This is a genomic window from Verrucosispora sioxanthis (assembly GCF_010560025.1).
GTDB classification, from domain to species: Bacteria; Actinomycetota; Actinomycetes; order Mycobacteriales; family Micromonosporaceae; genus Micromonospora; species Micromonospora palythoicola.
On sequence record NZ_SAIY01000013.1, the window covers coordinates 115,343 to 170,797 of the forward strand.

The 55,455-nt window shown below is 70.5% G+C and carries 54 protein-coding genes, 3 tRNA genes, 1 other RNA gene and 2 pseudogenes; 34 read left to right on the forward strand and 26 right to left on the reverse strand.

Going from position 1 to position 55,455, the window contains the following annotated elements; all coding sequences use genetic code 11:
* Positions 1–82: 82 nt before the first annotated feature.
* Together ENC19_RS27740 and ENC19_RS27745 are read right to left on the reverse strand one after the other, a co-directional pair.
* The gene (locus ENC19_RS27740; RefSeq protein WP_164450004.1) at positions 83–727 is read right to left on the reverse strand and encodes an NAD(P)-dependent oxidoreductase; all 645 of its coding nucleotides are present in this window, start codon (positions 725–727) and stop codon (positions 83–85) included.
* A gap of 46 nt (positions 728–773) precedes the next feature.
* Positions 774–2,006, reverse strand: coding sequence for a serine hydrolase domain-containing protein (locus ENC19_RS27745; RefSeq protein ID WP_164450005.1), 1,233 nt, complete (start codon positions 2,004–2,006; stop codon positions 774–776).
* A 73-nt stretch (positions 2,007–2,079) separates the two neighbouring features.
* On the opposite strand from ENC19_RS27745, the gene ENC19_RS27750 reads away from it, so the two are divergent.
* The 5 genes and pseudogenes from ENC19_RS27750 to ENC19_RS27770 all read left to right on the forward strand — a co-directional run bounded on the left by ENC19_RS27750 (position 2,080) and on the right by ENC19_RS27770 (position 4,477).
* Positions 2,080–2,676, forward strand: a complete 597-nt coding sequence (locus ENC19_RS27750; RefSeq protein ID WP_164450006.1) for a pentapeptide repeat-containing protein — start codon at positions 2,080–2,082, stop codon at positions 2,674–2,676.
* Between the two features lie 93 nt (positions 2,677–2,769).
* Positions 2,770–3,207 (forward strand): annotated as a pseudogene (locus ENC19_RS27755) (nitroreductase family deazaflavin-dependent oxidoreductase).
* A 24-nt stretch (positions 3,208–3,231) separates the two neighbouring features.
* Positions 3,232–3,579, forward strand: coding sequence for a DUF1330 domain-containing protein (locus ENC19_RS27760; protein ID WP_164450007.1), 348 nt, complete (start codon positions 3,232–3,234; stop codon positions 3,577–3,579).
* Between the two features lie 91 nt (positions 3,580–3,670).
* On the forward strand, positions 3,671–3,985 hold the full coding sequence (locus ENC19_RS27765) for a hypothetical protein (RefSeq protein ID WP_164450008.1): 315 nt from the start codon (positions 3,671–3,673) through the stop codon (positions 3,983–3,985).
* A 210-nt stretch (positions 3,986–4,195) separates the two neighbouring features.
* Positions 4,196–4,477 (forward strand): adhesin, encoded by a 282-nt coding sequence (locus tag ENC19_RS27770; protein WP_164450009.1) that lies wholly within the window; start codon positions 4,196–4,198, stop codon positions 4,475–4,477.
* Here the strand turns inward: ENC19_RS27770 and ENC19_RS27775 are convergent.
* Positions 4,461–5,468 carry a beta family protein gene (locus ENC19_RS27775; RefSeq protein WP_164450010.1) on the reverse strand — a complete coding sequence of 336 codons (1,008 nt, stop codon included), beginning with the start codon at positions 5,466–5,468 and terminating at the stop codon, positions 4,461–4,463. The genes ENC19_RS27770 and ENC19_RS27775 overlap by 17 nt on opposite strands.
* Positions 5,469–5,559: 91 nt before the next feature.
* Between ENC19_RS27775 and ENC19_RS27780 the strand changes: the two genes are divergently transcribed.
* The gene (locus ENC19_RS27780) at positions 5,560–6,447 is read left to right on the forward strand and encodes a sulfotransferase domain-containing protein (RefSeq protein ID WP_164450011.1); all 888 of its coding nucleotides are present in this window, start codon (positions 5,560–5,562) and stop codon (positions 6,445–6,447) included.
* Positions 6,448–6,522: 75 nt separating this feature from the next.
* Here ENC19_RS27780 and ENC19_RS29430 read toward each other — a convergent pair whose 3' ends face one another.
* Positions 6,523–6,705: a PepSY domain-containing protein gene (locus ENC19_RS29430; RefSeq protein ID WP_309246190.1), complete on the reverse strand. Its 183-nt coding sequence runs from the start codon at positions 6,703–6,705 to the stop codon at positions 6,523–6,525.
* Here ENC19_RS29430 and ENC19_RS29435 point away from each other — a divergent pair.
* Entirely contained in the window at positions 6,628–7,053 is a 426-nt protein-coding gene (locus ENC19_RS29435; RefSeq protein ID WP_309246183.1) for a nucleoside deaminase, read from the forward strand. The two genes, ENC19_RS29430 and ENC19_RS29435, sit on opposite strands and share 78 nt — an antisense overlap.
* A gap of 9 nt (positions 7,054–7,062) precedes the next feature.
* On the opposite strand, the gene ENC19_RS27790 is transcribed toward ENC19_RS29435, so the two are convergent.
* From ENC19_RS27790 to deoD, 3 genes are all read right to left on the reverse strand, one after another.
* Positions 7,063–7,515, reverse strand: coding sequence for an acyl-CoA thioesterase (locus ENC19_RS27790; protein WP_164450013.1), 453 nt, complete (start codon positions 7,513–7,515; stop codon positions 7,063–7,065).
* Positions 7,512–8,150, reverse strand: a complete 639-nt coding sequence (locus ENC19_RS27795) for a TetR/AcrR family transcriptional regulator (protein WP_164450014.1) — start codon at positions 8,148–8,150, stop codon at positions 7,512–7,514. Before ENC19_RS27795 ends, ENC19_RS27790 begins: the two co-directional genes overlap by 4 nt.
* A 122-nt stretch (positions 8,151–8,272) precedes the next feature.
* Positions 8,273–8,980, reverse strand: a complete 708-nt coding sequence (gene deoD / locus ENC19_RS27800; protein ID WP_164450015.1) for a purine-nucleoside phosphorylase — start codon at positions 8,978–8,980, stop codon at positions 8,273–8,275.
* A 75-nt stretch (positions 8,981–9,055) separates the two neighbouring features.
* On the opposite strand from deoD, the gene ENC19_RS27805 reads away from it, so the two are divergent.
* Positions 9,056–9,142: transfer RNA gene (locus tag ENC19_RS27805), tRNA-Ser, on the forward strand.
* Between the two features lie 104 nt (positions 9,143–9,246).
* On the opposite strand, the gene ENC19_RS27810 is transcribed toward ENC19_RS27805, so the two are convergent.
* Positions 9,247–9,546, reverse strand: a complete 300-nt coding sequence (locus tag ENC19_RS27810) for a hypothetical protein (protein ID WP_164450016.1) — start codon at positions 9,544–9,546, stop codon at positions 9,247–9,249.
* A gap of 357 nt (positions 9,547–9,903) precedes the next feature.
* Here ENC19_RS27810 and ENC19_RS27815 point away from each other — a divergent pair, with 357 nt between their 5' ends.
* From ENC19_RS27815 to ENC19_RS27825, 3 genes are read left to right on the forward strand one after another with little or no spacing between them, the layout of a single operon-like run.
* Positions 9,904–11,514, forward strand: a complete 1,611-nt coding sequence (locus ENC19_RS27815) for an FG-GAP and VCBS repeat-containing protein (protein WP_164450017.1) — start codon at positions 9,904–9,906, stop codon at positions 11,512–11,514.
* Between the two features lie 30 nt (positions 11,515–11,544).
* On the forward strand, positions 11,545–13,200 hold the full coding sequence (locus ENC19_RS27820; RefSeq protein ID WP_164450018.1) for an FG-GAP-like repeat-containing protein: 1,656 nt from the start codon (positions 11,545–11,547) through the stop codon (positions 13,198–13,200).
* A gap of 57 nt (positions 13,201–13,257) precedes the next feature.
* On the forward strand, positions 13,258–14,916 hold the full coding sequence (locus tag ENC19_RS27825) for an FG-GAP-like repeat-containing protein (protein WP_164450019.1): 1,659 nt from the start codon (positions 13,258–13,260) through the stop codon (positions 14,914–14,916).
* Between the two features lie 64 nt (positions 14,917–14,980).
* Here the strand turns inward: ENC19_RS27825 and ENC19_RS27830 are convergent, their stop codons facing one another.
* Genes ENC19_RS27830 through ENC19_RS27845 form a run of 4 tightly spaced genes read right to left on the reverse strand, consistent with a single transcriptional unit; the run spans position 14,981 to position 17,116 of the window.
* Positions 14,981–15,511, reverse strand: coding sequence for a hypothetical protein (locus ENC19_RS27830; protein WP_164450020.1), 531 nt, complete (start codon positions 15,509–15,511; stop codon positions 14,981–14,983).
* A gap of 39 nt (positions 15,512–15,550) precedes the next feature.
* Positions 15,551–16,108: a hypothetical protein gene (locus ENC19_RS27835; RefSeq protein WP_164450021.1), complete on the reverse strand. Its 558-nt coding sequence runs from the start codon at positions 16,106–16,108 to the stop codon at positions 15,551–15,553.
* 43 nt (positions 16,109–16,151) lie between these two features.
* Positions 16,152–16,358 carry a DUF397 domain-containing protein gene (locus tag ENC19_RS27840; protein ID WP_164450022.1) on the reverse strand — a complete coding sequence of 69 codons (207 nt, stop codon included), beginning with the start codon at positions 16,356–16,358 and terminating at the stop codon, positions 16,152–16,154.
* Positions 16,349–17,116 carry a helix-turn-helix domain-containing protein gene (locus ENC19_RS27845; protein WP_164450023.1) on the reverse strand — a complete coding sequence of 256 codons (768 nt, stop codon included), beginning with the start codon at positions 17,114–17,116 and terminating at the stop codon, positions 16,349–16,351. The genes ENC19_RS27840 and ENC19_RS27845 overlap by 10 nt, the downstream gene beginning before the upstream one ends.
* Positions 17,117–17,511: 395 nt before the next feature.
* On the opposite strand from ENC19_RS27845, the gene ENC19_RS29440 reads away from it, so the two are divergent.
* Together ENC19_RS29440 and ENC19_RS27855 are read left to right on the forward strand one after the other, a co-directional pair.
* On the forward strand, positions 17,512–17,952 hold the full coding sequence (locus ENC19_RS29440; RefSeq protein ID WP_166459215.1) for a hypothetical protein: 441 nt from the start codon (positions 17,512–17,514) through the stop codon (positions 17,950–17,952).
* Complete coding sequence (locus ENC19_RS27855) at positions 17,949–18,245, forward strand: flavin reductase (protein WP_164450024.1); 297 nt, start codon at positions 17,949–17,951, stop codon at positions 18,243–18,245. The genes ENC19_RS29440 and ENC19_RS27855 overlap by 4 nt, the downstream gene beginning before the upstream one ends.
* A 48-nt stretch (positions 18,246–18,293) precedes the next feature.
* Here the strand turns inward: ENC19_RS27855 and ENC19_RS27860 are convergent, their stop codons facing one another.
* The 4 genes from ENC19_RS27860 to ENC19_RS27875 all read right to left on the reverse strand — a co-directional run bounded on the left by ENC19_RS27860 (position 18,294) and on the right by ENC19_RS27875 (position 21,558).
* Positions 18,294–19,505 carry a hypothetical protein gene (locus tag ENC19_RS27860; protein WP_164450025.1) on the reverse strand — a complete coding sequence of 404 codons (1,212 nt, stop codon included), beginning with the start codon at positions 19,503–19,505 and terminating at the stop codon, positions 18,294–18,296.
* The gene (locus tag ENC19_RS27865; protein WP_164450026.1) at positions 19,502–19,867 is read right to left on the reverse strand and encodes a PadR family transcriptional regulator; all 366 of its coding nucleotides are present in this window, start codon (positions 19,865–19,867) and stop codon (positions 19,502–19,504) included. Before ENC19_RS27865 ends, ENC19_RS27860 begins: the two co-directional genes overlap by 4 nt.
* 241 nt (positions 19,868–20,108) lie before the next feature.
* Positions 20,109–21,218, reverse strand: coding sequence for a hypothetical protein (locus tag ENC19_RS27870; protein WP_164450027.1), 1,110 nt, complete (start codon positions 21,216–21,218; stop codon positions 20,109–20,111).
* Between the two features lie 255 nt (positions 21,219–21,473).
* A tRNA-Ser gene (locus ENC19_RS27875) sits at positions 21,474–21,558 on the reverse strand.
* A gap of 81 nt (positions 21,559–21,639) precedes the next feature.
* Here ENC19_RS27875 and ffs point away from each other — a divergent pair.
* The 13 genes and pseudogenes from ffs to ENC19_RS27940 all read left to right on the forward strand — a co-directional run bounded on the left by ffs (position 21,640) and on the right by ENC19_RS27940 (position 37,005).
* Positions 21,640–21,729: signal recognition particle sRNA small type (gene ffs, locus ENC19_RS27880), an RNA gene on the forward strand.
* Positions 21,730–22,003: 274 nt separating this feature from the next.
* Positions 22,004–23,327 (forward strand): annotated as a pseudogene (locus ENC19_RS30740) (DNA polymerase III subunit gamma and tau); the annotation flags it as partial.
* 466 nt (positions 23,328–23,793) lie between these two features.
* Positions 23,794–24,600 (forward strand): hypothetical protein, encoded by an 807-nt coding sequence (locus tag ENC19_RS31995; protein ID WP_408058119.1) that lies wholly within the window; start codon positions 23,794–23,796, stop codon positions 24,598–24,600.
* On the forward strand, positions 24,597–24,917 hold the full coding sequence (locus ENC19_RS32000; protein WP_164450028.1) for a hypothetical protein: 321 nt from the start codon (positions 24,597–24,599) through the stop codon (positions 24,915–24,917). Before ENC19_RS31995 ends, ENC19_RS32000 begins: the two co-directional genes overlap by 4 nt.
* Positions 24,918–25,137: 220 nt before the next feature.
* Complete coding sequence (locus ENC19_RS27900) at positions 25,138–25,446, forward strand: YbaB/EbfC family nucleoid-associated protein (RefSeq protein WP_166459246.1); 309 nt, start codon at positions 25,138–25,140, stop codon at positions 25,444–25,446.
* Positions 25,447–25,454: 8 nt separating this feature from the next.
* Entirely contained in the window at positions 25,455–26,048 is a 594-nt protein-coding gene (recR, locus tag ENC19_RS27905) for a recombination mediator RecR (protein WP_164450030.1), read from the forward strand.
* 334 nt (positions 26,049–26,382) lie between these two features.
* Complete coding sequence (locus tag ENC19_RS27910) at positions 26,383–30,174, forward strand: golvesin C-terminal-like domain-containing protein (RefSeq protein ID WP_164450031.1); 3,792 nt, start codon at positions 26,383–26,385, stop codon at positions 30,172–30,174.
* Positions 30,175–30,244: 70 nt separating this feature from the next.
* Positions 30,245–30,682 carry a hypothetical protein gene (locus ENC19_RS27915; RefSeq protein WP_164450032.1) on the forward strand — a complete coding sequence of 146 codons (438 nt, stop codon included), beginning with the start codon at positions 30,245–30,247 and terminating at the stop codon, positions 30,680–30,682.
* A 261-nt stretch (positions 30,683–30,943) separates the two neighbouring features.
* Entirely contained in the window at positions 30,944–32,605 is a 1,662-nt protein-coding gene (locus ENC19_RS27920; protein ID WP_164450033.1) for an ABC transporter substrate-binding protein, read from the forward strand.
* Positions 32,606–32,682: 77 nt separating this feature from the next.
* Positions 32,683–33,687: an ABC transporter permease gene (locus ENC19_RS27925; protein ID WP_093410022.1), complete on the forward strand. Its 1,005-nt coding sequence runs from the start codon at positions 32,683–32,685 to the stop codon at positions 33,685–33,687.
* Positions 33,684–34,646, forward strand: a complete 963-nt coding sequence (locus ENC19_RS27930) for an ABC transporter permease (protein WP_164450034.1) — start codon at positions 33,684–33,686, stop codon at positions 34,644–34,646. Before ENC19_RS27925 ends, ENC19_RS27930 begins: the two co-directional genes overlap by 4 nt.
* Before the next feature lie 63 nt (positions 34,647–34,709).
* Positions 34,710–35,825, forward strand: coding sequence for an ABC transporter ATP-binding protein (locus ENC19_RS27935; RefSeq protein WP_164450035.1), 1,116 nt, complete (start codon positions 34,710–34,712; stop codon positions 35,823–35,825).
* A gap of 76 nt (positions 35,826–35,901) precedes the next feature.
* Positions 35,902–37,005 carry an ABC transporter ATP-binding protein gene (locus ENC19_RS27940; protein WP_164450036.1) on the forward strand — a complete coding sequence of 368 codons (1,104 nt, stop codon included), beginning with the start codon at positions 35,902–35,904 and terminating at the stop codon, positions 37,003–37,005.
* A 96-nt stretch (positions 37,006–37,101) separates the two neighbouring features.
* Here the strand turns inward: ENC19_RS27940 and ENC19_RS27945 are convergent, their stop codons facing one another.
* Together ENC19_RS27945 and ENC19_RS27950 are read right to left on the reverse strand one after the other, a co-directional pair.
* Complete coding sequence (locus tag ENC19_RS27945) at positions 37,102–37,548, reverse strand: hypothetical protein (protein WP_164450037.1); 447 nt, start codon at positions 37,546–37,548, stop codon at positions 37,102–37,104.
* Entirely contained in the window at positions 37,530–38,189 is a 660-nt protein-coding gene (locus tag ENC19_RS27950) for an HNH endonuclease family protein (protein ID WP_164450038.1), read from the reverse strand. Before ENC19_RS27950 ends, ENC19_RS27945 begins: the two co-directional genes overlap by 19 nt.
* A 108-nt stretch (positions 38,190–38,297) precedes the next feature.
* On the opposite strand from ENC19_RS27950, the gene ENC19_RS27955 reads away from it, so the two are divergent.
* Positions 38,298–39,773: an MFS transporter gene (locus ENC19_RS27955; protein WP_164450039.1), complete on the forward strand. Its 1,476-nt coding sequence runs from the start codon at positions 38,298–38,300 to the stop codon at positions 39,771–39,773.
* A 37-nt stretch (positions 39,774–39,810) separates the two neighbouring features.
* Here the strand turns inward: ENC19_RS27955 and leuA are convergent, their stop codons facing one another.
* The 3 genes from leuA to ENC19_RS27970 form a co-directional block, all read right to left on the reverse strand.
* Positions 39,811–41,568: a 2-isopropylmalate synthase gene (leuA, locus tag ENC19_RS27960; protein WP_164450040.1), complete on the reverse strand. Its 1,758-nt coding sequence runs from the start codon at positions 41,566–41,568 to the stop codon at positions 39,811–39,813.
* A 235-nt stretch (positions 41,569–41,803) separates the two neighbouring features.
* Complete coding sequence (locus ENC19_RS27965) at positions 41,804–42,352, reverse strand: nitroreductase family protein (RefSeq protein ID WP_164450041.1); 549 nt, start codon at positions 42,350–42,352, stop codon at positions 41,804–41,806.
* 85 nt (positions 42,353–42,437) lie between these two features.
* On the reverse strand, positions 42,438–43,253 hold the full coding sequence (locus tag ENC19_RS27970) for a hypothetical protein (RefSeq protein ID WP_328824399.1): 816 nt from the start codon (positions 43,251–43,253) through the stop codon (positions 42,438–42,440).
* Positions 43,254–43,475: 222 nt separating this feature from the next.
* On the opposite strand from ENC19_RS27970, the gene ENC19_RS27975 reads away from it, so the two are divergent.
* Positions 43,476–44,741: an aspartate kinase gene (locus ENC19_RS27975; protein ID WP_164450042.1), complete on the forward strand. Its 1,266-nt coding sequence runs from the start codon at positions 43,476–43,478 to the stop codon at positions 44,739–44,741.
* Between the two features lie 5 nt (positions 44,742–44,746).
* Positions 44,747–45,808, forward strand: coding sequence for an aspartate-semialdehyde dehydrogenase (locus tag ENC19_RS27980; protein ID WP_164450043.1), 1,062 nt, complete (start codon positions 44,747–44,749; stop codon positions 45,806–45,808).
* A gap of 132 nt (positions 45,809–45,940) precedes the next feature.
* On the opposite strand, the gene ENC19_RS27985 is transcribed toward ENC19_RS27980, so the two are convergent.
* Entirely contained in the window at positions 45,941–47,359 is a 1,419-nt protein-coding gene (locus ENC19_RS27985) for a GGDEF domain-containing protein (protein WP_164450044.1), read from the reverse strand.
* A gap of 188 nt (positions 47,360–47,547) precedes the next feature.
* Here ENC19_RS27985 and ENC19_RS27990 point away from each other — a divergent pair, with 188 nt between their 5' ends.
* The 3 genes from ENC19_RS27990 to ENC19_RS28000 all read left to right on the forward strand — a co-directional run bounded on the left by ENC19_RS27990 (position 47,548) and on the right by ENC19_RS28000 (position 50,036).
* Positions 47,548–48,327 carry a phosphodiesterase gene (locus tag ENC19_RS27990; protein ID WP_164450045.1) on the forward strand — a complete coding sequence of 260 codons (780 nt, stop codon included), beginning with the start codon at positions 47,548–47,550 and terminating at the stop codon, positions 48,325–48,327.
* A gap of 89 nt (positions 48,328–48,416) precedes the next feature.
* Positions 48,417–48,947 carry a hypothetical protein gene (locus ENC19_RS27995; protein ID WP_164450046.1) on the forward strand — a complete coding sequence of 177 codons (531 nt, stop codon included), beginning with the start codon at positions 48,417–48,419 and terminating at the stop codon, positions 48,945–48,947.
* Positions 48,948–49,121: 174 nt separating this feature from the next.
* Positions 49,122–50,036, forward strand: a complete 915-nt coding sequence (locus ENC19_RS28000; protein WP_164450047.1) for a hypothetical protein — start codon at positions 49,122–49,124, stop codon at positions 50,034–50,036.
* Positions 50,037–50,164: 128 nt separating this feature from the next.
* Here the strand turns inward: ENC19_RS28000 and ENC19_RS28005 are convergent, their stop codons facing one another.
* The 3 genes from ENC19_RS28005 to ENC19_RS28015 form a co-directional block, all read right to left on the reverse strand.
* Positions 50,165–50,491 (reverse strand): zinc finger domain-containing protein, encoded by a 327-nt coding sequence (locus ENC19_RS28005; protein ID WP_164450048.1) that lies wholly within the window; start codon positions 50,489–50,491, stop codon positions 50,165–50,167.
* Between the two features lie 134 nt (positions 50,492–50,625).
* A tRNA-Pro gene (locus ENC19_RS28010) sits at positions 50,626–50,702 on the reverse strand.
* A gap of 64 nt (positions 50,703–50,766) precedes the next feature.
* Positions 50,767–51,660, reverse strand: a complete 894-nt coding sequence (locus ENC19_RS28015; RefSeq protein ID WP_164450049.1) for a metallophosphoesterase — start codon at positions 51,658–51,660, stop codon at positions 50,767–50,769.
* 25 nt (positions 51,661–51,685) lie between these two features.
* On the opposite strand from ENC19_RS28015, the gene ENC19_RS28020 reads away from it, so the two are divergent.
* Positions 51,686–52,141 carry a GatB/YqeY domain-containing protein gene (locus ENC19_RS28020; RefSeq protein WP_164450050.1) on the forward strand — a complete coding sequence of 152 codons (456 nt, stop codon included), beginning with the start codon at positions 51,686–51,688 and terminating at the stop codon, positions 52,139–52,141.
* Positions 52,142–52,252: 111 nt separating this feature from the next.
* Here the strand turns inward: ENC19_RS28020 and ENC19_RS28025 are convergent, their stop codons facing one another.
* The gene (locus tag ENC19_RS28025; RefSeq protein WP_164450051.1) at positions 52,253–54,712 is read right to left on the reverse strand and encodes a penicillin-binding protein; all 2,460 of its coding nucleotides are present in this window, start codon (positions 54,710–54,712) and stop codon (positions 52,253–52,255) included.
* A 402-nt stretch (positions 54,713–55,114) separates the two neighbouring features.
* Between ENC19_RS28025 and ENC19_RS28030 the strand changes: the two genes are divergently transcribed.
* On the forward strand, positions 55,115–55,435 hold the full coding sequence (locus ENC19_RS28030) for a WhiB family transcriptional regulator (RefSeq protein WP_155214342.1): 321 nt from the start codon (positions 55,115–55,117) through the stop codon (positions 55,433–55,435).
* The last annotated feature ends 20 nt before the right edge of the window (positions 55,436–55,455 follow it).

Genomic DNA, 55,455 nt, shown 5'->3' on the forward strand with positions numbered 1-55,455 from the left:
GGGGTGTGACGTCCGGGTCACAGAGACTCGAATCTATCCGGCGGGTCGCCGTCACTCAAGATCAGATTTGCCGCGATCGTGCTCAGTACGCGGCGGTGAACCGCATGTTCCGGAAGCGGCCGTTCTCGATCTCGTCGACCACCGCGACCGCCAGGTCCTCGTAGCTGAGCACACTGCGGCCCTGCGCGTCGGTCACCGGCTGGTCCGTGCCGGTGCGGTACCGGCCGGTGCGCTCGCCCGGGTGGAACTCCAGCGGTGGTGGGCAGACGTACGTCCAGGTCACCCCGTCGGCCGAGGAGCGGTAGACGTCGAGGGCCGCCGCCTGGCCCAGCGCGGCGTCGCGGTACTCGTCGGGGAAGTCCGGGTCGTCCAGCAGCGGCGTGCCGGCCGGGCCGAGCAGGGTGGCACCGCCGCCGACGTGGATGACCCGGGGCGCCGCCGGCATCCCGCGCAACGCGTCGAGCACGGTTCGCGCCGCGTCGGGCCACAGCGTACGGTCACCGCCGCCGATCGCCACGACCAACGCGTCCGCCTCCGGTGCCAGCTCCCGCACGCTGCGGACACTTGTCGCGTCCCCGGTGACGACCCGAACCCCGGCCGGCAGGTACGGCGCGTCCGCCTCGGGACGGCGCACCGCGGCCACCACCCGGTGCCCCCGGTCGAACGCCTCCCGGACGATCCGCGAACCGGCGGTGCCACCCGCGCCGAACACGACGATGTTGACCACGCCTCCCAGGCTAGGGATTCGGTCGGGTGGGCGTCGGCGGAACGGCTCAGTCGACGAGTGCCGAGTAGACCAGCTGGCGCAGCTGCGGGCGGAGCGGCCAGGTGCTCGACGGCATCAGCTGGGTGAAGAACATGGCGGTGATCTCCTCGACCGGGTCGACCCAGAACGCGGTGCTGGCCACGCCGCCCCAGTAGTACTCGCCGACGCTGCTCGGCACCCGGCTCGGCACCGGGTCGTCGACGACCGCGAAGCCGAGCCCGAACCCGACGCCGTCGAGGTTGGTCTCGGCGAACCCGCCGGTGGACAGGGTGCCCAGGTCCTGGCCGCCGGGCAGGTGGTTGCGAGTCATGAAGCGCACCGTCCGGGGACCGAGCAGCCGCGTGCCGTCCAGCTCGCCGCCGCGCAGCAGCAGTTGGGTGAAGCGGTGGTAGTCGGCGGCCGACGAGATCAGCCCACCCCCGCCGGAGAGCAGCACCGGCTTCTCGTACGCCAGCGCGCCGAGCGCGTCGTGCCGCACCGCGCGACCGGACGCCGGATCCGGCACGTACAGCGCGGCCAACCGCTCGGCGTCGGTGCCGTCGACGTGCCAGCGGGTGTCGGCCATGCCCAGCGGACGCAGGATCCGCTCGGTCAGGAAGGTGTCCAGGCTCTGCCCGGAGACCACCTCGATCAGCCGGCCGAGCACGTCGGTGGCGACCGAGTAGCCCCAGGCGGTGCCGGGCTGGAACAGCAGCGGCAGCTCACCGAAGACCCTGCAGGCCTCGGCCAGGTCGACCTCGGCCGGCGGGTAGAGGTCGTAGCCGGCGGCCCGGTACAGCCCGTCGACCACCGACGTCTGCATGAAGCCGTAGGTCAACCCGGCGGTGTGGGTGAGCAGGTGCCAGATCCGGATCGGTTCGATTGCCGGCACCGTGTACGGCTTGAGGGTCGAACCCTTCGAGTAGACCCGCATGTCGGCGAACTCGGGCAGCCAGCGGCCGACCTCGTCGGTCAGCTCGAAGCGACCCTCCTCCCAGAGCATCATCGCCGCGACCGAGGTGATCGGCTTGGTCATCGAGTAGATCCGCCAGAGGGTGTCCGGCTCCACCGGCGCGCCCGCCTCGCGGTCCCGCAGCCCGTACGTCGAACTGTGCGCGATCTCGCCGCGTCGGGTGACCACCGCCTGCCAGCCGGCGAGCCGCCCGGCGTCGACGTAGCCGGCGAAATGTTCGTCGATGCGGGCCAGCCGCGCCGGGTCGAATCCGACCTGTCCCGCCTCGATGCTGGTTGTGATGCTCACCCCAGGGAACCTACCGGCCGGTACGCGAGGCGCGGAAGCTCTGTTGTCGGGGTCACTGGCTAGCCTGCTGGTCATGCCGGAGCCGACCGAGGACGTCACCTTCCACGACGAGGACTGGTACGCCGAGGACCTGGCCGACCGGCACTTCGTCAACTGCACCTTCCACCGGGTGGATCTCACCGAGGCGACCAGCCAGGGCGCGGTCTTCGAGGGCTGCACCTTCGGCGACGTGGCCTTCAACGTCTCCCGGCACGTCGACTCGGCCTTCACCCGGTGCGTCTTCACCCGGTGCAACCTGTTCGAGGCGGAGTTCACCGGCTGCAAGCTGCTGGGCGCCACCTTCGACCGCTGCGACCTGCGGCCGTTGACCGTGGCCGGAGGCGACTGGTCGTTTCTCACCCTGGCCGGCGGCGACCTGCGCGGCGCGCGGTTCACCGGCGTACGGATGCGCGAGACCGACCTGTCCGGCGCCGACCTGTCCGGCGCGGTGCTGACCGGGTGCGACCTGTCCGACGTGCAGTGGCGCGGGGCGCGGCTGACCGGTGCGGATCTGCGCGGCAGCGACCTGGCCGGGCTGGACCCGGCCTCGGTGCACCGCAAGGGAGCGGTCATCGACCTGATGCAGGCGGCGACCCTCGCCCGGGCCCTCGGGTTCGACATCCGCGGCTGACGCCCGTCAGGAGGAGCGGGCAGCACTGGCGGGTGCACCGGGGGACTCGGCAGTAGCCTGGTCTGCGACCGTCCACACGACCGGGAGGACCGCATGACCACGGGCGAACGGGTACTGGACAGCCCCACGAACGGGGTGGCCGAGCACATCAACAGCTACGTCGAGACCGGCGGTGCCGACGGGCACGAGTGGCGACCAGGCGTCTTCACGCTGCTGTTGACCACTCGTGGGCGGCGCAGTGGCGCGTTGCGGCGTACCGCCTTGATCTACGGCCGGTCCGGCGACGCGTACGCGGTGGTCGCCTCCCAGGGTGGGGCACCGCAGCACCCGGCCTGGTATCTCAACCTGCTGGCCGAGCCGCAGGTCGAGGTGCAGGTCGGTGCCGACCGGTTCACCGCCCGGGCGCGCACGGCCACGCCCGAGGAGAAGGCGCGGCTGTAGCCGGTGATGACCGCCATCTGGCCGGCCTACGACGACTACCAGACGAAGACCGACCGGGACATCCCGGTGGTGCTGCTCGAACGGGCCTGACGAGACGACCGGGGAGGACGAACGATGCCCGCTTTCGCCTTGGCGCACCTGCGGAACCCGCAGGTCAACGAGGATATTCTGACCTACCTGGAGCGGATCCAGGCCACCCTGGAGCCCTTCGGCGGCCGGTTCGTGGTGCACGGCCCGGAGGTGGACGTACGCGAGGGGGAGTGGCCGGGCAGCGTGGTCATCCTCGAGTTCCCCGATCGGCAGCGGGCCCACGCCTGGTACGACTCGCCGGCGTACCAGGAGATCCTGCCGCTGCGGACGCGGCACATCGACGCCGCGGCGATCATCTTCGACGGGGTGGGTCCGGGCTACGACCCCGGCCAGACCGCGGCGGCGCTGCGGGCACAGGCCGCGACCGGCTGAGCCCACGGGACAGTTTGTCCGTCACTGCGGGTCCACCGGGTCGTAACGTCCTGCTGTCCGTGTTCGACTGTCCTGTGTGGAGGCCAGGCCGATGAACAGCAGCAGTACCGTCCGTCCCGCCCCGCCCACCGGCGAGCGGCCCGGGGTGGGGCTGCGGGATATTCCGCTGCCGCCGTACGTGACCGCCGAGGATGCCCAGTTCGCCGTGCGAGCTGTCGTGGTGCACGCACCCCGACGCTGGTCCGGCGGCACGGTCTGCCGCAACGACGCCAGCCCGCACCCGTGCCGGCTGCACCGGTGGGGTACCCGGGTGCTCGCACTACGCGGCCTGCGCGACGCCGACATCGCCGCGCTCATCGAACGCGGGGATCCCGCTGCCGCGTTGCCGCCCCGACCCCCGGCCTGAGCGGCGCGCGAGGCGGGTCAGCGCGCACGGGGCGCAACCGGTACCGATACCCGCTCAGCGGGCCGTAATGCCTCGTGTCGCGCTGACATCGCTCTATTTGACGGACGCCTCGGCAGCGGGCACCGTGGGGACTGGAGGGGCCTTGAGCTGCCCCGATGTGGCGGTGGATGGCACCGCCCGGGAGCCCAGAAACCCACGAGGAGTCCCACCATGCTCACGATGACCGACAATGCCGTCCTGGTGATCCGTGATCTCGCCGCACAGCAGGACGTCTCCGAGGGCGGCGGGGTACGCATCGCCGCGGACACCAGCGCTGGCTCACTAAGCGTCGAGTTGGTACCCGCCCCGGTCGAGGGTGACCAGGTGGTCGACAACCAGGGCGCCCGGATCTTTCTCGACTCCGACGCGGCCGACCTGCTCGGTGACGCCTCGGTCGACGCGACCGTCGACGACGAGGGCGTCGTGCAGTTCGGGTTCACCGAGAAGGAGTAGACCGGGCCAGCGCGTTCAACACGTGGGCCAGATGGTGGGAGGTGCTCCACGCCATCCAGTTGGTTGCCGAGCCTGCCCCGGCACCCCGGCGTGCCCGGCGCGAGATCTCCTGGTCTCCCCAGGAGAAGCTCGCGCCGGTCGGCGGCCAGTGCGGCCCCGACACCAGCGTTCGGCACAGGTCCGCGACCCGCTGGTCACCCTGACCTCGGCGGCGCGACCACCGGTGGATCAACCAGACGCCGTCGCCGGTGTACGGGACCGTCAGGTGGCGGTCGATGGTGGGCTGGCCCGTGGCCGAGGCCACACCGTAGTCGCCGAAAGTGACGCCCAGGTCGGCCAGCCGCTGCCAGAGCAGCCAGTCCCAGCGGTCCACCCGTACCGGCTCGTCGATGGGCAGCCGGGACAGCACCGGCGGCATGCCACCGGCCACCATGCTCACCGAACGCCAGGTGTGTCGGCGGGTCCAGTCCAGCATCCGCCGGACCCGGGGCTCGACCAGCCGGACGTCCGCCGGGCAGCACACGTCGCCGCAGTCGAGCACCAGATCACACTGCTCCGGGGCCAGCCGTGCGTGTCTGCCGATCCGCTCCACGGCCACGGTGGTGGCGTCCGGGCCGGCCCGGTCCCGACGTAGCCGCAGCCGCACCACGGCCCGCTGGGTCTGCGCCCGAGCCGTGGCACCCAGCGCCGCCAGCCGCCGCTCGCCGTCCGTCAGCCCGATCACCGGCACCACCGGTACGCCCCGGCGGGTCAGCACGGACGCCGTCGTGTCGGGCAGGGCACCGATCTCGACGGCGGGCCGCAGCCCGGGCGGCAGCCGGGTCAGCGCGTCGAGGACGGTTCTGTCGAGTTCGGACAGTTGCAGGATCGGGCTGAGCAGCGGGGCGAGGGCGTCATCGAGGTGGCCGAGCGCCTCCAGTTCCCCGCGCCGGGCGGCGAGGACGGGACGGTAGACCGGCTCCTCCGCCCGTCCTCCGGGGGCGGGCACCATAATTCAATGTAGCCAGCCGATTACCCACCTCCCAGGGCGGAAGAGCGGGAATTCACCGGACAGGTGTCAACTCCCCGACTATCCTCGCGCGGTGTCTGACGCACTGACCAGGTATCGGTCCGCCGACGAGGACAGCGCCCGCTGGCAGGGCTTCCCCTTCCGCCCCGGTGACATCGTCATCAGCACGCGTTCCAAGAGCGGGACGACCTGGATGCAGATGATCTGTGCCCTGCTGGTGCTGCGTACGCCGGAACTGCCGGCGCCGCTGACCGAGCTGTCGCCCTGGCTCGACTGGTTGGTCGAGCCGCCGGAGCGGGTGTACGCCCGGCTGGCCGCCCAGCGGCACCGGCGCTTCATCAAGACCCACACGCCGCTGGACGGGGTGCCGAGTGATTCCCGGGTGCACTACGTGGTGGTGGCCCGCCATCCACTCGACGCTGCGGTCTCACTGCACCACCAGGGCGCCAATCTGGATCGCGTCCGGCTCGCCGAGCTGACCGGTCAGCCCGCACCGCCGGAGCCGGCCCACCCCCGTCCGCCGGTCGGGCAGGCGCTCGTACGCTGGATCGACGCGGACCCGGATCCACATGCCGAACTGGACTCGCTGCCGGGTGTCCTGTGGCACCTGGGCGACGCCTGGGCCCGTCGGCACCAACCGAACGTGCACCTCGTCCACTACGACGACCTCCGAGTCGACCTGTCCGGGCAGATGCGGCGCCTGGCCGAGCGTCTGGGCCTCGAACCGCCCGGACCTGATCTGGTGGAGGCGGCCACCTTCGAAAGGATGCGGGCCCGCGCCGACCGACTCGCGCCCGACGCCGCCGGAGTGCTCAAGGACCGCAACGCCTTCTTCCGCAGCGGTCGGTCCGGTCAGGGCCGCGCGCTGCTCGACGCGGCGGCGCGTGCCCGCTACCACTCCCGGGCCGCCGCCCTGGCGCCGCCGGACCTGCTGGCCTGGCTGCACCGAACCGAGGCGTGAAGACGCGGGCACCCCCGCGGCGGGGGTGCCGCTCCGAGGGTGCCGGTGGGCCGTCACCGACCCGAGAGGCTCGGGTCAGTCGTCGTCCCGGTCGTCCTCGTCCCGGTCGTCCTCGTCCTCGTCCGCCGGCTCCTGCTCGGCCTTGACGATCTCACCGGACTGCCGGTCGACGTCGATCTCGTGCTCGGTACCGCCGTTGACGATCTCGACCTCCCAGATGGCCCGGCCGTTCTCCTCGTCCCGGTCCGTCTCGGTGATCCGCCCGCCACCGGCCTGCGCCAGTGCGATCTCACCGGCCCGCTCCCGACTCACCGCGTCCCCTTCTGTGGCCGGCTGGGTCTGCGCCGGGCGGCCGAGCGGCTGGGACACTGGCGGCTGGACGGCTGCACCCTCGTGGTGACCCTCGAACCCTGCACGATGTGCGCCGGTGCGCTGGTGCTGGCCCGGGTCTCGACAGTGGTCTTCGGTGCCTGGGAACCCAAGACCGGCGCCGCCGGTTCGCTCTGGGACGTGCTGCGCGACCGCCGGCTCAACCACCGGCCCGAGGTGTACGGCGGCATCCTGGAAGCCGAGACCGCCGCCGTCCTGCGCGCCTTCTTCCGCTGACGCCGAGGGTCAGGAGCGGAGCAGCGTGCTGGCGACCGCCCGGGCGGTGTCGGTCCAGGCGGCCGGTCGCAGGGTCGCCGGGTCGAGGCGGACGACCGCGCGGTGTCCTTCCGCGTACGTCGTGGTGCCGTCGAGCGAATGGAAGCGGAAGGCGTACCGGGCGCTGCTGGTGCCGAGGTGCTCCAGCCAGAAGTGCACGGCGACCGGGCCGGTGCCGGTGACGGGCGCGAGGTAGCTGATGGTGAACTCGCGTACCGCGTGGAACACGTCGGGCGTGCTGGCCCGTCCGGCCTGGTAGGCGACGCCACGGTCGGACCAGTACGCGGTGAGCGCCCGTTCCAGCAGCAGCGCGTACCGGGCGTTGTGCAGGATGCCGAGCGCGTCGAGATCGTCGAAGTGGACCATGGCGGGCTCGACGTGGCCGTACTCGACGGCCGGCTGTTCGGCGACTGCGTTACTCATGACGGGCCTTCCGGTAGCAGAGCGGGATCGGGGCAGAGCGCCCGCAGGCGGCCCAGCACGCCCGAGCGGGCGTGCCGGTAGGTGACCTCCGGGTCGAGTAGGCGGGAGCGCATGGCGGCGGCGATGCCGTAGGCGTCGATCTCGTACGCCAGCAGCGCGACATCGGTGTCGGCGGGCAGCTCGCCCAGCTCGACCGCCTCGGCGACGAGCCGTTCCAGGAACGCCGTCCAGGCCGCGATGACCTCGGCGAGGCGGTCACGGACCGCGCCGGGCCGGGCATTGAACTCGAACTCAGTGGTGGCGAAGAAGCAGCCGCCGGGCAGCACCCGGCCGGCGTAGAAGACGATCCGGGCCTCGTGCAGGGCGTGGATCCGGCGTACGCCCCGGGGGGTGCGCAGCGCCGGGGCGATTATCTGTTCCTGCCACTGGGCGACGGCCCGGTCGATGGTGGCGAGCTGCAACTCCTCCTTGGAGCGCCAGTGCGCGAAGAGGCCGGACTTGCTGACCCCGAGCGACTCGGCGAGATGTCCGAGCGAGAGCCCGTCGAGACCGCTCGCGGAGGCCAGGCTGACGGCGGCGTCCAGCACGGCGGTGCGGGTGCGCTGCCCCCGGGCGAGCCGGCCGTCGACGTTCATACGGCGAGACTACTAAAAAGAACGACCGGTCGTATATATTTATCGAGTGGAGACCGTCACACCGACGCCGACACAGCACGTCCCGCCACCACACGGGGGGTGGCGGGACGTCGCGGCGGCGCTCAGGCGGTGATGGTGTCCAAGGCGATCTCGACCATCTGGCTGAAGGTCTGCTCCCGCTCCTGGGAGGTGGTCTTCTCGCCGGTCTTGATGTGATCGCTCACGGTCAGCAGGGTCAGCGCCCGCGCCTTGAACCGGGCCGCGATCGTGTACAGCGCCGCCGACTCCATCTCCACCGCCAGCACGCCGTACTCCGCGAGACTGTCGTAGAGGTCCGGCCGGTCGGTGTAGAAGGCGTCCGCGGCCAGGATCGGCCCGACCCGCATGGCGATGCCGCGCCGCTCGGCCACCTCAACCGAGGTACGCAGCAACCCGAAGTCGGCGACCGGGGCGTAGTCGATCAGCCCGTCGAAGCGCATCCGGTTCATGTTCGAGTCGGTGGACGACCCGATCGCCGCGATCACGTCGCGCAACTGGAGATCCTCGGTGAGCGCGCCGCACGAGCCGACCCGGATCAGCGACTTCACGCCGTACTCGTTCACCAACTCGTGGGCGTAGATCGACGCCGAGGGCATGCCCATCCCGGAGCCCTGCACGGAAACCTCGACGCCGTTCCAGCGTCCGGTGAAGCCCAGCATGCCCCGGACCGTCGAGTAGCAGTTCGCGCCCTCAAGGTAGGTCTCCGCGATCCACTTGGCCCGCAGGGGGTCTCCCGGCATCAGGACCCGCTCGGCGATCTCGCCCGGCTTCGCGCCGATGTGCGTACTCATGGCGTTGATCCTGCCAGGCCGGGCTGGCCGGGACCGGTTCGGCGTCGGAACCTGTGGTCCTGTACCCTCGTCGGCGGTGGCGTGTCCGAGCGGCCTAAGGAGCACGCCTCGAAAGCGTGTGAGGGTTTACGCCCTCCGAGGGTTCAAATCCCTCCGCCACCGCTCGTGAACAGGCGAAACGCCCGGCACGGTCCGTCAGGACCGGCCGGGCGCTGCGCACTCGGTCTCAGCCGGTGCTCAGGAGGCGGTCTGCTGCCCGGTCGTGGTCAGCCCGGGAAATCCCGCAGGTACTCCTCGAACGGGATGCCCGGCGCGGCGTCACCGCCGATTTCGATGAAGTGTTCAAGGTCGTCGTAGCCAGGCTGGCCCGTGACGAGCACCCGGAGCGGGTGGCCGGCGTGGTCGGCCAGGAATTTCCAGAGCGCTCGTGTCAGGTCCGGCTGGGCGGAGTTCGCCACGTATCCCACCTGGAAGTAGCGGATTTCGTCGCCATCGGGCCGGATCGGCTTGCCCAGAGCGAGGCACATCCGGCACTCGATGCATGCCAGCCACCCGTCCAGCGACATCAACCCTCCTTAGAACGCCATGCCCCGAAGACCCAGCATCGCCGCCGCCGCCCGCTTGCCGTTCGGATCGTGCATCACGACCCACACGTGCCGGAACTTCAGCAACTGCTCGTCGGTCCGAGCACCTCAGAAGCCGATGGTCCGGGCAACTGTCGGCGGTAGATCGTGGACCTCGGCGGCGGCGCTCCGAGCCGGTCGTCGCCACTGCGACAGGTAAGAGATACGCCGGCCAGCAACTCCGGCCGTGGAGGTTGTCAGGTATGGCCGACCGGACATGGTTTTTGATCTACGTATCCCTAGGATGTGGGAGCGACTACGGGGATGTGAGGATTTTCGATGCGGCGCAAACTTGCCGGGATGAGTGTTCTGACGGTGTTGGCCGGGCTGGCGGTGAGTGCACCGGCACAGGCGGCGAGCGAGGTCCGGAACATCACCCGGGACGGTGTCGTCATGCAGCACCTGCGGGTAGCGAAGGCGGCCACCCCGGTGCAGGGGACGGGTGCCACCCGATCCGACTTCGACGGGGACGGTGTCGACGACATCGCGGTAGCTGCCGAAATCGGCGGTACCGACGCGATCCCCTACTACGCGACCGGTGGGGTCGTGGTGCGGTATTCGTCCGCGCCGCAGGTCGACTACCTGAACGGCACATGGACCATCAACCTTCCAGCTGCTTTCGGCAGCGATCTGGCGGCCGGTGACTTCAATGGTGACGGGTTCGACGATCTGGCGATCGGCGCCGAACTAGAGGTCGACCTGAGCAACAAGGCCCCCGGTGGCGCCGTCTGGATCATCCCGGGCAGCCGTACCGGCCTGGTGGTCGACTCGACCCGGCGATTCACCCAGGGGTCGCCGGGTGTGCCCGGCGATTCGGAGGCCCACGACAGGTTCGGCTTGTCCCTGGCCACGGGCGACATCAACGGTGACGGGCGGGACGATCTGGCCGTCGGTGCCCCCGGAGAGTCGATCGGGAGTGTGGAGGAGGCGGGTGCGGTCACTGTCCTCTACGGCGGGGTCGACGGCCTGACCGCCAGCGGCGTGCAGCAACTGCATCAGAACCAGTCCGCGGTGCCCGGCACGGCGGAACGTCGGGACCTCTTCGGGCGGTCTCTGGCGATCGGGAAGGTCAACAACAACAGGTACGCCGACCTGGTCGTCGGCGCGCCCAACGAGAACGACGGTTCGGGCGCGGCCGGAAGCGGGATGGTCACCCTGATGTGGGGATCGGCAAGCGGGGTGAAGCTCAGCGGCGCCACCTCGGTCACCGGCGCCGCGATCCACCACGCGACCGGCCATCGGTTCACCGTTGCCTGGTATCTGGGCAGGTCGCTCGCGGTCGGTGATGTCAACGGAGACGGGCTGGGTGAGGTTGTCGCCGGAGCGCCGAGTGCCCAGGGCCCGGAGCCGAACATCAACGCCGGTCTGGTCGCGGTCTTCACCGGCCGCCGCACCGGTGGTCTCTCCGGCAGCGCCGTGAAGGTGTTCACGCAGGCCACGCCGGGCGTGCCGGGCACGCAGGAGGACGAGGACCGGTTCGGCGAAGCGCTCGCGGTGGGTGACGTGACCGGCGACGGCCGGGCCGACGTGCTGATCGGTGCGCCGGGCGAGGCGATCGGTACGAGGGCCGAGGCGGGCACGATCGCGCTGCTCAAGGGAAGCGCGTCGGGGTTGACCGCCAGCGGCGCCCAGGGCTTCGACCAGAACCACTCGGTGGTTCCGGGGGCGGCGGAAAGCGGCGACCGGTTCGGCGCCTCGGTGGCGATCCTGAACCTCAACGGCACCGGCCCGCTGGACGCCGTGGTGGGATCGCCCGACGAGGAAGTGGCAGGGGATGCCTCCGGGACATTGTCGCGGTTCCACGGAGCTTCCGGCGGGCTCGTCCCGCAGTCGACGTCGTGGAGCGGGAGGTCGCTGAACACCGACCGCATTTCCGTTGAGTGGTACGGCCGGGACCTGGTGCATCGGTAGCCGGTGCGGCCCCAGATGGTGAGGTTGGCGATGCGGCGGAGAGTGGCCGGAGTGTCGGCGCTGGCGGTGGCGGCCGGCTTGGTGGTGAGCGCCCCAGCGCAGGCGGCGGACGAGTTCCGGACCCTTGATCGGGAAGGCGTCACCCTTCAGTACCACCGGGTGGCGAAGACCACCACCGCGGTGACGGGGACGGGTGCCACCCGTTCGGACTTCGACGGTGACGGTGTCGACGACATCGCCGTCACGGGTGACCCGGGCGACTTCAACCTGCCGCACTATCCGACTGGCGTGGTGGTGGTGCGCTACTCGTCCGCGCCGCAGGTCGACTATTTCGCCGGGGTGCTGCCGCCCGACGGTGGCTGTCACTGTTTCGGTCTGGCGTTGGTGGCCGGCGACTTCAACGGCGACGGCTACGACGACCTGGCGATCGGCGACATGGACGAGGTGGACCCCGGCAACAAGACCCGGGCCGGCGGGGTCTGGGTCATCCCGGGCAGCCGCACCGGCCTGGTGGTCGACTCGGTGCAGCACGTCAACCAGAGTTCCGCTGGGGTCCCGGGTGGCGCCGAGGAGCTCGACTCGTTCGGGTCGGCGCTCGCGGCCGGTGACATCAACGGTGACGGCCGCGACGACCTGGCGGTCGGCGCGTTCCGGGAGGCGATCGGCAGCGTCGAGGACGCGGGCGCGGTCACCGTCCTCTACGGCAGCGTTGGTGGCGTGACCACCGTCGGTGCCCAGCAGCTGCACCAGGACCAGGCGGCGGTTCCGGGTTCCGCCGAACGCGAAGACCACTTCGGCCGGACCCTCGCCATCGGGAGGGTCAACAACGACAGGTACGCCGACCTGGTCATCGGTGCGCCGCAGGAGAACGACGGCCAGTCCTGGGAAGGCACCGGCATGGTGACCCTGATGTGGGGGTCGGCCAGCGGGGTGAAGCTCAGCGGGGCCACCTCCGTCACCGGGGCGGCGGTCTACCCGAAGACGGGCGACGAGAACACCGTCGCCTGGTATCTCGGTGAGACGCTCGCGATCGGTGACGTCGACGGCGACGGACTCGGCGAGGTGGTCGCAGGTGCGCCCGGCGCTCAGACGCCGGCCATCAATGCGGGCCTCATCGCCGTCTTCACCGGCCGCAGCGGTGGCCTGTCCCGCGACGCCGCGAAGATCATCAGCCAGCGTACGGCGGGAGTGCCAGGATCACCGGAGCAGGAGGACAACTTCGGCGGGACGCTCGCGGTTGGTGACGTGACCGGCGACGGCCGGGCGGACGTGCTGGTGGGTGCGCCGGGCGAGGCGATCGGCACGAAGGCCGGGGCGGGCACCTTCGCATTGCTGAAGGGCTCCGCGTCCGGGCTGACCGGCACCGGTGCCCAGGGTTTCGACCAGGACCATTCGGTCGTCCCCGGTGGTGCGGAGCGCGGCGACGTGTTCGGTAGCTCGGTGGCGATCCTCAACCTCAACGGCACCGGCCCGCTGGACGCGATCGTCGCGTCGAGTGGGGAGGAGGTTGCGGGCGACGTGGGCGGATACCCGTCGGGCACCATCTCGCGGTTCCACGGTTCATCGACCGGGTTGGTCGCCCAGGCCGGTTCGTGGAGCGGGCTGTCGCTGCGTACCGATCGGCTCTGGCCGCGACGGTACGGAATGCGGATCGCCGGCCCGCAGAGCGGCGGCTATCTCTACTGAGCGCACCCGCCCCCAGATCACAGACGAGCAGCACGTACAGCAGAACGGGGTCTTTCCATGCGGCGGAGAATTGCCGGGGTGTCGGTGCTGGCGGTGGCGGCCAGCCTGGCGGTGGGTGTGCCGGCCGGGGCGGCGGCGGCCGAGGTTTTGTCGGTGACCCGGGAGGGGGTCACCCTTCAGGTGCACCGGGTGGCGAAGGCGGTCACCCCGGTCACGGGTAGTGGGCAGACCCGGTCCGACTTCGACGGTGACGGCGTCGACGACATCGCGGCCTCCGCCGACCCGTACGAGTACACCCGGCCCGAGTCACCGGCCGGCCTGGTCGTGGTGCGTTACTCGTCGGCACCGCACGTCGACTACTACACGAGCTTGATCTCGGCGGGCGGCGGCGAGTTGCGCTTCGGCGATGTTCTCGCCGCCGGGGACTTCAACGGGGACGGCTACGACGACCTGGCGATGGGTGACCTGGCCGAGTACGACCCCACCGCGAAGGTGCACGCGGGCGGAGTGTGGGTGGTTCCGGGCAGCAGCACCGGCCTGGCTATCGGCTCGGCGAAGCATTTCAGCCAGAGTTCGCCAGGCGTGCCGGGTGACTCGGAGCAGGAGGACTGGTTCGGCTCGGCGCTGGCCGCCGGTGACCTCAACGGCGACGGCCGGGACGACCTGGCGATCGGGGCGTACGGCGAGGCGATCGGCAGCATCAAGGAGGCCGGCGCGGTCACCGTGCTGTACGGCGGCGTCGGTGGCCTGAGCGGGACCGGTGCGCAGCAGTTGCACCAGGACCAGGCGGCGGTGCCCGGCTCGGCCGAACGTGGTGACCACTTCGGATGGACCCTGGCGATCGGGAAGGTCAACAGCAACAGCTACGCCGACCTGGTGATCGGGGCGCCGCAGGAGAACCAGAGCAGCTCCCCGACAGGCAGCGGCATGCTCACGCTGATGTGGGGTTCGGCGAGCGGGGTGAAGCTCAGCGGGGCCACCTCGGTCACCGGGGCGGCGCTACGCGCGGCGACCGGCCGAAGTGACAGCTACGTGTGGGATCTGGGCATGGCGCTCGCGGTTGGCGACGTCAACGGCGACGGGTCGGGCGAGGTGATCGCCGGAGCGCCGTTCACGCAGAACCCGAACGGCAACGAGGGCATGGTCGCGGTCTTCCCCGGCAACTCGACCGGACTGTCCGGCGGTTCGGTGAAGCTCTTCTCGCAGCGTACGGCCGGGGTGCCGGGCTCGGCGGAGGCCGGTGACCTGTTCGGCGCGACGCTCGCGGTGGGCGACGTGACCGGGGATGGTCGGGCGGACGTGCTGGTGGGTGCTCCGGGTGAGGCGATCGGCACGAAGGCCGAGGCGGGCACCGTCGCGCTGTTGAAGGGGTCGGCCTCCGGGTTGACCGGCACCGGCGCACAGGGCTTCGACCAGGACCACGCGGTCGTGCCGGGCGGTGCAGAGCGGGCCGACCGGTTCGGTGGCGCGGTGGCGATCCTCAACCTGAACGGCAGCGGCCCGCTGGACGCGGTGGTTACCTCGCCCGGCGAGGAGGTGTCCGGTGACTCGGCCGGGTTCGGGTCCGGGTCGGTCGCCCTGTTCCACGGCGGCTCCGGCGGTCTCGTGCCGCAGTCCACCTCATGGAGCGGCCTGAGCATGCGTACCGACTTCGTCTGGCCCAAGTGGTACGGCCGTCGCCTCGCCACCCCTCAGTCCGGTGGCCTCTACTACTGAGCACCCGCGACGAGATCTTGGTACGGACGCGCCCCTCGGAGGGCAGGTTCGTACCAAGATCTCGTCAGCAGGGGGCGTGGCCCTCGACGAAGAGACGGTGCGCCCAGTTGGCGTAGCCGGCGATGATCTTTCGCACCGTATGGCCGTCGTGCAGGAACAGGTACGCGCGGTCGCCGTCGCGGGCGAGCAGGCCGTCGAAGCGGTACGTCCCCTGTGGAGCGAGCAGTTCGCGTACGGTCGGATAGCTCGCCCGGACCTCGGCGACGGGTGAGCCGGCCGCGATGCCCTCCGGGGTGTGGACCGGGTCGCCGGCCCAGAGCAGCACCAGCCGATCCTCGATGAAGATCGGGCTGAACTCGTCGTACCCGGTTAGCGTCGGGCCGCAGGCGTCGACGTCGGTACGCAGTATGCCGCGCCGGGTCAGCTCGCTCTCCGAGTCACCGAAGTCCACATCGGCCACTCCGTCGAGATCGACGACGCTCACCGATGCGACGGGCTCGCGGACGGCGATGCTGTCCGGTGGCATGACTCCGCTACCCGATGCCGAGGCAGCCAGAAGCAGTGCGGCGATGAAGCCGAATTGTCGCAATTTCATCAGAATCCCCCAGTCCCCAACGTGACGGGGGCGCTGAGGTTATTGCCGAGACTCCCATTCGTCGGCCAATTCGTCCCAATAGTCGGCGCTGAGCCCTCGCCGCCCGTGCGCGAGCCACCCCTCGGTGCTCCGCTCGACGTGTAACCCCAGCTCGGCGAAGGGGTCGATCCACCGGCCCGGCTCCACGCCCAGCTCGACAAGCGCCGCGTTGATCGGCCACGCCGGGCGTGGCCCGTCGAGCGCCGCGTCGAAGCGTGGCCCCCAGGCGAGGGCGCCGCCCAGCCAGACCGCCGCGGCCTGGTGCCCGGTCCCACCGGCGAACTCCGCCTCGACGTACGCCAGCGGGCCGCGCACCGACCAGCGGGCCAGGACCTCGGTCAGCGCGGGGGAGAGGACCAGCTCGAACGGTTGCTCCGGGCCGGGCTCGTCGGTGAGGTAGTCCGGCGGGTCGCCGGTCAGCTCCAGCACGAGCTGCGGCGTGACCGGCAGCAACGCGAAGTCCTGCCGCAGCTCACCGAGCACGGCATGATCCAGCTCGCGGGTCTCCTCGCGCAGCAGCTCGGCGTCCGCGACGACCGCGCTGAGCTGGTAACTCACCCGGCGTCCACAACCTGTGGATAGAACATGTGTACGACGGTGGTCAGGTCTCGTCGACGCTGGCGACGAAGGCACGCCAGGCGGCCGGGCTGAACACCAGCGCCGGGCCGGCCGGGTCCTTCGAGTCGCGCACGCCGACCACGTCGGGCAGGTTCCTGGCGACCTCGACGCAGTTGCCGCCGTTGCCGCTGCTGCGGCTGCTCGTGTGCCACCGGGCGCCGGACAGCTCCGGGGTGTCGTTCACTGCCATGACTCCGCCACCTCCCTGATCAGGTCGACCGACTGCCAGTGCGACAGTGTCTCGCCGCGCACGTTCTCCCACGCGGCAAGTATCGCCGCGATCTCGGCCTGCTCGCTGACCACCTGCCCCTGCAACTGGTTGTCCAGGTAGCCGGCGATGCGGTGATCGGGCGCGGTCGCCAGCACGAACGGGCCATTCACTCCAGCGTATTCGCCCACTGTGGACGGCACCACATGCACCCGGATATGCGGCCGGGTGGACGCCTCGGCGAGTGCCAGCAGTTGCTCGCGCATGACGGCCGGGCCGCCGACCGGCCGGCGCAGCACCGCCTCGTCAAGTACGGCGGTGAGCAACGGCGGCTCCTCGCGGTGCAGGATCAACTGGCGGGACATCCGGTGGTCGACAAGCCGTGCCACCTCGCTGCGCGGGATCAGGCCGCCGCCGGCGAGCACCGCGCGGGCGTACGCCTCGGTCTGGAGCAGGCCTGGCACGACCATGGACTCGAAGGATCGCAGCGTGGTCGCTTCGCGCTCGATCTCCTGCCAGGGGCGGAACCAGACCAGCGCCCGACGTCTCGAAATGTCCGGCCAAATGTCCGAGACATTCTTTTGGAGCGCATCTGCCGCCGTGAGCCGGTGCCGGGCATGCGGGATCCGATCTTCGAGCAACCACCGGCTGACCGTCTTCGGGTCGACGCCGACGCGTTCCGCGAGCGACTCGATCGTGTGCCCGGTGTCCCGCAGCGCCACCCGCAGCGCGTCGTTCATGGCCGCCTCCCATCGGACGTCTCGAATATCCGCCGACCATACCCACACGCCATGTAGTTGTCTCGTCACGTGCGGCAAGTTGAGGGTGTCGATGGCGCGGCCGGTGGAGGTTCATCCCCCTTGACCCGGCGGTCGTGCCATCGGGGGGCCGCCGCCGGGCGAGCAACCACGGCGGCCCCCATCCAGCACCGCTCGGCGGTGGCGTCGGGGTGGGGCGGGCACGGACCTCGCGGCGTGGGCCGGTGCGGTCTCGCGGCGTCGCCGAGCCGGCGCGGGGGGTACCTGCACCTGCGCCGCCTGTCGAGCTGAGAGCGCAGACGACTCAGCCTGCTCCCGAGACGCGCGCCGGATGACCTGTGCAGGCAGTTCGACCGCCGGACGGAGCGAGGTGAGCAGTGCAGCATCGGTGCCGCCGTCCCGCGCCGGGTGAGTGCGTCGGGTCGATCACGCCGGGGGAGCTACTCCTACTGACCCGCACGGCATCCCCGCAGTTCGTCCGTCCGATCACGGTCCGGGTCATCCGGCACCGCACCGACCGGACCACCTATGACGGCTGGACCTGGATCGAGTGCTACCAACTCGACGCCAGGGGCGACGCGGTGGAGCGCCGCGAGCTGTTCCTGATGCCGGCCGGCCTGATCCGGAGCGGCGACCGTGCTTCGCACCTGCGCGCCGGGCCGGGCCGACCGACCGAGGTGGGCCAATCTTCCGGGCCGGGCCAATCGTCCGAGCTGGGCCAATCGTCCGAGCTGGGCCAATCGTCCGAGCTGGGTCAGCCCTCCGAGGTGGGCCAACCGTTTGACGTGGGCCAACCGTCCGGGGCGGTGCGCCGATGAGGCGTCGTCGCCCGGAACACGTGCCGTCCCGCCCGACCTGGCGTTGCCGGAACTGCGGTGCCCGGTGGCCGTGCGGCGCGGCGAAACTCCGGCTCCTCCGCCAGTACCGGGGCGATCGGGTCGCGCTGCTGGTTCACCTCGCGACCCTGTACGCCCAAGCGGACGCGCAGCTCGGTGACACCTCGTCGGCGGTCGGGCTGTTCGACCGCTTCGTGTCCTGGGCGCGTGTGCGAGGTCAGGAGGCTGTCCGCGTACCGTCGCGGGAGCCGGACCGGGACGGGGCCGGCGCATGACCAGGGGCCGCTCCCGGTCGGAACGGCCCCTGCCCCCGTTGTCGCGCGTCAGCCCGGTACGACGCCGGGCTGTGGTGGTTGCTCGCCCGGACGGGCGGTGACGGTCGCCGCGACGGCGACCACGAGCCCGGCGACGGTGAGCGCGAGCACGAGCCACTGCGGGCCGAACGGGTAGTACTCGCCGGGCGTGAAGGCACTGTGCACGGTCAGCGGCGGGCCGCCTTCGACGCTGCCGTCCCGAAACACCCGCATGACGTTGCCGTAGAGCGCGACAGCCGGCAGGGCCAGCGCCGTCAGGGTCGCGCCCCAGAGCGCGGCGGCGGTGCGGCGTCGTCCGGGCGGCGCTGCCGCCATCCGGTACGCGACGGCCGCCGCGACCAGCCAGCCGGTGAGCAGCCCGGCGGCGGTGCCGACGACGACAAGCGGCAGGAACGCTGTGGTCTGCTTCGGCATCGCGTAGAACGAGACGTGACTGGGAAGGTCGACGGCGCTGTTCTCCGCCGGGTTCCAGCCCGTCACGTTGACGATCAGGCCGCCGGACTCGGCGGTGAAACGCTTGCCGTGCAGCGGAACCTCGATGGGCGAGCCACTGTCGTCGACGGTGCCCGACATGCCGGTGATCGGGGTGAAGCCGGAGACCGACCAGCCATCGGCGGCGAACCGCTCCCGGACTTGGTCGGCATCCCAGGTGCCGTCGGCCTGACTGGACGAATGGGCCGTGTCGGCGGTCCACGATGACGACGAGTAAAGGAGGTGAATGGTGTCGTCTCCGCCGGCCTGCTTGGTGAGTCTGGCCATGCCTGCCTCGTCGGGCAGGTCGGCGAAGGTCTGGGCACCCAGCCACGAGCCGGCGGCGGCACCGAAGCCGCCAATCGTCAACGCGGTGAGCACCGCCGCGATCGCCATGAACGGCCGACCGGCCGGCAGCCGGAACCGCAGTCGCAGGCCGCTGCCGATTAGGTGCAGGGCCTCGGCGACCCGGGGTCGGCGCTGGCCCGGCTCCGCCATCTCCAGCAGCGTGGTTACCACCTCGGTGCCGTGCCGCCGCCGGTGCCGACGCGGGTAGGCGAGCAGCAGCGTGCGGTACCCACGCTCCAGGCGGTTGTCGGCGGTCGGCCATGCGGCGGTGCTCGGGCTCGGGGTGCTGGAGTCGTGGGCCGGCCTGGCGGCGGAGTTCCCGTCGTTGGCCGGCCGTGCTGCGCTGGGGTCGGATGCCGGCCAGGCAGCGTTGGGGTCCGGTGCCGGCCAGGCGGCGGTCATCCGGTCACCTCGCCTGCGGTCGGGGCGCTCATCCGGCCGAAGCTCAGCGCACCGCCCAGGCGTCTGCCCAACTGGACCTCGGCCGCAGCGGCGTGCCGGCGCAGCCGCTCGACCTGTGCCTGCAACGCGGCGGCTCCGGCGTCGCTGAGCCGGTAGTAGCGGCGCAGTCGGCCTTCGACCGCCTCCTCCCGGTCGACGGTGACCAGGCCCTGCTCGGTCAGCCGGTCCAGCGCACCGTAGAGGGTGCCCGGCCGCAACTTGACCTCGCCCGCCGACAGCTCGTCGACCGCCCGGATGACCCCGTAACCGTGTAGCGGCTGCGCCGCCAGCGCGGTGAGGATCAGAAATGTGGGCTCCTGCATGAGGAAGATAGTACGGCTGACGATATATACCGTCTACCGATCATGAATGGCCGAAGCGGTTCGGTGCGGCCTGGCGGCGGTGCGGCCTAGCTGTGGTGCGGTCTCGCGGCGGTGTGCCGGTGCGGCGAGTCGGGGACGGGGCGGTCCAGGCTGGCGACACCAAGAAGACACCCTCCGGCACCGGTGCCGGAGGGCGTGACAGCCACGGGATTCCCCCAACGGGCAGGGGTTCCGCGACGTGCTACTTCTTAAGGGCCACGTGATCACCTGCGGCCGAGACGGACGCGACCGTGGCGTTCCCCGCGTATGAGAAGCGCCAGTAGCCGGCGGCCTTGCTGGTGGTGGTCGTCTTCAGGTAGCCCTTGGCGTCGGTGTAGACGGTCTTGACAGTCGTGTACGTGCTGCTGCCGGACTTGCGGAACTGGAGCTTTACCGGCTGCTTCGCGTACCCGGCGAAGGTGCTGGCGGCGTCGGTGGTGGCCCGGGTCAGCCGACCGGTGACGGTGAGCTTGCCGCCCTTGACCACCGGCTCCGGAGCGGCGTTCACGGTCAGCTTGGAAACCTTGTAGAGGGTCACGCTGTCCGCGCCCGAGGTTGAGCCGACGGAAGTGCTGCTGCCGGCGAACGACCATCGCCACGTACCCGAGGTGGTGGCCTTGACTGTCGTCTTCAGCGTGCCGTCGGAACCGGCGGTGACGGTCTTGACGGTGCTGTACGAGGTGGCACCGGCCTTCTTGAACTGGAGCTGGACCGGCTGGCTCGGATAGCCGACCACCACGTAGGTGCTGCCGTCGGCCGTGAGGTGGTTCCAGTTGGGCTGGGTGAGCTGCCCTGAGACGGTCAGGGTGCCGTTCTTGCGGACCGGCTCCGGCGTCGCATTCGCCGTTGCCAGCCAGGTCTGCTTCAGCAGTGGAACACTGTCCGCCGCCGCACTTATCAGGTTGTCGTAACGCCCACCGTCGAGCGCGTAGCCGTGAATCGACAGGTGGACGGGACGGCCCGCCGACGCGTTGTCCACGTGGTACTGACGAACCATCGCGGTTCCGGTGCAGATCTGCGTGGTGGCGGTGGCTGTCACGCAGTTCATCTCGTAGCCGGGCGTGCCCTCCAGGAAGACGAAGAAGTAGCCGCCGCCGATGGTACGCAGCCTCGCGCTGATCCGTACGACTCCACCGGAGTCGTCGTAGATCTCCGTCCGCACCGGCACCTCGACCAGTCCGCTGGTGCCCATGACGATCGGTCTGCCGTTGTTGATGGTGGTGCTCAGGATCTTGGTGTCGTGGTAACTCGGTTCGGCATGGGCCGGCGGCGCCAGCAGCAGGCCACCCGCGATGGCTCCTGTCAGGATCAATCCGACATGACGGAAGGGCGTCAAGAGGTCCCCCATGGCTCAGGACCGCGTCTGCGACGTGGTGGCCGCATCGTGCCACACCGATCAGCCATGATCAAGAAGTCGACAGGGGACCTGGCGGCGGAGTTCGCGGCGGTGGGTGCGCGGCGGGTTGGCGTCAGCCAGGATTCCTGGCGGTGCTCGCCCGGGTGCCGACCACGAGAAAGGCCCCGACCTGGAATCGGTCGGGGCCTTACATCTACCTGCTCAGGTGAGCGGAGGATACGAGATTCGAACTCGTGAGGGTGTTAACCCAACACGCTTTCCAAGCGTGCGCCCTAGGCCTCTAGGCGAATCCTCCGCGAGCCAGGATACAGGTCCGCGCCGAGCTTCCCACCCCACCACCCCCTGAGGATCCGTGGCCGGTCGGGTAGGCTGGGGGCACCTCCCGTGCGGCGGTATCTCGTGAACCTCCCCAGGGCCGGAAGGCAGCAAGGATAAGCGAGCTCTGCCGGGTGCACGGGGGGCCTTTCTGTCTCCGGCGCTCTCCGGCGCTCGCTGGCGTTCTCCAGTTGCGGCATCCTGGGGTTTCCCGGCCGCTGGAGGCCGCAAGATGCCGCAACCGGAGTGGATCACCTGCGGCCCGCGCGTCCAGTGGGTCAGCCGGCGGCCGGCACGTCGAGTGGATCATTCAGGGGCGCGGCCTGCCGGAAGCCGGGCGGGCCACCCGGGGCGACTCGGCGGGGTGGGTGGTCAGGCGGGCGAGGTCGGCGCAGAATGGCTCGGTCGAGAGGAGGCGGGACGCCGTGGCACTGGCGCTCTACCGCAAGTACCGGCCGCGTACCTTCGCCGAGGTCATCGGGCAGGAGCACGTCACCGAGCCGCTGTCGCAGGCGCTGCGTAGCGGGCGGCTCAACCACGCGTACCTCTTCTCCGGCCCGCGCGGCTGCGGAAAGACCTCGAGCGCCCGCATCCTGGCCCGCTCGCTCAACTGCGAGCACGGGCCCACCCCGGAGCCCTGCGGCACCTGCGACTCCTGTCGCTCGCTGGCCGGCGACGGGGCTGGCTCGATCGACGTCATCGAGATCGACGCGGCCAGCCACGGTGGTGTGGACGACGCCCGTGAGCTGCGGGAGAAGGCGTTCTTCGCGCCGGCCAACAGCCGTTTCAAGATCTATGTGATCGACGAGGCGCACATGGTCTCGTCGGCCGGCTTCAACGCGTTGCTGAAGCTGGTCGAGGAGCCGCCGGAGTACGTCAAGTTCATCTTCGCCACCACCGAGCCGGAGAAGGTCCTCGGTACCATCAAGTCGCGGACCCACCACTACCCGTTCCGGCTGATCCCGCCGAAGGTGCTCCGGCCCTATCTTGAGCAGCTCTGCGAGGCCGAGGGGGTGCAGGTCGAGCCGGCGGTGTTCCCGCTCGTGGTGCGCGCCGGTGGCGGCAGCGCCCGGGACAGCCTCTCCGTACTCGACCAGCTCATCGCCGGTGCCGGTCCCGACGGGGTGAGCTACGCCCGGGCCGCCGCGCTGCTCGGGGTGACCGACGCGGCGCTCATCGACGAGATGTGCGACGCCCTCGCCGCCGGGGACGGTGCCGCCGCGTACGCCACCGTCGACCGGGTCGCCGAGGCCGGGCACGACCCTCGCCGGTTCGCCGCCGACCTGCTGGAACGGCTGCGCGACCTGATCGTGCTCCAGCAGGTTCCCGACGCGGTGGCCAAGGGCCTCATCGACGGGCCGGACGACCAGATCGAGCGGATGGCCGCCCAGGCGCAGCAGCTCGGCCCGGGCATCCTGTCCCGCTGCGCCGACATCGTGCACGACGGCCTGGTGGAGATGCGCGGCACCACCGCGCCCCGGCTGCTGCTCGAACTGATCTGCGCCCGGATGCTGCTGCCGGGTGTCGACGACTCCACCGGCGGCCTGCTCCAACGCCTCGAACGGATGGAGCGCCGGCTCACCCTCGCCGGCACCGACGCGCCGCCGCCCGCCACCAACCCCCCGGCGGTACGCACCCAGCCTCCCGCCGCGCCCGCGGCTGCCGCCGCGAACCGGGCCGGGACCGGCGCTGCCGCGCCGGCTACCGCCACCTCGCCAGCATCCGGTGCGGGCGCCGCCTCGGCTACCGGCCGCGACAGCGCGTCCTGGCGGCCGACAGCGGCGGCGGTCACCCCACTCGTCTCGGGGCGACCTGGCGTCGGCCGGTCATGGCGACGGGTCGTCGTCGGCTGGCTTCGGCGGCACGACTCGGAACGCCGGTCCTGGCGGCGCGAACCCGGCAGCCGGTCCTGGCGGCGCGAACCCGGCAGCCGGTCGTGACGGAGTGACCTCGACGGCCGGTCCTGGTGCGGGCGGTACCGCAGCCTTTGGCGGAGCCGACGGTCACCGCGCCGGCATGAACGGGACCGCTGCCGGTCCGGCCGGCGGACCCGGTGACGGCCGTCCGGCGCGACCGGGCGGCACCCAGGACGGTGTGCCGACCGACGCGGCCACGCCCGGCGACCCGTGCCGGCGTCGGCCGTCATGCCCGACCCGGCGACCCCGGAACCCCTCGTCCCGGTGCGGCGGCTCCCGGCGCACTGGACGCGGTCGCGGTGCGCCGGGTCTGGCCGGAGGTGGTCGGCAAGGTCAACCGGAGCAACAAGCGGATCGCCGCGCTGATGCGCGACGCGGTCGTCCGTGACCTCGACGGGGACACCCTCGTGCTGACTGTGAAGTCGGCGGTGCTGGCCCGGATGATGTCCGACCACGCGCAGGTGCTCACCGACGCGCTCTACGAGGAGTTGGGCGGGCGCTGGCAGATCCGCTGCGAGGTGGCCGGTGAACGGGGCGGGGCGTCGCCTGGTCCGCACCGCAGCCCGTCCGCTCCCGGCCCGGCCCCGGTCGACGCCAGTCCGCAGGTGCCCGCAGGGCGGGCCGATCAGGCCGCTCCGGCGGTGCCGCTGGCGCCCGTCGGTCGGATACTCCGGCTGCCACCACGGCTGAGGACAGCGACGACGACTGGCCCGAGCCGGCCCGCCCAGGTGGCAGCGCCCCGTCCGCTGCCGACGACTGGCCGGAGGCGGCCCGTCCCGGCGGCGGGTCGGTCGACGCGGCGGCGGACCCGTCGGGCGACCCTCCGGCGGCTGGCTCGCACACCTCGGCGGACCCGGTTGCGCCGGGCGTCCCGTCGAGCCGTGGCGCGGGTGACGGCTCACCGGTCGCCGGCCCGGACGGCGCGGGGACGCACGCCGGTGGGCCGGACGGGGCGCGGACGTTCGTCGGATCGGCTGGAGCGGCTACGACCGCCGGGTCGGGTGGGGCTCGGGCGAACGGTGGGTCGGGCGGCCATGGGCCCGGTGCCGCACCGCGCCAGGCGGGAGCGCCCAACGGCAGTGGCAGCTCCGGTGGTGCCCCGGTGAGCAGCGCGATCGCGGCGGCTCGGGCGGCCGCGGCCGGGCGGGGGACGCGTACCGCCAAGGGGGTCCGGCAGACCGCGGACGCGGAGTTCGCCGGCGAACCGCCGTACGACCCGGATTTCGACGGCCCGTTGCGCGGTGGCGCGGGACGTCCCGGCGTTGCTCAACCGCCCGCCACTCCCGCCTACGAGGGCTTCGATCCGGGTGACGAGCCACTCGACGAGATCGTCGACGAGAAGACCGCCCGCGAGTCGAGCGAGGAACAGGCCGTACGCCTGCTCCGCGACGCCTTCGGCACCGTCGAAAAAATCAGCGACTAACCCACCCCACCCCACCCCACCCCTCAGCGTCGATCTTGCAGTTCTCGTCTCCGCGAATGCTGCCGAAGCCGGCATAAGGGCGACCAGAAGTGCAAGATCGGCGGGAAGAAAGGTGACCGGGGTGCGGCGCGCGGGGTAGGTCGGTGGGTGGCGTTAGGGTGGGCGGCGGCAGAAAAGGCGAGTCGAGGGAGTCATCGTGCGGCCTGGTGGACAGCCGAACATGCAGCAGATGCTGAAGCAGGCGCAGAAGATGCAGCAGCAGATCGCCAAGGCGCAGGCTGAGCTGGCCGAGGCCGAGGTGACCGGCACCGCCGGTGGCGGCCTGGTGACCGCTGTCGTCGCCGGCTCCGGCGAGATCAAGAGCATCAAGATCGACCCGAAGGCCGTCGACCCGGACGACGTGGAGACGCTGGAGGATCTCGTCGTCGCCGCACTGCACAACGCCACCGAGGCGGCCCGCGAGTTGACCGAGCAGAAGATGGGCCCGGTCGCGGGCGGGATGGGCGGCCTCGGCCTGCCCGGGTTCTGAGCCCACAGATGTACGAGGGCGCCATCCAGGATCTGATCGACGAGCTGGGCCGGCTGCCCGGCGTGGGGCCCAAGAGTGCCCAGCGGATCGCCTTTCACGTGCTGTCCGCCGACCCGGCCGACGTCAACCGGCTGGCCGGCGCGCTGCGCAAGGTCAAGGAGCTGGTGCGGTTCTGCACCAGTTGCTACAACGTGGCCGAGTCCGACACGTGCCGGATCTGCCGCGACCCGCGCCGCACCGACGAGGTGATCTGCGTGGTCGAGGAACCGAAGGACGTGGTGGCGATCGAGCGGACCGGTGAGTTCCGCGGCCGGTACCACGTGCTCGGCGGGGCGATCAATCCGCTGGAGGGCATCGGGCCGGACAATCTGCGCATCCGCGAGTTGATGACCCGTCTCGGCGGCGGCGCTGTGCGGGAGCTGATCCTGGCCACCGACCCCAACACCGAGGGCGAGGCGACCGCCACCTATCTGGCGTTGATGGTGAAGCCGATGGGGATCGCGGTGACCCGGTTGGCCAGTGGGTTGCCGGTGGGCGGCGACCTGGAGTACGCCGACGAGATCACCCTGGGCCGGGCCTTCGAGGGTCGTCGGGCCGTGTGACGGACCCGCCGAGCGGCGGGTCGTGGGGTGGCGCGGGTCGGCGTGACGTGCCGGTGGCGCGGCGATGACCCGCTGATGATGACCTCTGTGAATCTGAGCCTCCGCGTGCGGATTCACGGAGGTCGTCGTGCGTCGTGCCCTTGTCTCGTTGCTGGCGTTGGTGGTCCTTGTTCCGCTGGCGCCGTCCGGCACCGCGGCGTCAGCCGCGCCGTCCACTCCAGATCCTGATCCCGGGCCGCCCCGCCCGCCGCAGGCGGCACCGCTCGCACCGGATCGGGTACTGGATCCGGACCGTCGGCTCGGGAAGTCCTGGCGGCGTTCGGCCGATCGCGTGATGACCACCTCGGCTGACGAGACCGGCCTGCACATTCTGGTGGCGGATGCCGATACGGCCTACCAGTGGCGGACCGTGACGACCCTGGCGGAGCCCGGCGTGGCGACGGACCAGTGGGTGGGTCAGGCGTGCCTCACCGGGTCCGGTCGCACGGCGGTGGCGGTCTACGCTCCCAGGCAGTTCACCAACCGGGAGACGCTGTCCAACGCGGGGGCGTTCGCGGCCGTGGTGCACCTGGCGACGGGCCGGGTCACCAAGCTGCCCGAACGTTACTCACTCGCGTACCACAACCCGGGCTGCGGCAGCGGGGAGAGCGTGGTGCTGACTCGGCTGGAACTGCCGGCGACCCCAGCGGCGGGCACCGACGCGCGGACGGTACTCACCACGGTGGACACCCGCCGCACGGGCGGTGGTCGTCAGGTCGTCACACCCGGCCAGGTCACCTCCGCCATCCCGGTGGGGCAGACGATCGTCGCCGCCAAGGGTGCCGAACTGGTCAGCATCGACCGGCAGGGCCGGCTCACCACCCGGGCCCGCACCGAGGGGACCCCCTTCCGCCTGCTGCCCGACGGGGCCGACGACGTCGCATTCCAGGTGGCTCGGGCCGACACCACCGACCTGGTCCGCTACGCGGGCGGCGAGCTGACGACGGTTGCCTCGGCACCGCTCGGCTCGGTCAAGCTGCGGCCCGGTGCGGACGGTCGGGTCTTCGTGGTGGGTGGTCGTAGTGGTGCCCGGCTCGCCGGCCGATCGTTGCCGACCCGGTGGCGGTCTGTGGACGCGCTGCCGGACAGTGCCGTGTCGCGGAGCGGTGACCTGGTGGTGACGCGGGTGCGTACCGGCACCGAGGCGGCCAGGCAGGGTGGCGGCGCTGGTGACGGCCGACCGGACCGGGTGGCGATCTCGGCTCAACTCGCCGACGGGTCGGATGTGGCGTTCAGCGTGGCGCCGACGCTGGACCGGCAGGGCCGGGCGCGGACAGTTGCGGCCGGCGGCTCCGATGACAGTTCCGGCGGCGGCACGGACGCCCGGACCTCGGCCGCCGATCCGGACCCGGCGACCGTGCCGTGGGATCCGGACCGGTCCTGCGCGGTGCCCCGCAACGACGAGAACATCCAGGTCTACCAGCCCAGCCGGGAGCAGATGGAGTGGGCCGCCAACCTCGCGGTACGCGGCCAGTTGACCTTCCAGCGCCCGGCCAACTGGGCCAACAACGGGCTGCCGGCGTATTCGCCGCAGGGGATGTTTCCCTCGCTGCCACTGTCGGGCGGTGGCTTCGTGCCGGCCCAGGTGTTCCTCGGCATTCTGGCGCAGGAGTCGAACCTGCTCCAGGCCAGCTGGCACGCCGTGGACGGGCTCGCCGGTAACCCCCTGACCAGTCTCGGGTTCTACGGGCTGAATCTGACGAACCCCGACGTCACAAAGATCGACTGGGGTCACACCGACTGTGGCTACGGCGTCGGTCAGGTGACCACCGGCATGAAGCGGTCCGACACCGACCAGTGGATCACCGGTGTCCAGTGGGACTACACCAAGCAGCGGGCGGTGGCGTTGGACTACGCCACGAACGCCGCTGCCGGCCTGCGCATCCTTCAGGACAAGTGGAACACCACCCGCGACGCCGGTCTGATCGCCAACAACGGCGACCCGCAGTACATCGAGAACTGGTGGTTCGCCATCTGGGCGTACAACACGGGCTTCTATCCACAGGCCGGGTCGCAGCCCTGGGGTGTGGGCTGGGCGAACAATCCGAGCAACCCGAACTACCCGCCGGATCGACAGATGTTCCTCACCGCACCGCTCGACGTGCCGGATGCCAATCCGCCGGTCGACGACGACATCGGGTACGACAACGCCAAGCACCCCAACCACTGGTCGTACCCGGAGCGGGTGATGGGCTTCGCCTACACCTCGCTGCGCCGCTACAACTACTCGACGGGCAACTACTCACCGACGTACTCCACCGCGCTGGAGCGCAACAAGTTCGTGGCACAGCCGACCCGGTTCACCTTCTGCGTACCCGCGCGCAACGCCTGCGACCCGGCCACCTCCCAGGTGCCCGGCGGCCACCCGGGCGAACCGGCGGGTCCGTGCACCCGGGACGACCTGAAGTGCTGGTGGAACGGCCCGGTTACCTGGACGGACTGTGCCATCAACTGCGGGCTGGAGACCCGGCGGTACACAAGCGTCGAGCCGCGCCCGTACGCGACCGCCATCTACGACTCGCAGTGCGGCCGGGCCGGCCTGCCGGACAACGCCCTCGTCGTCGACGACATCGACAGCGCCAACCCGCTCGGCCCGCAGGGCTGTGCTCGCAACCACACCCGGGTCGGCAAGTTCTCCTTCACCTACCAGGGACGACCAGGGCCGAACGGGACGACCATCTACCCCGGGAAGGTGGACACCCACCAGATCGGCGGTGGCTTCGGTGGCCATTTCTGGTTCGCGCACAGTCAGGCGTCCGAGAGTTCCCCGCACAAGGTCACCGGGCGTTGGACGACGACCAACAGGTTGAACGGCTGGGCCACGGTGATGGTGCACGTGCCGGACCACGGGGCACACACCCAGCAGGCGAAGTACACGATCAACACCGGGCAGGGGGTGAAGACCCGGTACATCCCGACCCGGACCGAGCAGCACCGGTGGGTGAAGCTGGGCACCTACCAGTTCTCCAACCAGGCGGCGCAGTACGTCGAGTTGACGAACATCACCGAGGACGGCAAGGGCGTGGAGGACGTGGCCTGGGACGCGGTGGCGTTCGTTCCGCTGGCCGCCAAGCCCCGGCACTTCGTGGTGGCGATGGGCGACTCGTACGGTTCGGGCGAGGGTGCCGGCGGCTACTACGGCGAGACGGACAACAACTACGGCAACGAGTCCTGGAACGCCTGCCGGCGGACCAACCGGTCGTGGCAGATGCTGACCCGGCTTCCCGGATCGTCCAGTTCGATCAAGGATCGGGTGGCGGCACACGACCCGAACGTCGACTTCCAGTTCGTCAGCTGCTCCGGAGCGACTGCCGCGAAGATGAGGGGTACGTCGACGCCGGGTCACTGGCAGAGCCCGCCGGACACGTTCGGTGCGTACCGGCTACGGGCCGAGGGGCAGTTCCGGGAGATGTCGCAGATCGAGTCGGGTGCGCTGGACGGTAACACCACCCTGGTGCTGCTCTCGGCCGGCGGCAACGACGCCGAATTCCCTCGCACGATGGAACACTGCGCGATGGAGTCCTGCGACACCCCGGGCTACGAGTCGACGGTGCAGCAACGGATCGACAGCTCGCATCACCAGGTACGTCAGTTGATCGAGGCGATCGCGGCCCGCGCACCCAACGCCACGATCATGCTTGTCGGTTATCCGCGCCTGTTCGCTGACTACCATCAGGATCAGTGCGTCTTCGGTCGGCTCACCAGCAGCGAGATGAGCATGCTGAACCGGCTCGCTCTGCACCTGCGCGACGGCCAACGAGCCATGGTCGACCAGGCCCGGTCGGCGGGGCTCAGGGTCCAGTTCACCGACATGGTCGAGGGGCTGCTCGACCACGGCACCTGCCGCAAGTACGACACCAACCACGACATCCTGGTGCCCGACGACATCAACGGGGTGGTGGCCGGGCCGGAGGGCGAGGGAGACTTCCGATTGGTCGAGGGTGATTCTGACGCCCCCTGCGTCGGCTGGATCACTGTCGGTCTCCAGGTCTGCATCAGCCGCGCCTCGTTCCATCCGAAGGACACCGGCAACGTGACGTACGCCAATGCGGTGACCGCCCGACTGCCCGCCGTCGGCTACAACTGAACTGCGTCGGGGTGGGGCCGGCCGGTAGCGGCCGGCCCCACCGGTTGCCTGCGGCATGAGGGAGGTCGAGGTGCGGCAGCAACGGGACGACCGGCCCTGGGCGCCGTCGGTGCTGGCCGCCCTGCTGGTGCTTGCCGTGCTGGCCGGCTGGTGGTGTGTGGCGGGAAAGATGCGCCAGCACCGCGAGGCGAACGACCGCGGCGAGACGGCGGCTGCGGCGGAACTCGACCGACGGGCCGGCAGCTACGCCGAGGCGGTGGTCGCCGCCGGGGCCGGGACGTCCGAAGACCGGTTGCGCACCCTGGCCGACGAGCAGGGGGTGGAGGTCTGGCAGATCCGTCGGGAGCCGGAACTGTCGCTTGTCGTCGAGTCGACCGAGCCCTACGGCCCATGGCCGGACGGACTGTTGCAACTTTGCCATCGGCTCGATTTCCGGGCACTGGGCACCCCGGATGCCGACTTCGATCTGGCACGTCTGCCCTCGTGCCCGGCCCCGCCGACACCGTGACCGGTTTCCGACGACGGTATGACACACTGCTGGTGATCCGCTCGATCGATGTAACAGAATGGTATCGATTGTTTGGGGTTATTGGGGGTTTTTGTCCGCGAGCCCGCTGGTCCACGTCACCGGGGCCAGGCACTAAGGACACGATCCGGTACCAAGAGCTTCCCGCGCCGTTTCCCGCCGGTCCGAACGGGAGCTAAGGTCACGGCCATCGGTGACCCTGTCACCACGTTGTCCGTACCCCTAAGGACGAGGTGAAGCACCATGCGTGCATCCAGGCCGAAGGTCGCTATCGCGGCCGTGGCGGCCGCGGCCCTCGCGGTAGCAGGCTGTGCCGAGAGCGACCGCGAAGGTTCCAGCGGTAGTAGCAAGGACACCCTGGTCTTCGGCGTCGCCGGAGACCCGAAGGTGCTCGACCCCAGCTTCGCCAGTGACGGTGAGTCGCTGCGCGTGGCCCGCCAGGTGTTCGAGACGCTGGTCCGCCCGGAGGAGGGTGGCACCAAGGTCAGCCCCGGCCTCGCCGAGTCCTGGGAGCCGGACGCCGCGGGCACCACGTGGACGTTCAAGTTGCGCTCCGGCGTGAAGTTCCACGACGGCACCGACTTCAACGCCGAGGCCGTGTGCGTCAACTTCGACCGCTGGTACAACGCCAAGGGCCTGATGCAGAGCCCGGACGTGACCGCGTACTGGCAGGACGTCATGGGTGGCTTCGCCGCCAACGAGGACGACACCCTCGGCGAGAGCCTCTTCAAGTCCTGCTCCGCCACCGACCCCACCACGGTCGCGCTGACCTTCAGCCGGGTCTCCAGCAAGATCCCGGCCGCCCTGATGCTGCCGTCCTTCTCCATGCACAGCCCGAAGGCGCTCCAGGAGTACGACGCCAGCAACGTCTCGGGCAGCGCGGACGACATCAAGTACCCGGCCTACGCAACCGAGCACCCGACCGGTACCGGCCCGTTCAAGTTCAAGACCTGGGACATCGCGAACAAGACGCTGACCCTGGAGCGGAACGAGGACTACTGGGGCGACAAGGCCAAGCTCAAGAGCCTGATCTTCAAGACCATCTCGGACGAGAACGCCCGTAAGCAGGCGCTGCGCTCCGGCGACATCCAGGGCTACGACCTGGTCGGCCCGGCCGACGTCCAGCCGCTCAAGGACGAGGGCTTCAACCTCCTGACCCGCCCGGCCTTCAACATCCTCTACCTGGCCATCAACCAGAAGGGGAACCCGAAGCTGGCGGACCTGAAGGTCCGGCAGGCGCTCGCCCACGCCGTCAACCGGCAGGCCCTGGTCGACTCGAAGCTGCCCCCGGGTGCTCAGGTCGCGGTGAACTTCTTCCCCGACACGGTCGAGGGCTGGAACGGCGACGTCACCAAGTACGAGTACGACGTCGAGAAGGCGAAGTCGCTGCTGGCCGAGGCCGGTGCCTCGGACCTGACCCTGCGGTTCCACTACCCGACCGAGGTCACCCGGCCCTACATGCCGAACCCGAAGGACCTCTTCGAGCTGGTCTCGGCGGACCTCCAGGCGGCCGGCATCAAGATCGAGCCGATCCCGCTGAAGTGGAGCCCGGACTACCTCAACGCCACCACCTCCGGCAGCGAGCACGACCTGCACTTCCTGGGCTGGACCGGCGACTACGGCGACGGCTACAACTTCATCGGCACGTTCTTCGACCGGCAGAAGGACGAGTGGGGCTTCAACAACAAGGCCCTGTTCGACAAGTTCCGGCAGGCGGACACCACCGCGGACCAGGCGGCCAAGGTGGCGCTCTACAAGGAGCTGAACGCCGACATCATGAACTTCCTGCCCGGTGTGCCGATCTCGCACTCGCCGCCGGCAATCGTGTTCGGCAAGGACGTGACCGGGGTCAAGGCGAGCCCGCTCACCGACGAGCGGTTCGCCACCGCGGAGTTCAAGTCCTGATCTGAAGCACCGACCACGGGCGGGCGCTGTGACCCACAGCGCCCGCCCGTGATCCCTTGCCCCCTTTCGAGGCCGCCGTGTTCCGGTTCATCGTCAGACGCCTGCTTCAGTTGATACCCACGCTGTTCGGGCTCTCCATCCTGTTGTTCATCTGGCTCCGGCGACTGCCCGGAGGCCCCGAGACCGCCATTCTCGGCGAGCGGGGCACACCCGAGATGCGCGCCGCGATCCGCCGCAATCTCGGTCTCGACGAGCCGATCCTGATCCAGTACGGCCGGTTCGTCCGTCGGATGATCCGCCTCGACCTGGGTACGTCCATCTCGACGAAGCGCGAGGTGACGACGGAGTTCCTGCAACGATTCCCCGGCACCGTCGAGCTGACCATCACCGCGATGGTGATCGCGGTCGGCATCGGCATCCCGCTGGGCTACCTGGCCGCCCGTCGTCGTGGCCGCTTCCTCGATCACGCCTCCGTCGGCGGGTCGCTGATCGGCATCTGCATCCCGGTCTTCTTCCTGGCGTACATCCTCAAGGCGATCTTCTCGGAGAACCTCGGCTGGTTCCCCTCCAGCGGCCGGCAGGACCCGACCATCGGCGCCACCCGGATCACCAACTTCTTCGTCCTCGACGGACTGATGACCCGGGAATGGGACGCCGCCGCCGACGCGCTCATGCATCTCGTGCTGCCGGCGCTCGCCCTGGCCAGCATCCCCTTGGCGATCATCGTCCGGATCACCCGGGCCAGCGTGCTCGAGGTGCTCAACGAGGACTTCGTGCGTACCGCCGAGGCCAAGGGTCTGACCGAGAACGTCGTCCGCCGCCGGCACGTGCTGCGTAACGCCATGCTCCCGGTGGTGACCTCGATCGGTCTGCTCACCGGTGGCCTGCTCTCCGGCGCGGTGCTGACCGAGACGGTCTTCGCCTTCAGCGGGATCGGCGCCTTTCTCGCCGACTCCATCAACCAGCGCGACTATCCGGTGCTGATGGGCTTCATCATGATCATCGCCGTGGTCTACGTGCTGGTGAACCTGATAGTGGACCTCTCCTACAGCCTGATCGACCCGAGGGTGAGGGTCCGATGACGACAATCGGTGGCAAGAAGCGAGAGAAGATCGACCGACTCGCCGAACTGGCCGCCCGCGACGAGGAGCGCGGGGTGAGCCTCTGGCAGGACGCCTTCCGCCGGCTGCGGCGTAACCCGGCCGCCATCATCGGCGCGGTCATCCTCACCGTCTTCGTCCTGGTCGCGCTGATCGGCCCGTTCCTGGTGCCGTACGGGCCGACGGACACGATGGGCATCCGGGAGGGCGTCATCAAACCGGGGCTCATCCCCGGATCCTCCAGCGAGCACTGGTTCGGTTACGACCATCAGGGTCGGGACGTCTTCAGCCGCATGATCGTCGGGGCCCGGCAGACCCTGCTGGTCGGCGTGGTGGCGACCCTGATCGGTCTCGCCGTCGGCGTGCTGATCGGCGGTGTCGCGGGTGCCGCCGCAGGACTCGGCGGACGCTGGGGCCGATGGGTCGACAGCACCCTGATGCGGTTCATCGACATGCTGCTGGCGCTGCCCAGCCTGCTGCTGGCGGTCAGCATCGCCGCGCTGCTCGGACCGAGCCTGACCACGGTCATGATCGCGGTCGGGATGGTCTCGGTGCCGGTCTTCGCCCGGCTGCTGCGTGGCTCGATGATCGCCCAGTCCAACAGCGATTACGTTTTGGCCGCCACCTCGCTCGGGGTACGCAAGTCGAAGATCGCCCTGGCCCACGTGCTGCCCAACTCGCTCGCCCCGGTAATCGTCCAGGCGACGCTGACCCTGGCCACCGCGATCATCGAAGCGGCGGCACTGTCCTTCCTCGGGCTCGGCAATCCCGACTCGGCAACCCCCGAGTGGGGCGTAATGCTCGCCGACGCGCAGCAGTACCTGGGCATCCGGCCCGAGCTGGCCATTTACCCGGCGGTCGCCATCATCATCACCGCACTGGGCTTCACCCTGCTCGGTGAGTCGATGCGTGAGGCCCTCGACCCGAAGCTGCGGAAGTAGGCGTGCCGAGCATGAGAAGCGCGCACGTGACCTCCGTGGCTGTGAACGAAAGGGCGGTGCGGCATGGCACTGCTTGATGTCGAAGATCTTTCGGTGACCTTCGCCCGGCGCGGTCAACGGACCGTACGGGCCGTCGACGGAGTCTCCTTCTCCGTGGACGCGGGCGAGGTGGTCGGCCTGGTCGGCGAGTCCGGCTGCGGCAAGTCGGTCACCTCACTGGCGATCATGGGTCTGCTGCCCAAGCAGCCCGGTCTCCAGGTGGCCGGCAAGGCCGTCTTCGACGGCACCGACCTGCTCCAGATCGACGAACGGTCGCGGCGGGACATCCGGGGTCGCGACGTCGCGATGATCTTCCAGGATCCGCTCTCGTCGCTGAATCCGGTCGTGCCGATCGGTCTTCAGGTGACCGAGGTGCTGACCCGGCACCGTGGCATGCGGGGCGAGGCGGCGTCGAAGGAAGCGGCGCAGCTGCTGGACCGGGTCGGCATCCCCGATCCGAAACGGCGGCTGAAGGAGTATCCCCACCAGCTCTCCGGCGGCATGCGCCAGCGCGCCCTGATCGCCATGGCGGTGGCCTGCCAGCCCCGGCTGCTCATCGCCGACGAGCCGACGACCGCCCTGGACGTCACCATCCAGGCGCAGATCCTGGAACTGCTGAAGGACCTGGTCCGGGACTCCGGCACCGCGCTTGTGATGATCACGCACGACCTGGGCGTGGTGGCCGGCATGTGCGACACGATCAACGTGCTCTACGGCGGTCGGGTGGTGGAGACCGCGCGGCGGCGACCGTTGTTCCGTCAGCCTCGGCACCCGTACACCGTGGGGCTGCTCGGCTCGGTGCCGCGCCTGGACGCGGGACGCGGTGAGCGGCTGAACCCGATTCCGGGCTCGGTGCGGGATCTGCTGCCCTGGCCGGACGGCTGCGCCTTCGCCCCGCGCTGCGACCGCCGGGTGGATGCCTGCCTCGGCGAGCCACCGGAACTGGTGCTGACCCACGACGGTCGCAGCTACCGGTGCGTCAACCCGGCCCCGCTGCCGGGTCTGACGTCCGGCGACGAGGTTCGGGCGGCGGTACCGGGGCAGGCGACCCCGGGCTCGGTGCCCGCGCAGGCGGTGCCGGACGAACCACCGGCCGTGCCGGGCCTGGCCGCCGCCCCCAGCGAGGAGGAGACGCCATGAGCGAGCGCAGCGAGCGAATCATTCGGCTCAGTGTGGTGGTGCCTCATGGCGGCACGCAGCGAAGCGGAGTGCCGTCATGACCGGAGAAAACACCCTGGTCGAGGTACGGGACCTGAAGGTGCACTTCCCGATCAAGCGGGGGGTGCTGTTCGACCGCACGGTCGGCCACGTCAAGGCGGTCGACGGCGTCGACCTGCGCATCACGCGCGGCAGGACCTACGGTCTGGTCGGCGAGTCGGGCTGCGGGAAGTCCACGCTCGGGCGGGCGCTGCTCCAGCTCACCCCGCCGACCTCGGGCGAGGTCAGCTTCGACGGGGTCGAGCTGACCACGCTGGCGCCGAACAAGCTGCGCGCGATGCGTCGCCGGATGCAGATGATCTTCCAGGACCCGATGTCCAGTCTCGATCCCCGGCAGAACGTCGAGTCCATCCTCACCGAGGGGCTACAGGCGCACGGCATCGGTGGTGACCGGGACGGGCGTCGCAAGATCATCGCCGAGACGCTGGACCAGGTCGGGCTGCCCCGCTGGGCGCTCTCCCGCTATCCGCACGAGTTCTCCGGTGGCCAGCGGCAACGCATCGGCATCGCCCGGGCGCTGGTGCTGGGGCCGGAACTCATCGTCGCCGACGAGCCGGTCTCCGCCCTCGACGTGTCGATCCAGGCCCAGGTGGTGAACCTCCTCGACGAACTCCAGGACAACCTCGGACTGACCTATCTGGTGATCGCGCACGACCTGGCGGTGGTCCGGCACATCTCCGACACCGTCGGGGTGATGTATCTGGGCGCCCTGGTCGAGGAGGCGCCGAGCGACCGGCTCTACACCGAACCGCTGCACCCGTACACCCGGGCGCTGATGTCGGCGGTGCCGGTGCCCGACCCGGACGTCGAGGATCGCCGGGAGCGGATCCTCATCGCCGGCGATCTGCCGTCACCGGCCAACCCGCCGTCGGGCTGCCGCTTCCACACCCGGTGCCCGTGGGCGCAGCCGACCCGCTGCGCCGACGAGCGGCCCCAGCTGCGGGAGATCGGCGACAGCCGGGTGGCCTGCCACTGGGCCGAGCAGATCGCCAGCGGGGAACTGCGTCCGCACAAGGTCAGCGTGCAGATCACGCGGCCGGCGGGCGAGGGCGAGGAGCCCTCGGTCGTCTCCGCCCCCACCGAGCCCGGCTCCTTCGTGTAGTCGTCCGTGCCGGCGGGCCCCTGCTGACCGAGAGCGTCCGAAGGGGCCCGCCTGACACTGGTGTCGCCGGTCCGCCGAGCCGTCATCGTGCCGCGATCAGCCTTCGGGCCGGTGCAGCAGGCCGACGGCGATGTCGTGCACCGCGTCCAGGCCGGCGGCGTCGGGCAGCGGTGCGCTGCCGCCGGTGACCGCGTACCACTCGTCGGCGTCCTTGTACTGCACGTGCAGGCTGACCCGCCCGTCGGCGAAGTCGGTGCGCAGGGTCAACTCGCCGGTCACCACACCGACCTCGTCGGTCATCACGCCGCCCGGTCCCGGCACGATGTCGGCGGTGCGGCTCCGCGGACCGGTGGCACCGCCGGCGTCGGCGGTCATCCCGGCGCCCGGCACCTCCACCGCACCCGCGGGGGCGCCGTCCGCGGTCATGCCGGCCGTGGCCGGACCGGGACTGCCGGTCGCCGCCGCCGCGTCCTCGCCGCCCGGGCCCGGCGTACGCTCGGGCGCCGGCGCACCGTCGGCGCCGGTTACGGCTTGCTCTCCCATGTGCAGCCCTCCAACATGTCGGCCAGCTCGGCCTGCTCGGCGCTCGTCACCGTCAGCCGCCAGTGGTGCTTCACCGCCACCCAGTCCCCGGCATATTGGCACCAGTATGACCGGTTTGACGGCTTCCACTGGGACGGGTCCTGGTCACCCTTTGCCCGGTTCGACGAGGCGGAAACCGCGAAGAGCTGCGGGCGGTCGAGGTCGTTGGCGAAGTCACCCCGCTTCGAGTCGTCCCACTCGTCGGCGCCGGAGCGCCAGGCGTTGGCGAGCGGCACCATGTGGTCGATGTCCACGTCGGAGGGGTCGGTGAAGGTGCGGCCGTCGTAGACGCTCTCCCACCTACCACCGACCACGTTGCAGCCCGAGTGCTCGATGGCCTTGCCGTCACGCTCCAGCACGGTGTCGCGGACGTCGCAGTTCTGGCCGGTCTTGCGCCAGTGCGGGAAGCGGTTGCGGCTGTACCCGCGCATCGAGCCCGCCTCGGCGACGGTCAGCTCCGCGAGCATCTGGTTGATGTTGCCGCCGCCGGTAGGCGGAGTGACCGGCTCCTGCTCAAGCGGGACGCAGCCGGCCGCGCCGAGGGTCAGCGCCGCGACGAGCGCGAGCGCCACCGGGGCGCGCGATCCTGATCTGGTACGCACAGACGACACCTTTCCAGCTTGCGGGCTTCCGGCGATCCCGCACAGTACCCGGCCAGGGTTTCGGCGTTTCGTGGTGTCTGGCGGATGGTGCACGGCAGATTGGTAGCCATGCCCGAACCGACGTCCGCCCTCCGCCTGCGCAGCAGTGCCGGTCGGGGCACCCTGGCCGCCGCCGTGCTGGCCTCCGGCATGGTCTTTCTGGACAGCACCGTGGTCAACGTGGCGCTGCCCCACCTCGGCGCCGATCTCGGCGCGTCGGTGTCCGGTCTCCAGTGGACCATCAACGGCTACCTGTTGACCCTCGCCGCGTTCGTCCTGCTCGGCGGGGCGCTGGGTGACCGCTTCGGGCGTCGTCGGGTGTTCCTGCTCGGCGTGGTCTGGTTCACCGTCGCCTCCGTACTCTGCGGGCTGGCGCTGCGCACCGACTGGCTGATCGCCGCGCGGTTCCTCCAGGGTGCGGGGGGTGCCCTGCTGACCCCGGGATCGCTGGCGCTGCTTCAGGCCAGCTTCCATCCCGACGACCGGGCGAAGGTGATCGGAGCCTGGTCGGGACTTTCCGGCGTCTCCACCGCGCTCGGGCCGTTCATCGGTGGTTGGCTCATCGACGCCCTCTCCTGGCGGTGGATCTTCTTCCTGAACGTGCCGCTGGCGGTGCTCGTGGTGCTGGCGACGCTGCGCTGGGTGCCCGAGAGCCGGGACGAGGACGCGTCCCGCAAGCGCGGAACCCGCCAGTTCGACGTGGCCGGCGCCCTGCTCGGCGCCCTCGCCCTGGCCGGTGTCACGTACGCCCTGGTCGATGCCCCCGACCGGGGCCTGGGCTCACCGGCAGTGGTGGCGGCGGCCCTGGCCGGGGTGGTGGCCGCGGTGGTGTTCGTGGTCCTGGAGCGGCGCCGGGGGGAGACGGCGATGCTGCCCACCGGCCTGTTCCGCAGTCGGTTGTTCTCGGTGCTGAACTTCTTCACCGTGCTGGTCTACGCCGCTCTCGGCGGGTTCACCTTCTTCATCGCCGTGTACCTGCAGAACGTGATCGGTTTCTCGGCCCTGCTCACCGGCCTCGCGTTGCTGCCGATGACGCTGCTGCTGCTGGTCGGTTCGCCGCTGACCGGTGCGTTGTCGACGCGGATCGGGCCCCGGTTGCCGCTGACGGTCGGGCCGGTGCTGGCCGCCGTCGGGCTGCTGATGCTGCGCGGGATCGAGCCGGGGGCGTCGTACTGGGGGCAGGTGCTGCCGGGGGTGGCGATCTTCGGAGTCGGGCTGACCCTGGTCGTGGCACCGCTCACCGCCTCGGTGCTGGCCGCGGTCGACGACCGCTTCGCGGGAGTAGCCAGCGGCTTCAACAACGCCGCCTCGCGGGTCGGTGGGCTGCTCGCGGTGGCGGCCCTGCCGCTGCTGGTCGGGCTCACCGGCACCGGGTACGAACAACCCGCCGAACTCACCGCCGCGTACCGTGGCGCGCTGCTCTGGTGTGCTGGTCTGCTGCTGGCCGGGGCGCTCATCGCCGCCCTGCTGGTCCACCGACCGGCCCGTCGCCCGCCGCCGGCCCAGCCCTGTCACTCGATGCCGGTCTCCACGCCGCCGAGATGAGGCAGGGCCCCGCCGGTGCGGGGCCCTGCCTGACGGATCAGCCTCGGGCGCGGTTGACGGCGCTGGTGACCGCCTTGACGGAGGCGGTGACGATGTTGGCGTCCATGCCGACACCCCACACCGTGTGCCCCTGCACCTCGCACTCGACGTACGCGGCGGCCTGGGCGTCCCCACCGGAGGAGAGCGCGTGCTCGTGGTAGTCGAGCACGCGTACGCTCACCCCGGCCGTGCCCAGCGCGTTGACGTACGCGTCGATCGGGCCGTTGCCGATCGCGGTGATCGAGCGCTCCTGCCCACCGGTGTGGATCTGGGCGGTGATCTCGACCTTCCCGTCGGCGGTGCCGATCGTGTACTCGGACAGCGCCACCGCGGGGTCGCGCTGGTGGTCGAGCAGGTACTGCCCGGCGAAGATCTGCCACATGGTGGCCGGGTCGACCTCACCGCCGTCGTGATCGGTCACCTGCTGCACCACGCCGGAGAACTCGATCTGGAGCCGGCGGGGCAGGTCGAGCTGGTGCTCGGTCTTCATGATGTACGCGACGCCGCCCTTGCCGGACTGCGAGTTGACCCGGATCACCGCCTCGTAGCTGCGGCCCAGGTCCTTCGGGTCGATTGGTAGGTACGGCACCGCCCAGGTGAACTCGTCGACCGGCACCCCGGCCGCCGCCGCGTCGGCCTCCAGCGCGGTGAACCCCTTGTTGATGGCGTCCTGGTGGGAGCCGGAGAAGGCGGTGTAGACCAGGTCGCCGGCGTACGGGTGACGTTCGTGCACGGGCAGCTGGTTGCAGTACTCGACGGCCCGCTTGATCTCGTCGATGTCGGAGAAGTCGATCATCGGGTCGATGCCCTGGGAGAACAGGTTCAGCCCCAGGGTCACCAGGTCGACGTTGCCGGTGCGCTCACCGTTGCCGAACAGGCAGCCCTCGATCCGGTCGGCGCCGGCCAGCAGGCCCAGCTCGGCGGCGGCCACCCCGGTGCCCCGGTCGTTGTGCGGATGCAGGCTGAGCACCAGGCTGTCACGCCGCGGCAGGTGCCGGTGCATCCACTCGATCGAGTCGGCGTACACGTTCGGGGTGGCCATCTCGACGGTGGCCGGCAGGTTGAGGATCAGCTTGCGGTCCGGGGTGGGGTCGATCACGTCGATGACCTTCGCGCACACCTCCAGCGCGTACTCCAGCTCGGTGCCGGTGTAGGACTCGGGGGAGTACTCGTAGAAGATCTCGGTGTCCGGGGTGTGGATCTCGGCGTACTTCTGGCAGAGCCGGGCGCCGCTGGTGGCGATGTCGGTGATGCCGTCCCGATCCAGCCCGAACACCACCCGGCGTTGCAGGGTGGAGGTCGAGTTGTAGAAGTGCACGATCGCCCGGTGGGCCCCACGCAGCGAGGAGAAGGTGCGGTCGATCAGGTGCTCCCGGCACTGGGTCAGCACCTGGATGGTGACGTCTTCGGGGATCAGGTCCTGCTCGATCAGCTGCCGGACGAAGTCGTAGTCGGTCTGGCTGGCCGACGGGAAGCCGACCTCGATCTCCTTGTAGCCCATCTGCACCAGGAGCTGGAACATGCGGCGTTTGCGCTCCGGCGACATCGGGTCGATGAGCGCCTGGTTGCCGTCGCGCAGGTCGACCGCACACCAGCGCGGCGCGGTCTCGACGTGCCGGGTCGGCCAGGCCCGGTCCGGCAGGTCGATCCGGAACTGCTGCCGGTACGGCTGGTACCGGGCGTACGGCATCCGGCTCGGACGCTGCCGGGCGATCGGATCGGAGTCGATGTCGGTGGTGCCGGCTGGGTGAGCCATGGCGGAATTCTCCCGTGGTCATGTGACGTCAGCGATGGAGGTCGGCGGCGAGGCCGAGGAGGATCCGGGAAATGCTGGCGGCGCGGTTCGACTCCGCGACGAGGTGCCGGCCGTCAGGCCTCGTCGCGGCGACCAAGGAGAAGGTGCACCTGCCACATGACAGAGTGACACTACGTGGTGGACGTCAGGTCTGGGAAGGGACGTCCGGGATGTGGGACGAGGCGCGGCGCGATCCTCAACGCGTGATGTCCGAGCGGGTCAGCACCAGTTCGGCAACTGGCCGGCGACGGCGTAGCGAGGTCTCGTGGACCAGCAGGTCGGCCGGAAGGCTGAACGGGTCGCCGAGCTGCCCGATCGCCGTCACGACGTACGGTTCCACATCGGCGGGCAGATCGAGGTCGGCGACCAGACCGCGTCGGTCGAGGTCGGTCACCTGACGAACGTGCAGCCCGAGCGCGGTGGCCTGCACGGTCAGGTGGGCCACGGCCTGCCCCAGGTCGTACGCCGCGAACGGGTTGGCGGTGGCGTGCCGCGCGGCGAGCAGCAGGAGGCTGGCCCGGCCGGCCCAGCGCTGTTCGCCCGGCGGCAGGTTGACGAGGATCCGCTTGAAGGTCTCGTCCTCGCGGTGCCCGACGGCGAACCGCCACGGTTGCCGGTTGCCGACCGAGGGTGCCCACCGCGCCGCCTCCAGCAGGGTCATCACCTCGGCCGAGGTCAACTCCGCGACCGGGTCGAAGGAGCGGGGGCTCCAGCGGAAGGCGAGCAGCGGAGTGAGATCGGTCATGGGCAGAGTGTCCCGTATGGGCGTTTTAGCCAAACCGGCCAGGGTGGGCAAATGTGGGCAAGGGCACCCGTAACGGGATGGGTCGTCAGGGCGTTCCCGCGTGCCCGTCGGTACCTGTCGGCTCCGGGCCGGCGGGTGTGGTCGGGTCCACCGGCGCGGCCATGCCCAGCGGCTCACCCTCGACCACCGGGCCGGGCAGTTGAACCGTGCCGGGGGCCGGTTCGGGTGGCGCGGCCAGCGTCAGCGTGCCGAACGCCGCCCGTACCGCCGTTGGTGTGCCGTCGGCGTCGAAACAGTAGATGCCGACATCCAGCGGTGGGTTGATCGACGCCGCGGTGGTCTCCACCGAGTAGCAACTGCCGGTCGCCTCGGGCAGTGCCATGGCCGGCGACACCGACAACGGGGCGCGCCGGTCGGTGAGCACGTCGAGCCAGTCGGTGAACGGGTGCTGCACCCGGGGATCCAGTCGGCGCGGCAACGTGTCGTCGGGCTCACCGAGGCGTACGCAGCTCACCGGTTCAGGTCGGGCGGCCGACGGCAGCCCGCACTGGAACAGCCCGTCCGCGATGGCGGCCAGCGCGATGTCGGCGGTGCCGCCGAGCGCCCCGCCCGGTACGTCCATCCGCCAACTGCCGTCATTGGCGCTGGTGAAGACGATCAGCCGGTCAGCGGTCCCGTCCACCCGCCACGTGTACCGGGCGACCAGGTGCCGGTCCTGGGCGGCGGCCGCGAGGGCGGCCAACTCGTCCCGGGCCGCGTCCGGGCCGGCCGGGCGTGGTGGAACGGTCGGAGGCGGTGCGGGGTCGGTCGGCGGATCGGGCGAGCAGGCGGCGAGGAGTGCGGGCACGGCGAGCGCGAGCGCGGCGATCAGGTGGCGGTTCGGGTGATGGGCGGCGGGCACCCGGTCATTCTGGGTGTTCGGCCGGGCTCGGCACAGCCCCGGGATGGCCGGCGTTCCCAGCGTGTCGCAGGCCACTGCCGTCGTGCCTGCGGGCCGGATCGTGGGATCACCTGACCTGGCGGTCAGAGACGCCCGATACCCTGAGGTCGTCCGACCCGCGCCGCCGGCCCCGGTGCCGGCGGCGTCGGCACGCTCAGGGCAACCGGGAGGGAGTGCACCGTCGTGGCACTCGTGGTGCAGAAGTACGGCGGGTCCTCCGTCGCCAACGCCGAGCGGATCAAGCGGGTGGCCGAGCGCATCGTCGCGGCCCGCAAGGCCGGCGACGACGTGGTCGTGGTGGTCTCCGCGATGGGCGACACCACCGACGAACTGCTCGACCTGGCCAACCAGGTGAGCCCGCTGCCGCCCGGGCGGGAGCTGGACATGCTCCTCACCGCCGGTGAGCGGATCTCCATGGCGCTGCTCGCCATGGCGATTCACAACCTGGGGTACGAAGCCCGTTCGTTCACCGGCTCCCAGGCCGGCGTGATCACCACGTCGGTGCACGGCCGGGCGCGGATCATCGACGTCACCCCGGGGCGCCTGAAGGGCGCCCTGGACGAGGGCGCGGTGGTCATCGTCGCCGGCTTCCAGGGCGTCTCGCAGGACACCAAGGACGTCACCACCCTCGGGCGGGGCGGGTCCGACACCACCGCCGTGGCGCTGGCCGCGGCCCTACGGGCGGACGTCTGCGAGATCTACACCGACGTCGACGGGGTGTTCACCGCCGATCCGCGGATCGTGCCCAACGCCCGGCACATCAGGCAGATCACCTACGAGGAGATGCTCGAGCTGGCCGCCTGCGGTGCCAAGGTGCTGCACCTGCGTAGCGTGGAGTACGCCCGGCGGGCCGAGCTGCCGATCCACGTCCGTTCGTCATACTCGACAAACACCGGCACCATGGTCACCGGATCGATGGAGGAGCTCTCTGTGGAGCAGGCACTGATCACCGGGGTCGCCCACGACCGCAGCGAGGCAAAGATCACTATCGTCGGGGTGCCCGACGAGCCCGGCGCCGCCGCGCGGATCTTCGACACCGTCGCGGGCGCTGAGATCAACATCGACATGATCGTGCAGAACGTCTCCACCGAGGGCACGGGTCGCACCGACATCTCGTTCACGCTGCCGAAGACCGACGGTCCGACCGCGATGGCCGCCCTGAGCAAGATCCAGGAAGTGCTGAACTTCAAGGGTCTGCTCTACGACGACCACGTCGGCAAGGTTTCCCTGATCGGCGCGGGGATGCGGTCGCACCCCGGGGTGGCCGCCGGCTTCTTCGCCGCGCTGGGCCAGGCCGGGGTGAACATCGAGATGATCTCCACCTCGGAGATCCGCGTCTCGGTGGTCTGCCGGGACACCGACCTCGACGCGGCGGTCCGGGCCATCCACGAGGCCTTCGACCTCGGCGGCGACACCGAAGCCGTGGTGTACGCGGGGACGGGGCGGTAGCCCGGGTGGCCAGGCTGCCCACCCTGGCCGTGGTCGGGGCGACGGGAGCCGTCGGCACCGTGATGTGTGAGCTGCTCACCGGGCGGCGCAACGTCTGGGGCGAGATCCGGTTGCTGGCCTCCGAACGCTCCGCCGGGCGCAGGGTCCGCTGCCGGGGCGAGGAGCTGACCGTCCAGGTGCTCACCGAGGAGGCGCTCGACGGCGTCGACGTGGCGATGTTCGACGTGCCGGACGAGGTCGCCGCCCACTGGGCGCCCATCGCGGTCAGTCGTGGGGCGGTCGTGGTGGACAACTCCGGCGCCTTCCGGATGGATCCCGACGTGCCGTTGGTGGTGCCCGAGATCAACCCGGAACAGTTGCGAAACCGCCCCCGGGGGATCGTCGCCAACGCCAACTGCACGACGCTCGCGATGATCGTCGCGGTCGCCCCGCTGCACCGCGAGTACGGTCTGCGGGAGCTGGTGCTCGCCTCGTACCAGGCGGTCTCCGGGGCCGGTCAGGCCGGTGCGGACGCGCTGCACGACCAGTTGGCGAAGGTGGCCGGTGACCGGCTGCTCGGCTCGCGCACCGGCGACGTGCGGCAGGCGGTCGGCGACGAACTCGGCCCGTTCCCCGCGCCGCTGGCGCTCAACGTGGTCCCCTGGGCGGGCTCGCTGGCCGACGGTGGCTGGTCGTCCGAGGAGATGAAGCTGCGCAACGAGTCGCGCAAGATCCTCGGACTGCGTGACCTCAAGGTCTCCGCCACCTGCGTACGGGTACCCGTGGTGACCGGCCACTCGGTCGCGGTGCACGCCGTCTTCGCCACCGAGATCGACGCCGAGGGCGCCCGGAGCGTGCTGCGCAACGCGCCCGGGGTGATCGTGGTCGACGATCCGGCGGCCGGCGAGTTCCCGATGCCGATCGACGCGGTGGGCACCGACCCGTCCTGGGTCGGCCGGATCCGCCGCGCCGTCGACGACCCACGCGCCCTGGACTTCTTCGTCACCGGCGACAACCTCCGCAAGGGCGCCGCCCTCAACACCGCCCAGATCGCCGAACTCCTCGCCAACGACCTAACCCACCCCTAAACCCCCACACAGATCCCCTCTCCCTCCCCCCTGGGCCTCGGTCGATCATGAAGTTGTTGTCGTGCGGGAGCGCTCTCCGTAGCAATAACTTCATGATCAACGGGGCGGGGCGGGGTGGGTGGGGTGGGGTGGTTAGGCGGCGGAGAGGTGGACGCCGTCGCGGCCCTGGCGTTTGACCGCGTAGAGGGCCTGGTCGGCGCGGCGCAGGGCCAGTTCAGGTGGTTCGCCGGGGCGGGGGAGGGCCACGCCGACGCTGATCGTGCGGCCCACCCGGCGGGCCGCCTCGGTCAGCCGTTCGGCGACGCGTACCGCCTCCTCGGGGCGACTCACCTCGATCACCGCGACGAACTCGTCCCCGCCGATCCGGTACAACTCGTCGCCCTGGCGCAGCGCATCCTCCAGCGCCCGGGCGAGCCCGATCAGCACCCGGTCACCCGCCTGGTGGCCGTACGTGTCGTTGACGGTCTTGAAGCCGTCCACGTCGATCGCCAGCAGTGCGGTGCGGCCCGGGGTCACGGTGGCGATCCGCTGCCCGAACGGACCGGTGTGCCGCAGCCCGGTCAGCGGGTCGGAGCTGGCCTGCTCCCGCAGCCGCTCCAGGGTGCGTAGCCGGTCCAGCAGGCCCCATGCCTGCCCGGCCAGCAGCTCCAACAGGTTGACCGTGGTCGGGTCCGGCCGCAGTAGCCGCTCGTCGGCGACCAGCAGCACCCCGCCGCGTTCCGGTGGCCCGAACGGCACCGCCACCAGGGTGCTGACACCCACCCGGACCAACGGCTGATGCTCGTCGGTCGGTGGATGGCCGGCCTCGCCGAGCGTGTAGCCGGCTCCGTAGCGGTGGGCCCGGTCGATGATGCGTCCGATCGCCGGGGCGTCCAGCCCGGCCAGCTCGGCGCGCATCCGGGTCTCCAACTCACCCGGTGCGACCGTCGGGGCACCGAGTCGCGGCCCACCCCGGCCACCGAGCAGCAGCACGGCGGCGGCGAGGGTCGACACGTCCCGGGCCGCCGCGATCGCGGCCGTCATCAGCTCCCACTCGGTGGTGGCGGCGGTCATCGCCGAGACGTGCCGGAGCAGCTTCTCGCTGCGGCTCTCCGCCGGTCCACCGAGCGCCGAGATCCGGGTGCCGAGGCGGGCGGCGACCTGTTCGGCGACCACCTGCCACGAGACGAGGTCGGCCGGCCCGGTCCACTGCAGGTCGAGTACGCCGATGGTCCGGCCCGCCGGGTTCAGCACCGGTACGCACACCTCGGCGGTGACGTCGGGGCGTACCGGGATGTGTGCGTCGTCGACGGCGACATCCGGGACGACGGCGGAGCGCCCAGCGGTGTAGACCCGGCCGACGATGCCGGCGTCCGGCGCGACGGCGGCGAAGACCTGCCAGGACCTGGTGGCGGCGACGCAGCGCAGCCGGCCGTGCACGTGCAGCAGGACGGCGATCGTGGCGGGGGTGTGCCGGGCGAGGGCGTCGACGGCCGCGTCGCAGACCTCGGCGACGGTCGACGCCATGGGCAGGCGGACCGTGACGTCACGGATGACTTTCTGGTGATCCACTCGCACGTCGTCCCAGGTCGGATCCGATCCCGGTGGCGCCGGGTCGCGGATCAAGCGTACTCACGCGGAGCTGGGAGCCGGCTGTGGTCGTACACATGTGCTATCCACAGGGTGTGGACACGGCCGGTGGGGCCACGCGCGGGGTGCGGCGGCGATAGCGTGGGGATCCCAGGTCGAGTGGAGGCCCGATGCTCATCGCCCACCTCAGCGATCCGCACCGGACCACCGGCGTCCTCGGTGCCGAGCCGGCCGCTGGCCTGCACCGGGCGCTCGGCCGGGTGCTCGCGCTGAACCCCCGGCCCGACTGCGTGGTCATCACCGGCGACCTGGCCGATCACGGTCGTCCCGACGAGTACGCCGTGCTGCGCGAGGTGCTCGGGCGATTCCCGCTGCCGGTGCACCTGGTCACCGGCAACCACGATGACCGGGAGTCGCTGCTCGACGCCTTCGGCGGCACACCCTGGCTGGGCGGCGGGTTCTCCGCGCACTACCAGGTCGATTACCCCGGGGCGACAGTGGTCGTGCTCGACTCCCTCGTCCCTGGCTCGGACGGAGGGCGGCTCGGCGAGGAGCAGCTCGCCTGGTTGGACGGGGTGCTGGGGGCACGCCCCGACGTGCCGGCCGTGGTCTGCCTGCACCATCCGCCGGTCGAGGTCGGCATCCCGGCCGCCGACGCGATCCGGCTCGCCGACGGCGCCGAACTCGCCGAGGTGCTGCTCCGGCACCCCCACGTGGTACGCGTCGCCGCAGGCCACCTGCACCGTCCGGTGACCGCGACCTTCGCCGGCACGGTGCTGTCGGTGGCTCCGAGCACCTGGCGACAGTGCACGCTGACCATGAGCGACGACGAGCGGATCGGGTGGGTCGCCGAGCCGACCGCGATGCTGCTGCACGTGGTGTCCCGGTCGGGCTGCGTCACGCACACCGTCCAGGTGAGCCACACCGCCGGGATGACCTGCGGCTTCTGACCATATTCGAGGCAGCACACACCTGCACAGCCCGGACTCGCCGCAGCCGGCCTACGGTCGCTGCCGGCACCAGATCCGGATCACTATCGTTGAGTGATGAGCGTCTTGGTGATCCCGAGCGGTCCGGCCGGGCCCTCGCGGCGGGACGGACGATCCTCGTGCTGAGGCGGATCGTTCCGGTGCTGGTGGCGAGCCTGCTGCTGAGTACGCCGGTGGTGACTGCCACGCTGGTCGGTGACCTGACCGGTGATGCGGCGCGGCATTTGGCCGCTGAGGGAGAGCCGCTCGACTATGCGGTGGAGCCGGTGAGCCTGGGCGTGACCGGCGATCGGTTGGTCGCCGTACTCGCCGGTGTGCTGGTGATCGTGTCACTGGTCCTGCTGGTCCGCGCGACCGCCACCCGCACGCTGGATCCTCGTTGGTGGACGGTGCTGGTGCCGCTGGTGCTCGGGGGTGTGCTGATCGGTCTCTCCTGGCGGATCGTGACCGCCGGGGTGATCGGAGCCAACATCGGTGCCGGTCTCGTCGTCCTCGCCGGTGGGCCGGTGCTGCTTGTTCTCCTGGTCGCCGCCATGGCGCAGGCATTCCGGGTGCGCCGGCGTCAGCGCATGATGGGTTGAGTGTCGACGGCGTCGCAACCTGCCAATACGGCCGCGCCGATGTGTCTCGACCGTGGACAAGGTGGTGAGTAAGGCGCACTTTGTCCGTTTGATGCATTCATGGGAGGATTTGCGGTTAAGGTCGGCTTGCCCTTCCCGAGGGTCGGGAGGGCTTGATCGATTAGAGGCCAGAACGTGACTGAAACCCGGCGAATTTCCGCCACCGCAGCGATGGCGATCGCCGTCGGTGCCGCAGTGCTGTCAAGTGCAACCCCGGCACTCGCCGCCCCCGGCGACGCGAGCGCCCGAGGCGTCGTGATCGACCTGTCCGCAGCCGTGGCTGGCGTACCGGTGATCACGGCCGACGCGGTCATCGGAAGTGTGACCGCACCGGCCGGCGGCGGCACGGACACCGACACCGCCCTGGCGATCACCATCCCGGGAGCCCTGGGCGTGACCGCCTCGGGCACCGTCGTCGAGGTGAGCGCCACCCGAGGCGAGACGGCCTCGTCGGCCAACGCCGAGATCGCCGACCTGGCGCTGGCCATCCTCGGGACCCCCGTCATCGACGCTGAGGCGATCACTGCGACGGTCAACTGCCCGCAGACCGGCGCGCAGACGGCCGACACCACCCTCACCGGGCTGGAACTTTTCGGCACGCCGGTCGACCTGCTGCCGAACACCCCCGGTGTCACCGCAAGCACCGCCGTCACGGTCGCAGGCCTGACCGACGCCGAGTTGGAGGCGACGCTGACCAGGGTCGAAACCGTCACCGACGACGGTGCCGTCGCCATCGCCGTGCAGGCGACCCTCCGGTTGAGCGGTACGATCATCGGCGGGCCCCTGCTGGACATCCCCGTCGGCACCGTCATCCTCGCCGAGGCGCGCTGCGAGCGCCCGCTCGGCCCCTCGCCGACCCCGACCCCGACACAGCCGACCGCGTCGCCCACGGTTGGGCCGACCCAACCCCCGACGGTCAGCCCTGTGCCCACCCTTCCGGTGACGGGCAGCGAACCGACGCAGCTGTGGTGGCTGTTCGGCGTCGGAGCCGCGATGGTGGCCCTCGGTGGTACCGCCACCCTGATCCTGCGTAGGCGCAGCATTCAGTGAAGCATGGGATTCGCATTCTGCAGTAGCACCGCGAGGGGTTTCCGGTCGGTCGGCCGGAAACCCCTCGCTGCTCCGGTGCGGTTCAGCACCGCCGCGTCAGCTGCGTCGTGCAGGCCGAGGCAGAGCCCTCAACGCAGCGGAGACGGAAGCGGCACCTCTCCACTGAACGCCTTCGCCGCCAACTCGACGCGCTCCGGGTGGCAGGCGCGGTCTCCGAGCGGGTGACTGGCCACGTTGATGCAGCGTTGGCCGGGCAGGGCGTCGCAGATCGGGCACTGCAGGAACAGGCCGCCCGACGGCACCAGATCGACGCCCTGCGCCAGCGCGGCTCTGCCGATCTTGATTATTGCCTGGTAGAGGGCTTGATCCTGGTGGCGTGCGGCGGCGTTGGCGACATCCCGCATCCCTCCCCAGAACAGGTTGCGGGCGTCAGGCTCGTCCACGTCGATGCGCATGACCGCGCATCCCCGTCGACCCATGGGCCAAACCTGACCTCGGAAACTCGCCGTGCTCGATACACGGGTCGGCGATGACGTTGTCACGCCCCAAAAAAGTGGGGCACATCCAGTGGCTGGATGTGCCCCTCACCTGGTCGGGGTGGCCGGATTCGAACCGACGACCTCTTCGTCCCGAACGAAGCGCGCTACCAAGCTGCGCCACACCCCGAGGCGTGCCGACAAATAGTAGCCCACCCGTCCCGGGGCTCAAACTCGGTACCCCGGTGCGGCGGTCAGCGCGGGATCAGCGTGAGCAGGCTGGCCTCCGGTGGGCAGGCGAACCGGACGGGGGCGGTCGGGTGAGTGCCGAGCCCGGCGGAGACGTGCAGCCAGGAGTCCGACCCAGGCCAGCGGTGCAGGCCCTTCGCCATCGACCGGGGCAGCCCGCAGTTGGTCACCAACGCTCCCACTCCCGGTACGCACACCTGACCGCCGTGGGTGTGCCCGGCGAGCAGCAGCCCGAAGCCGTCGGCGGCCATCTCGTCGAGCAGCGCCGGCTCGGGCGAGTGGGTGAGCGCGATGGACAGGTCGGCGGCGGGGGAGATCGGCCCGGCGACCGAGGCGTAGTCGTCCCGCTCGACGTGCGGGTCGTCCACGCCGGCCATGTCGATCGCCCGGCCGCCGGCCTTGACCGTGGTCCGCCGGTTGTTCAGGTCGACCCACCCGGCCCCGACGAGCACGTCACGCAGTTCCTCGGAGGGCAGCTCGACGCCCTCGGTGTACTCCCGATCGGGCAGGAAGTAGGTGAACGGGTTCTTCCAGACCGGCCCGGTGTAGTCGTTCGAGCCGAACACGAACGCCCCCGGGTAGTCGAGCAGGGGTTGCAGGGCCCGCAGCACGCCGGGCACCGCGCCCGGGTGCGCCATGTTGTCCCCGGTCACCACCACCAGGTCGGGGTCGAGCGCGGCCAGCGAGGCGACCCACTGCTGCTTGCGTACCTGGTTGGGGGTCATGTGCAGGTCCGACAGGTGCAGCACGCGCAGCGGCTCGGTGCCGGTCGGCAGCACCGGCACGTCGAAGCGGCGGAGGGTGAACATGTTGCGCTCGACCAGGGAGGCGTACGCCAGAGCGGCGGCACCCGTCGCGACGGTCGCGGTCGCGAGCCGGAATAGTGTGCGCTTTCGCATGCCGATCAGGGTAGTTTGACCGTCCATGAGCACGCTGAAGGACCGCCTCACCGCCGACATGCGCGCCGCCCTGAAGGCCCGCGACGAGCTGACCACCTCCACCCTGCGGATGGCCTTGGCCGCCGTGGGCACCGCCGAGGTCTCCGGCAAGGCCAAGCGGGAGCTCAGCGACGACGAGGTGGTGGCCGTGCTGACCAAGGAGGCCAAGAAGCGCCGCGAGGCCGCCACCGCCTTCGCCGACGCGGGCCGCGCCGAGCAGGCCGCCAGGGAGAGCGCCGAGGGTGAGGTGTTGGACCGTTACCTGCCGAAGCAGCTCTCCGACGCCGAGCTGACCGCGCTTGTCACGCGGGCGCTCGCGGCGGGCGGCTTCACCGGCAAGGCCCAGATGGGCCCGGCGATGAAGGCGGCCCAGGCCGCGGTGGCCGGCCAGGCCGAGGGAGGCCGGGTGGCCGCCGAGGTACGCCGCCAACTGGGCCTCTGAGTCCTCCCAGCCGACAATCCGGCCCGCCCTGCTGACGGCGGCCCGGGACACCACACGAACGGGCGGGCACCCCGCGAGAGGATGCCCGCCCGTTTGAGCGCTGCTGGCTGGTCAGCCGCCGGGTCGGTCCGGCGGCCGGCCGGGATTGCTGGGCGGGCCGGAGGGCGAGCCGTTGCCGGGACGGTCGTTACCGCCGCCGTTGTTGTTACTGGGCTTACCGGCGCTCACCATGATGGTCACGATGCCGCCCTTGATGGTGCGACCGCTGGGGCTGGTGCCGGCGGCGGTGCCGGCGGGGCAGTCGGAGGTGACCCGGCTGCTGGAGACGATGGGTTCGAAGCCGGCACCGGAGAGGCGGGACTTGGCCCGGTCGAGGTCCAGGCATCCGACGCCCGGGATGGTGCGCTGGTCGCCCAGCGAGATCTTCTTACCGGGCGGCTCGAAGTCGATCCGCTTCTTGCCATCCATGGCGTCGCGCAGCGTCTCCCAGACCGGCGGGTTGATGCCGTCCGGCTGGTTGTGCTTCATCTTGGCGTTGGTCTGCGGCCAGTCCGGATCCGCCATGATGCCGGCCACCGCGTACTGCTTGGTCATCGCGACCAGGGCGGCGCTCTTCTCAGAGTCGGTGGTGCCCGACTTGCCGGCCACCGGAGCCTTGACGATGTACTTGGTCTGGGCCGCCGTCCGGCTGCCGCCGCACTTGCTGGTGGAGGAGTTGTCGCCGACCGGGCAGCGGGCCGCGTCCACCGCGGCCCGGGCCACCTCGGTGCTGATCCGCTTCTCGCAGCGTGGGTTGGCCACGTCCAGCTTGTTGCCGTCCAGGTCCCGGATCTCCTGCACCGGGATCGGCTCGCAGTACTTGCCGTCGGCGGCCAGGGTGGCGTACGCGTTGGCCAGATCCAGCGGAGTCACCTGCGAGACGCCCAGGGTGAACGCGCCCCACTGGTGCGCGGCCTCCTTGCTGTCGGCGAACTCCGCGTCCTTGCTCTGCCGGAACTGGATGCCCAGGCGCTTGGCCACGTCCACCACGTTCTCCGCGCCGACCTGCTGCTGCAACGGGACGAAGTACGTGTTGATCGAGGCGGAGAAGGCGCTCCACATGTTCTGCACGCCGCCGGCCTTCTTGCCGGAGTTCGTCGGGCAGTAGAGGTTCGTGCCCGGACAGGCGGCGGGACTGCTGCTGTCGATGATGTACTCGGACTTGAACTGCTGCGGCGCGTTGAAGGTGTAGCTGAGCGGGATGCCCTTCTCCAGCGCGGCCACGATGGTGAAGATCTTGAAGGTCGAGCCGCCCTGGTAGCCGGTGATGCCGTCGCCGCCGGTGAGCAGCGGGTTGACCGTGTTCGGATAGTTGCCCCGCTTGCCCTTCTCGCGCTGCTTCGGGTCGCTGTGCGGCTTGTTCTTGGGCTTGTCGGGGTTGTCGAGCTTGAAGTTCCGGTTCACCGACAGCGCCCGGACCCGACCGGTGCCGGGCTCGACCACCGCCACCATGGCGGCCTCCTTGGCGGTCACCGGCTTCGCCCTGCGTACCGCCTTGTCGGCGCCGGTCTGGGCCTGCTTGTCCAGGGTCGTGATGATGGTGTAGCCGCCGCTCTTGAGCCGCCGCTCCCGGTCGTACGAGGTCGACCCGAACGTCTCCTGCGACATCCACCAGCGGTAGAAGTAGTCGCAGAAGAAGCCCCAGGCGTTCTTGTTGGTGGCGACGCAGCCGTTGGGGGCCCGCTTGCCCTTGACCACCAGCTTGACGGCCTTGGCCTCGTCGGCCTGCTGCTGGGTGATCGCGCCGGTCTTGACCATGTTGTCGATCACGTAGTTGCGCCGGTCGACGGCGTGCGGGTAGCCGTCCTTGGTGGTCGGATCGAACGAGGTGGGGGCCTTCACCAGGCCGGCCAGCATGGCCGCCTCTTCGATCTTCAGGTTCTTCGGCGGCTTGTTGAAGTAGACCTGGCTGGCGGCGTAGACACCGTACGCGCCGTTGCCGAAGGCGGCGAGGTTGAGGTAGCGCTCCAGGATCTCGTCCTTCGACATCTCCTTGTCGAGCTGGAGTGCGTACCGCATCTCGCGCAGCTTGCGGGCGCTGGTGTCCTCGGTCGCGGCGATCACGTCGGCCGGATGCGTGGCCGAGTACGCGATGCCCATCCGGACGTACTGCATGGTCAACGTCGAGGCGCCCTGGCGGTCGGCGCCGGCCTGGCTGTTGTTGACGAAGGCCCGGGCCACGCCGTTGAGGTCGACCCCGTTGTGCTTGTAGAAGTCGTGGTCCTCGGCGGCGATGATCGCGTTGCGCATGTTCTCCGAGATGTCGGCGAGCTTCACGTCGCGCCGGTTCTCGTCGTACATGGTGGCCAGCGGTGTCTTGCCGTCGGAGGCGAGCAGGTAGCTGATCTGTGGTGCGCGGGCAACGGTGAGCTCCTTCGGCAGCGCGCCGAAGGTCTCCGCGCCGGCCTTCGCGGCCAGGCCCGACATCGCCACCGCGGGGAAGGCCGCAGCGGCGACCACCACGCCGGCCAACAACCCACAGATGAGTAGCGATGCGGCGTTGGTCAGGACGTTGTGGTCACGTTTCCGCATCCAGGTCACCTCGACAGGGTACGCGAACAGGTAACGAGGGGCGCCGGGGCGTCTTTTCCCCATTTCCTGCGCGCGCCGTCCTCGTTGTGCTAGACGCGTGGCACCGGGTGTCCGGTTGCGTGGATTCGAGCCGAGTCTCCTCCGTACGGAGGCGACCCGCAGCGTTTTTGCCGACCTCGGTGGGGTAAGCGGCTGTCCCAGGCCCGAGAGGCCGGGGTTGTCCGGAATGATGGATTTCGCCGACAACGTTGCGTAACCAGGCGACTACAGAGCATGATGTAGGCGGCGACAGTGCCACATGTCGTCTGTGCCGCCTTGGGGTAAGGCGTGCCGGACGACCCGGGGGGATTGCCGGCTGGCCCGCGACGGCGTCGGTAGTACAGCAAGGGGGGACGTGTACAGATGGGCATGATCACTGACTGGCCGTCGTTGGCGGCGTGTCAGAACGGAGACCCGGACGCGTTGTTCGTACAGGGCGCCGAACAGAACGTGGCCAAGCGGATCTGCCGGAGCTGCCCAGTCCGGTACGAGTGCCTGGCCGACGCGCTGGACAACCGGATCGAGTTCGGCGTGTGGGGCGGCATGACCGAACGGGAACGCCGCGCACTGTTGCGTCGCCATCCCCAGGTCACCAGCTGGCGCAAGATGTTCGAGGCGGCGATGAAGAAGAACGCCAAGGACAAGGCCGGCAAGGACAAGATCCTGGCCGCGGCCGGCAACTGACCAACCGGCACGGTCGGCCC

Excerpts from the sequence above, each read along its gene's own strand:
- deoD (WP_164450015.1), bottom strand. The coding sequence starts at position 8,980 with ATGAGTACGCACATCGGCGCGAAGCCGGGCGAGATCGCCGAGCGGGTC.
- ENC19_RS27760 (WP_164450007.1), top strand. The coding sequence starts at position 3,232 with ATGCCCGCTTTCGCCTTGGCGCACCTGCGGAACCCGCAGGTCAACGAG.
- leuA (WP_164450040.1), bottom strand. The coding sequence starts at position 41,568 with ATGGCTCACCCAGCCGGCACCACCGACATCGACTCCGATCCGATCGCC.
- ENC19_RS27825 (WP_164450019.1), top strand. The coding sequence starts at position 13,258 with ATGCGGCGGAGAATTGCCGGGGTGTCGGTGCTGGCGGTGGCGGCCAGC.
- ENC19_RS27830 (WP_164450020.1), bottom strand. The coding sequence starts at position 15,511 with ATGAAATTGCGACAATTCGGCTTCATCGCCGCACTGCTTCTGGCTGCC.
- ENC19_RS27940 (WP_164450036.1), top strand. The coding sequence starts at position 35,902 with ATGACCGGAGAAAACACCCTGGTCGAGGTACGGGACCTGAAGGTGCAC.
- ENC19_RS27775 (WP_164450010.1), bottom strand. The coding sequence starts at position 5,468 with ATGGTGCCCGCCCCCGGAGGACGGGCGGAGGAGCCGGTCTACCGTCCC.
- ENC19_RS27865 (WP_164450026.1), bottom strand. The coding sequence starts at position 19,867 with ATGCAGGAGCCCACATTTCTGATCCTCACCGCGCTGGCGGCGCAGCCG.
- ENC19_RS27900 (WP_166459246.1), top strand. The coding sequence starts at position 25,138 with ATGCAGCAGATGCTGAAGCAGGCGCAGAAGATGCAGCAGCAGATCGCC.
- ENC19_RS27845 (WP_164450023.1), bottom strand. The coding sequence starts at position 17,116 with ATGAACGACGCGCTGCGGGTGGCGCTGCGGGACACCGGGCACACGATC.
- ENC19_RS28025 (WP_164450051.1), bottom strand. The coding sequence starts at position 54,712 with ATGCGGAAACGTGACCACAACGTCCTGACCAACGCCGCATCGCTACTC.
- ENC19_RS28005 (WP_164450048.1), bottom strand. The coding sequence starts at position 50,491 with ATGCGCATCGACGTGGACGAGCCTGACGCCCGCAACCTGTTCTGGGGA.
- ENC19_RS27815 (WP_164450017.1), top strand. The coding sequence starts at position 9,904 with ATGAGTGTTCTGACGGTGTTGGCCGGGCTGGCGGTGAGTGCACCGGCA.
- ENC19_RS27935 (WP_164450035.1), top strand. The coding sequence starts at position 34,710 with ATGGCACTGCTTGATGTCGAAGATCTTTCGGTGACCTTCGCCCGGCGC.
- recR (WP_164450030.1), top strand. The coding sequence starts at position 25,455 with ATGTACGAGGGCGCCATCCAGGATCTGATCGACGAGCTGGGCCGGCTG.
- ENC19_RS27990 (WP_164450045.1), top strand. The coding sequence starts at position 47,548 with ATGCTCATCGCCCACCTCAGCGATCCGCACCGGACCACCGGCGTCCTC.
- ENC19_RS27765 (WP_164450008.1), top strand. The coding sequence starts at position 3,671 with ATGAACAGCAGCAGTACCGTCCGTCCCGCCCCGCCCACCGGCGAGCGG.
- ENC19_RS27855 (WP_164450024.1), top strand. The coding sequence starts at position 17,949 with ATGAGGCGTCGTCGCCCGGAACACGTGCCGTCCCGCCCGACCTGGCGT.
- ENC19_RS27910 (WP_164450031.1), top strand. The coding sequence starts at position 26,383 with ATGACCACCTCGGCTGACGAGACCGGCCTGCACATTCTGGTGGCGGAT.
- ENC19_RS27920 (WP_164450033.1), top strand. The coding sequence starts at position 30,944 with ATGCGTGCATCCAGGCCGAAGGTCGCTATCGCGGCCGTGGCGGCCGCG.
- ENC19_RS27770 (WP_164450009.1), top strand. The coding sequence starts at position 4,196 with ATGCTCACGATGACCGACAATGCCGTCCTGGTGATCCGTGATCTCGCC.
- ENC19_RS27945 (WP_164450037.1), bottom strand. The coding sequence starts at position 37,548 with ATGGGAGAGCAAGCCGTAACCGGCGCCGACGGTGCGCCGGCGCCCGAG.
- ENC19_RS27860 (WP_164450025.1), bottom strand. The coding sequence starts at position 19,505 with ATGACCGCCGCCTGGCCGGCACCGGACCCCAACGCTGCCTGGCCGGCA.
- ENC19_RS27840 (WP_164450022.1), bottom strand. The coding sequence starts at position 16,358 with ATGGCAGTGAACGACACCCCGGAGCTGTCCGGCGCCCGGTGGCACACG.
- ENC19_RS27790 (WP_164450013.1), bottom strand. The coding sequence starts at position 7,515 with ATGAGTAACGCAGTCGCCGAACAGCCGGCCGTCGAGTACGGCCACGTC.
- ENC19_RS27795 (WP_164450014.1), bottom strand. The coding sequence starts at position 8,150 with ATGAACGTCGACGGCCGGCTCGCCCGGGGGCAGCGCACCCGCACCGCC.
- ENC19_RS28020 (WP_164450050.1), top strand. The coding sequence starts at position 51,686 with ATGAGCACGCTGAAGGACCGCCTCACCGCCGACATGCGCGCCGCCCTG.
- ENC19_RS27820 (WP_164450018.1), top strand. The coding sequence starts at position 11,545 with ATGCGGCGGAGAGTGGCCGGAGTGTCGGCGCTGGCGGTGGCGGCCGGC.
- ENC19_RS27810 (WP_164450016.1), bottom strand. The coding sequence starts at position 9,546 with ATGTCGCTGGACGGGTGGCTGGCATGCATCGAGTGCCGGATGTGCCTC.
- ENC19_RS27930 (WP_164450034.1), top strand. The coding sequence starts at position 33,684 with ATGACGACAATCGGTGGCAAGAAGCGAGAGAAGATCGACCGACTCGCC.
- ENC19_RS28030 (WP_155214342.1), top strand. The coding sequence starts at position 55,115 with ATGGGCATGATCACTGACTGGCCGTCGTTGGCGGCGTGTCAGAACGGA.
- ENC19_RS27965 (WP_164450041.1), bottom strand. The coding sequence starts at position 42,352 with ATGACCGATCTCACTCCGCTGCTCGCCTTCCGCTGGAGCCCCCGCTCC.
- ENC19_RS28015 (WP_164450049.1), bottom strand. The coding sequence starts at position 51,660 with ATGCGAAAGCGCACACTATTCCGGCTCGCGACCGCGACCGTCGCGACG.
- ENC19_RS27955 (WP_164450039.1), top strand. The coding sequence starts at position 38,298 with ATGCCCGAACCGACGTCCGCCCTCCGCCTGCGCAGCAGTGCCGGTCGG.
- ENC19_RS27750 (WP_164450006.1), top strand. The coding sequence starts at position 2,080 with ATGCCGGAGCCGACCGAGGACGTCACCTTCCACGACGAGGACTGGTAC.